Annotated in this window: 48 protein-coding genes (2 of these 48 running past the window's edge); 34 read left to right on the top strand and 14 right to left on the bottom strand. The window is 49.3% G+C overall.

The features are described from left to right. The 4 genes from BUB81_RS02650 to BUB81_RS02635 form a co-directional block, all read left to right on the top strand. On the top strand, positions 1-1873 hold the 3' portion of the coding sequence (locus tag BUB81_RS02650; protein ID WP_073317759.1) for a M16 family metallopeptidase. It extends 989 nt beyond the left edge of the window; 1873 of the gene's 2862 nt are visible here — the last part of the coding sequence; its start codon lies beyond the left edge, outside the window; its stop codon occupies positions 1871-1873. Positions 1874-2434: 561 nt separating this feature from the next. Beyond that, entirely contained in the window at positions 2435-3592 is a 1158-nt protein-coding gene (locus BUB81_RS02645) for an NAD(P) transhydrogenase subunit alpha (protein ID WP_073317756.1), read from the top strand. A 3-nt stretch (positions 3593-3595) separates the two neighbouring features. Continuing rightward, entirely contained in the window at positions 3596-3880 is a 285-nt protein-coding gene (locus BUB81_RS02640) for an NAD(P) transhydrogenase subunit alpha part 2 (protein WP_073317753.1), read from the top strand. 27 nt (positions 3881-3907) lie between these two features. Beyond that, positions 3908-5281 (top strand): NAD(P)(+) transhydrogenase (Re/Si-specific) subunit beta, encoded by a 1374-nt coding sequence (locus BUB81_RS02635; protein ID WP_425435065.1) that lies wholly within the window; start codon positions 3908-3910, stop codon positions 5279-5281. A gap of 46 nt (positions 5282-5327) precedes the next feature. Here the strand turns inward: BUB81_RS02635 and glpK are convergent, their stop codons facing one another. Beyond that, positions 5328-6833 (bottom strand): glycerol kinase GlpK, encoded by a 1506-nt coding sequence (gene glpK, locus BUB81_RS02630; protein WP_073317747.1) that lies wholly within the window; start codon positions 6831-6833, stop codon positions 5328-5330. 63 nt (positions 6834-6896) lie between these two features. Continuing rightward, a complete protein-coding gene (locus BUB81_RS02625; RefSeq protein WP_245819100.1) occupies positions 6897-7397 on the bottom strand; it encodes an Lrp/AsnC family transcriptional regulator in 501 nt (166 codons plus the stop codon). A 139-nt stretch (positions 7398-7536) separates the two neighbouring features. Between BUB81_RS02625 and BUB81_RS02620 the strand changes: the two genes are divergently transcribed. Genes BUB81_RS02620 through BUB81_RS02610 form a run of 3 tightly spaced genes read left to right on the top strand, consistent with a single transcriptional unit; the run spans position 7537 to position 11470 of the window. Continuing rightward, positions 7537-8817: a purine-cytosine permease family protein gene (locus BUB81_RS02620; RefSeq protein WP_175555756.1), complete on the top strand. Its 1281-nt coding sequence runs from the start codon at positions 7537-7539 to the stop codon at positions 8815-8817. Then, on the top strand, positions 8817-10385 hold the full coding sequence (locus tag BUB81_RS02615) for a hydantoinase/oxoprolinase N-terminal domain-containing protein (protein ID WP_073317741.1): 1569 nt from the start codon (positions 8817-8819) through the stop codon (positions 10383-10385). The genes BUB81_RS02620 and BUB81_RS02615 overlap by 1 nt, the downstream gene beginning before the upstream one ends. Next, complete coding sequence (locus BUB81_RS02610) at positions 10382-11470, top strand: S-methyl thiohydantoin desulfurase family protein (RefSeq protein ID WP_073317736.1); 1089 nt, start codon at positions 10382-10384, stop codon at positions 11468-11470. The genes BUB81_RS02615 and BUB81_RS02610 overlap by 4 nt, the downstream gene beginning before the upstream one ends. 12 nt (positions 11471-11482) lie before the next feature. Here the strand turns inward: BUB81_RS02610 and BUB81_RS02605 are convergent, their stop codons facing one another. Further along, positions 11483-11863, bottom strand: a complete 381-nt coding sequence (locus BUB81_RS02605) for a DUF3224 domain-containing protein (protein WP_073317733.1) — start codon at positions 11861-11863, stop codon at positions 11483-11485. Between the two features lie 290 nt (positions 11864-12153). On the opposite strand from BUB81_RS02605, the gene speA reads away from it, so the two are divergent. Then, positions 12154-14079, top strand: a complete 1926-nt coding sequence (speA, locus tag BUB81_RS02600; protein ID WP_073317730.1) for a biosynthetic arginine decarboxylase — start codon at positions 12154-12156, stop codon at positions 14077-14079. Between the two features lie 38 nt (positions 14080-14117). Here the strand turns inward: speA and BUB81_RS02595 are convergent, their stop codons facing one another. Next, the gene (locus tag BUB81_RS02595; protein ID WP_073318660.1) at positions 14118-15230 is read right to left on the bottom strand and encodes a serine hydrolase domain-containing protein; all 1113 of its coding nucleotides are present in this window, start codon (positions 15228-15230) and stop codon (positions 14118-14120) included. A gap of 263 nt (positions 15231-15493) precedes the next feature. Here BUB81_RS02595 and BUB81_RS02590 point away from each other — a divergent pair, with 263 nt between their 5' ends. The 3 genes from BUB81_RS02590 to BUB81_RS02580 are packed head-to-tail and all read left to right on the top strand — an operon-like array spanning position 15494 to position 18243. Then, positions 15494-16873 (top strand): DNA-3-methyladenine glycosylase 2 family protein, encoded by a 1380-nt coding sequence (locus BUB81_RS02590; protein WP_073317727.1) that lies wholly within the window; start codon positions 15494-15496, stop codon positions 16871-16873. Between the two features lie 15 nt (positions 16874-16888). Further along, positions 16889-17350: a methylated-DNA--[protein]-cysteine S-methyltransferase gene (locus BUB81_RS02585; RefSeq protein WP_073317724.1), complete on the top strand. Its 462-nt coding sequence runs from the start codon at positions 16889-16891 to the stop codon at positions 17348-17350. Then, a complete protein-coding gene (locus tag BUB81_RS02580) occupies positions 17347-18243 on the top strand; it encodes a DMT family transporter (RefSeq protein WP_073317721.1) in 897 nt (298 codons plus the stop codon). Before BUB81_RS02585 ends, BUB81_RS02580 begins: the two co-directional genes overlap by 4 nt. Positions 18244-18256: 13 nt before the next feature. Here the strand turns inward: BUB81_RS02580 and BUB81_RS02575 are convergent, their stop codons facing one another. Then, positions 18257-19681: a sensor domain-containing diguanylate cyclase gene (locus BUB81_RS02575; RefSeq protein ID WP_073318657.1), complete on the bottom strand. Its 1425-nt coding sequence runs from the start codon at positions 19679-19681 to the stop codon at positions 18257-18259. Positions 19682-20052: 371 nt separating this feature from the next. Between BUB81_RS02575 and glmU the strand changes: the two genes are divergently transcribed. From glmU to BUB81_RS02540, 6 genes are all read left to right on the top strand, one after another. Continuing rightward, entirely contained in the window at positions 20053-21414 is a 1362-nt protein-coding gene (glmU, locus tag BUB81_RS02570) for a bifunctional UDP-N-acetylglucosamine diphosphorylase/glucosamine-1-phosphate N-acetyltransferase GlmU (protein ID WP_073317719.1), read from the top strand. A 76-nt stretch (positions 21415-21490) separates the two neighbouring features. Continuing rightward, the gene (locus BUB81_RS02565) at positions 21491-22519 is read left to right on the top strand and encodes a Gfo/Idh/MocA family oxidoreductase (RefSeq protein WP_073317716.1); all 1029 of its coding nucleotides are present in this window, start codon (positions 21491-21493) and stop codon (positions 22517-22519) included. Positions 22520-22537: 18 nt separating this feature from the next. Continuing rightward, the gene (locus BUB81_RS02560) at positions 22538-23080 is read left to right on the top strand and encodes a DUF6942 family protein (protein WP_073317713.1); all 543 of its coding nucleotides are present in this window, start codon (positions 22538-22540) and stop codon (positions 23078-23080) included. Positions 23081-23144: 64 nt separating this feature from the next. Next, entirely contained in the window at positions 23145-23927 is a 783-nt protein-coding gene (locus BUB81_RS02555) for a DeoR/GlpR family DNA-binding transcription regulator (protein ID WP_073317710.1), read from the top strand. A gap of 2 nt (positions 23928-23929) precedes the next feature. Beyond that, positions 23930-25762, top strand: a complete 1833-nt coding sequence (gene glmS, locus BUB81_RS02550) for a glutamine--fructose-6-phosphate transaminase (isomerizing) (protein WP_073317707.1) — start codon at positions 23930-23932, stop codon at positions 25760-25762. Positions 25763-26890: 1128 nt separating this feature from the next. Further along, positions 26891-27820, top strand: coding sequence for a transposase (locus BUB81_RS02540; protein WP_073317701.1), 930 nt, complete (start codon positions 26891-26893; stop codon positions 27818-27820). Between the two features lie 42 nt (positions 27821-27862). Here BUB81_RS02540 and BUB81_RS02535 read toward each other — a convergent pair whose 3' ends face one another. From BUB81_RS02535 to BUB81_RS02525, 3 genes are all read right to left on the bottom strand, one after another. After that, entirely contained in the window at positions 27863-28039 is a 177-nt protein-coding gene (locus tag BUB81_RS02535; RefSeq protein WP_073317698.1) for an oxidoreductase-like domain-containing protein, read from the bottom strand. Between the two features lie 158 nt (positions 28040-28197). Next, positions 28198-29319, bottom strand: coding sequence for an aspartate-semialdehyde dehydrogenase (asd, locus tag BUB81_RS02530; RefSeq protein ID WP_073317695.1), 1122 nt, complete (start codon positions 29317-29319; stop codon positions 28198-28200). A 198-nt stretch (positions 29320-29517) separates the two neighbouring features. Then, positions 29518-30300 (bottom strand): RMD1 family protein, encoded by a 783-nt coding sequence (locus BUB81_RS02525; RefSeq protein WP_073317692.1) that lies wholly within the window; start codon positions 30298-30300, stop codon positions 29518-29520. 566 nt (positions 30301-30866) lie between these two features. Between BUB81_RS02525 and BUB81_RS02520 the strand changes: the two genes are divergently transcribed. Beyond that, on the top strand, positions 30867-32033 hold the full coding sequence (locus BUB81_RS02520; protein ID WP_073317689.1) for an acetyltransferase domain-containing protein: 1167 nt from the start codon (positions 30867-30869) through the stop codon (positions 32031-32033). A gap of 227 nt (positions 32034-32260) precedes the next feature. On the opposite strand, the gene BUB81_RS02515 is transcribed toward BUB81_RS02520, so the two are convergent. The 3 genes from BUB81_RS02515 to BUB81_RS02505 are packed head-to-tail and all read right to left on the bottom strand — an operon-like array spanning position 32261 to position 36218. Beyond that, complete coding sequence (locus tag BUB81_RS02515) at positions 32261-33733, bottom strand: NAD-dependent succinate-semialdehyde dehydrogenase (RefSeq protein WP_073317686.1); 1473 nt, start codon at positions 33731-33733, stop codon at positions 32261-32263. Positions 33734-33750: 17 nt separating this feature from the next. Then, positions 33751-34830, bottom strand: a complete 1080-nt coding sequence (locus tag BUB81_RS02510) for a tartrate dehydrogenase (RefSeq protein ID WP_073317682.1) — start codon at positions 34828-34830, stop codon at positions 33751-33753. A gap of 5 nt (positions 34831-34835) precedes the next feature. Then, entirely contained in the window at positions 34836-36218 is a 1383-nt protein-coding gene (locus BUB81_RS02505; protein WP_073317679.1) for an aminotransferase class III-fold pyridoxal phosphate-dependent enzyme, read from the bottom strand. 459 nt (positions 36219-36677) lie between these two features. On the opposite strand from BUB81_RS02505, the gene BUB81_RS02500 reads away from it, so the two are divergent. From BUB81_RS02500 to BUB81_RS02475, 6 genes are read left to right on the top strand one after another with little or no spacing between them, the layout of a single operon-like run. Continuing rightward, positions 36678-37346 carry a haloacid dehalogenase type II gene (locus BUB81_RS02500; RefSeq protein ID WP_073317677.1) on the top strand — a complete coding sequence of 223 codons (669 nt, stop codon included), beginning with the start codon at positions 36678-36680 and terminating at the stop codon, positions 37344-37346. Between the two features lie 8 nt (positions 37347-37354). Further along, the gene (locus BUB81_RS02495) at positions 37355-38632 is read left to right on the top strand and encodes an NAD(P)/FAD-dependent oxidoreductase (protein WP_073317674.1); all 1278 of its coding nucleotides are present in this window, start codon (positions 37355-37357) and stop codon (positions 38630-38632) included. A gap of 38 nt (positions 38633-38670) precedes the next feature. Next, positions 38671-40257, top strand: a complete 1587-nt coding sequence (locus BUB81_RS02490; RefSeq protein WP_073317672.1) for an ABC transporter substrate-binding protein — start codon at positions 38671-38673, stop codon at positions 40255-40257. Between the two features lie 19 nt (positions 40258-40276). Then, the gene (locus tag BUB81_RS02485; RefSeq protein WP_073317670.1) at positions 40277-41233 is read left to right on the top strand and encodes an ABC transporter permease; all 957 of its coding nucleotides are present in this window, start codon (positions 40277-40279) and stop codon (positions 41231-41233) included. Positions 41234-41235: 2 nt separating this feature from the next. Next, positions 41236-42063, top strand: coding sequence for an ABC transporter permease (locus BUB81_RS02480; RefSeq protein WP_073317668.1), 828 nt, complete (start codon positions 41236-41238; stop codon positions 42061-42063). Then, positions 42063-43838, top strand: coding sequence for an ABC transporter ATP-binding protein (locus tag BUB81_RS02475; RefSeq protein ID WP_073317665.1), 1776 nt, complete (start codon positions 42063-42065; stop codon positions 43836-43838). Before BUB81_RS02480 ends, BUB81_RS02475 begins: the two co-directional genes overlap by 1 nt. An 11-nt stretch (positions 43839-43849) precedes the next feature. Here the strand turns inward: BUB81_RS02475 and dmeF are convergent, their stop codons facing one another. Beyond that, entirely contained in the window at positions 43850-44896 is a 1047-nt protein-coding gene (gene dmeF / locus BUB81_RS02470) for a CDF family Co(II)/Ni(II) efflux transporter DmeF (RefSeq protein WP_084526143.1), read from the bottom strand. A 78-nt stretch (positions 44897-44974) separates the two neighbouring features. Between dmeF and BUB81_RS02465 the strand changes: the two genes are divergently transcribed. The 10 genes from BUB81_RS02465 to BUB81_RS02420 all read left to right on the top strand — a co-directional run bounded on the left by BUB81_RS02465 (position 44975) and on the right by BUB81_RS02420 (position 55193). After that, complete coding sequence (locus BUB81_RS02465; protein ID WP_073317662.1) at positions 44975-45250, top strand: metal/formaldehyde-sensitive transcriptional repressor; 276 nt, start codon at positions 44975-44977, stop codon at positions 45248-45250. A gap of 94 nt (positions 45251-45344) precedes the next feature. Beyond that, positions 45345-45722: a BlaI/MecI/CopY family transcriptional regulator gene (locus BUB81_RS02460; protein ID WP_073317659.1), complete on the top strand. Its 378-nt coding sequence runs from the start codon at positions 45345-45347 to the stop codon at positions 45720-45722. A 41-nt stretch (positions 45723-45763) separates the two neighbouring features. Continuing rightward, positions 45764-47044 carry a TolC family protein gene (locus BUB81_RS02455; RefSeq protein ID WP_073317656.1) on the top strand — a complete coding sequence of 427 codons (1281 nt, stop codon included), beginning with the start codon at positions 45764-45766 and terminating at the stop codon, positions 47042-47044. 8 nt (positions 47045-47052) lie between these two features. Continuing rightward, a complete protein-coding gene (locus BUB81_RS02450) occupies positions 47053-48282 on the top strand; it encodes an efflux RND transporter periplasmic adaptor subunit (RefSeq protein WP_073318654.1) in 1230 nt (409 codons plus the stop codon). Positions 48283-48293: 11 nt separating this feature from the next. Continuing rightward, positions 48294-51401 carry an efflux RND transporter permease subunit gene (locus BUB81_RS02445; RefSeq protein WP_073317653.1) on the top strand — a complete coding sequence of 1036 codons (3108 nt, stop codon included), beginning with the start codon at positions 48294-48296 and terminating at the stop codon, positions 51399-51401. Between the two features lie 336 nt (positions 51402-51737). Further along, on the top strand, positions 51738-52697 hold the full coding sequence (locus BUB81_RS02440) for a M56 family metallopeptidase (protein WP_073317650.1): 960 nt from the start codon (positions 51738-51740) through the stop codon (positions 52695-52697). Between the two features lie 119 nt (positions 52698-52816). Continuing rightward, entirely contained in the window at positions 52817-53197 is a 381-nt protein-coding gene (locus BUB81_RS02435) for a hypothetical protein (RefSeq protein WP_073317647.1), read from the top strand. A gap of 9 nt (positions 53198-53206) precedes the next feature. Continuing rightward, positions 53207-53896 (top strand): HupE/UreJ family protein, encoded by a 690-nt coding sequence (locus BUB81_RS02430; protein WP_073317644.1) that lies wholly within the window; start codon positions 53207-53209, stop codon positions 53894-53896. After that, positions 53893-54450: a hypothetical protein gene (locus tag BUB81_RS02425; protein WP_073317641.1), complete on the top strand. Its 558-nt coding sequence runs from the start codon at positions 53893-53895 to the stop codon at positions 54448-54450. The genes BUB81_RS02430 and BUB81_RS02425 overlap by 4 nt, the downstream gene beginning before the upstream one ends. A 17-nt stretch (positions 54451-54467) precedes the next feature. Further along, positions 54468-55193, top strand: coding sequence for a DUF4198 domain-containing protein (locus BUB81_RS02420; protein ID WP_073317638.1), 726 nt, complete (start codon positions 54468-54470; stop codon positions 55191-55193). A gap of 63 nt (positions 55194-55256) precedes the next feature. Here BUB81_RS02420 and BUB81_RS02415 read toward each other — a convergent pair whose 3' ends face one another. Next, complete coding sequence (locus BUB81_RS02415) at positions 55257-56390, bottom strand: exo-alpha-sialidase (RefSeq protein WP_073317636.1); 1134 nt, start codon at positions 56388-56390, stop codon at positions 55257-55259. Between the two features lie 351 nt (positions 56391-56741). Beyond that, positions 56742-57671, bottom strand: the 3' portion of a protein-coding gene (locus BUB81_RS02410) for an NAD(P)/FAD-dependent oxidoreductase (RefSeq protein ID WP_073317633.1). 393 nt of this gene lie beyond the right edge of the window; 930 of the gene's 1323 nt are visible here — the last part of the coding sequence; its start codon lies off the right edge, out of view; it ends in the stop codon at positions 56742-56744.

Here is a 57671-nt window from a genome sequence, read left to right as displayed (position 1 = left end):
CAAACAGCTCACGTCGGGGGTGAGCATGTATAACCGCAACTCTGAACTAGCCGGTGAAATTATGCTGATCACGCGTGCGTATCCGGGTACACCCCTTGATGATGTCTATGCAGGCGTCGAACAGGCTTTTGCGCAATTTGAACAAACTGGGATCAGCGATGAAGATCTGACGCGCATAAAAGCAGGTATTGAAACCGACTATTACGCGAATTTGTCGAGCGTACTTGGTAAGGCATTTCAGTTAGCTCAATACAACATTTTTGCTGATGATCCAGGCTATATAAACCGTGAATTGCAGCGCTATTTATCGGTAACAGACAAAGACATTCAACGGGTTTACCAGCAATACCTGAAAGGAAAGCCATTCATTGCGACCAGCTTTGTGCCAAAGGGGCAGAGCGAGTTGATGTTAGCCGGCTCAACTCCTGCCGAAGTGGTTGAAGAAAAAATTGTGGCGGAAGGTCGCGGCGAGTCGTTTGACCTGAGCGAAGGTGCTGGTTACACCAAAACGCCCACACGCTTTGATCGTACCATTGAGCCTCCTTACGGAGATTTGCCCGTGCCTGCTGTGCCAGCGGTGTGGCAGTCTGAACTAGACAATGGTCTGGGCATTTACGGTATCGAAACCCGAGAATTACCTCTGGTGGATTTTGAACTGACCTTTAAAGGCGGTTTGATGCTGGAGCAGAGCGACAAAGTCGGTGTATCCAGCTTGCTGGCGACCTTAATGCAAAAAGGCACGGCAACCAAAACGCCGGAAGCACTGGAGAAAGCCATTGAATTACTCGGTGCAGACATCAGTGTATACAGCGGAAAGCAGTCGATTACAATTTCCGGTACCACGTTAGCCAAACACTACAATGAGACCATTGCCCTGGTGTCAGAAATGTTGTTGGCACCGCGTTGGGACGAAAAAGAGTTTGAGCTGGCAAAACAGGAAGCGCTGAGTACGATTGCTCAGCAGCGTGCTAACCCTAGCAGTATTGCTGACAACCAGTATTACAAGCTGTTGTTTGGCGAGGATCACATCCTGTCGAATAATCCATTGGGCACTGTTGAGTCGGTTAACGCTATTACCCTTGACGACCTGAAGCAGTATTATGCGGCGTACCTGTCTCCTACTGTGGCCAGTTTTCATGTTGTGGGGGCGATCGACGCCGATACTGTTACTGCATCATTACAGCCGCTAAATGCTGCCTGGCCGGCAATAGCGGTGACGCTGCCGGCTTTTGAAAGCCCATCTCACCCTGAGCCTGCACTCTATTTCTACGATGTGCCTGGTGCCAAACAATCCGAATTACGCTTTGGTTATCTGGCATTGGCAGAAACCGATCCGGACTTTTACCCTGCTACATTAATGAACTATAAGCTGGGTGGCGGCGGCTTTGCCTCACGTCTTATGCAAACGCTTCGCGAGGGTAAAGGGTATACCTATGGTGTGCGTTCGGGCTTTAGTGGTACCGACATACCCGGGCCATTTACTATTTCGTCGGGTGTTCGCACTAACGTGACTTATGAGTCAGCGGCCTTGGTGAAGGAAATCCTGGCTGATTATGGCGATACGTTTACAGAGCAGGATCTGGAAAATACGAAAAGTTACTTTATAAAAAGTGCGGCGCGTCAGTTTGAAACCGGGAATGCTAAATTGGCCATGTTAGAGAAAGTGAGTCGTTATGGCTGGCAAGCTGATTATGTAAAACAACGCATGACGCTGGTTCAGAGCATAACCCAACAAGACATCGCCAAACTGGCCAGCAAGTATGCTGATCCCGATAAGCTTATCTGGTTAGTGGTAGGAGACGCTGAAACGCAAATGCCAAGACTCACCGAGCTTGGTTTAGGTAAACCCGTTTTGTTGAACCCGAAACACTAGTTCTCGGGGCTTCCCCCATATAGATAAAACTAAAGCGTCGCATTGAGCGGCGCTTTTTCGTTCTATACCCGCGAAGTACGACCAAGTTATGAAAAATATACTGCTAAGATGCAATGAAAGTTTCGCATTTGAACTGCTATGTTAGTTACTGAAGTACATCATTAAAATCTACTTTTATCGCTACGAGCTTGTCTTATACTGCGGCATAAAGTGCTATTTATCGTGTCCGCGCAACAATTTTCTTTCCACATCATATAAATATTAATTATAAGTAAAATGCATTCCATAAATGAAATATAAGGCCCGACCTTGCAATTTTTGCTTTCATTTTCGATTTTATTTATGCATTATTGGCGAAAGCCGTAGTCCTTTCCAATAAAAACCACAAGAACGGGAAGATTACATAATTGTTATTCATAAGTGAGCTTTATAGTAAGGTCGCTTTACAATTTTGTAGTTAATGGATTAAAGCATCTTGTGGCAGCAAATAAATACTGACTTAGCCGACGTACCTGTACGCGCGGTTAGGGACCTTTTTGCCCGGAGGAGAGGAGAATACCCTTGCAACTCTTAGTACTAAACGAAGCAAAGCACGCTGTGGATTCAGCGGTAGTGGAGCGCCGGTGTGCGGTAACACCAAACACCGTTATGCGACTTAGCCGAATGGGGCTGGACGTTGTGATTGAATCTGATGCCGGCGTGCGTTCCGGTTACACCAACGACGCCTATGCCGAGCAAGGCGCAACAATCATTGACGATGGTGTTGAAGCATTGTCGGGTGCAGACATTGTGCTCTATGTGAATCGCCCATCAGAAGCACATCTGGCCAAACTCAGTGAAAACACCCTGGTGATTGGCCATATTGATCCCTTCTTTCAACAGTCGCTGGTAGAGCAACTTGCCGCCAAGCAGGTATCTACGCTGTCGGTTGAAATGATCCCCCGCTCATCGCGTGCGCAGAAAATGGATGCCCTGAGTTCACAAGCCAGCTTAGCCGGCTATGTCATGATGCTGCAGGCTGCCAATAACCTTCCCAGCATTTTGCCGATGATGATGACGCCGTCCGGTACCATTAAACCGGCCAAGGTCTTTATTATTGGTGCAGGTGTGGCAGGTCTTCAGGCTATCGCTACCGCGAAGCGTATGGGCGCAAACGTGCTGGCGTATGACACTCGCCCGGTTGTCGCCGAGCAGGTAGAGTCGCTGGGCGGCAAGTTTCTGAAAATCGATATTGGCGAAACCGGCCAAACCAAAGACGGTTATGCCAAAGAGCTGACCGACGAACAAAAAGCCAAGCAACAGGAAGCACAGCGCGATGCGATTGCGGATTCCGATATTGTGATCACAACAGCACAGTTGTTCGGTCGCAAACCGCCGGTACTTATCCGCAAAGAAACACTGGCACTGATGAAACCTGGCAGCGTTGTGGTGGATATGGCCGCACAGTCTGGTGGTAACGTTGAAGGCTCAGTCGCAGGTGAAACTGTGCAGGTAGAAGGTGTAACGGTAATTGGTACCGGACACTGGAGCCAGCAAGTGGCCACCGACGCCACCGACATGTACGCCAACAACTTGTTCAATCTGATTGATGAGTTCTTTAACACCGAATCCAAACAGTTTGAACTGAATCTGGAAGACGAAATTCTGGCCCAAAGTGTGATCACACACGGCGGCGCAGTAATCAATGACATGCTGAAAAATGCTTACGGGGGGCAATAACTCATGGAAACTATTTACCTGATTTTTATTGTTTTACTGGCTGCATTCTTAGGCTTTGAACTGATTCGTAAAGTGCCAGCTACCTTGCACACCCCATTGATGTCGGGTTCTAACGCAATCTCTGGTATCACGCTGGTAGGTGCATTAGTAGCGTCTGGTGCAGAAAATGACACATTAACAACGGTTTTGGGCACTGCCGCGGTGGCGCTGGCAAGTATCAACGTAGTGGGGGGTTACATGGTAACCGACCGCATGTTGGGCATGTTCAAGAAAAAACAAGGCAAGTAAGGAGATTATGCTGTGAGTAATAATGCAATGATCATCAATCTTGCCTACATAGTGGCAACCACTCTGTTCATTCTGGGTTTAAAGCTGTTAAGTCATCCGGGCACGGCCCGTCGCGGTAACTTTGTGTCTGCCATTGGTATGTTTATCGCTGTTGTGGTTACTCTGATCGATCAGCAGATCATCAGCTACCACTGGATCCTATTCGGCTTCTTGCTGGGCGGCGCCTATGGTGCATGGAAAGCCAAGAAAGTCGAAATGACGCAAATGCCGGAAATGGTGTCGCTATTTAACGGTTTCGGTGGCTTAGCATCACTGTTGTTAGGTTGGGCAACCGTTAGTGGTATGAATCAGCTTTCCATGGCGACCACAGATGAACTGGTATTTGTCACTATTTTCCTGACAATCCTGATAGGTGGTGTCACGTTCTCGGGCTCAGTAATTGCCTGGGGTAAGTTGTCAGGCAAAATGTCATCGAAGGCATTCATCTTCACGGGTCTGCGCGAACTAAGCATTCTGCACCTACTTGGCTTTGTTGCGGTTGGCTATTTATTTGCTACCGAGCCCTCCAATGAATTGTGGCTGTATGTAGCAATTGGTCTGGCCTTGAGCTTTGGTGTGTGGGCAACCATTTCAATTGGTGGCGCGGACATGCCGGTTGTTATTGCACTGCTGAACTCGTATTCAGGGGTAGCAGCCTGTGCCGCAGGTCTGGCTGTAGCTAATACAATTCTGATTGTTACCGGTTTGCTGGTGGGCGCGTCTGGCTTGATCCTGACCAACATCATGTGTAAAGCCATGAACCGCTCGCTAATGAACGTATTATTGTCAGGCTTTGCCAAGCCGGTTGAGATGGGTGAAGCCATCGAAGGTGAAGTGAAAATCATGGCAGCGCAGGACGCATTCTATGTGCTGGAAGCTGCGCAATCTGTGTTGGTTGTTCCTGGCTACGGTATGGCTGTTGCTCAGGCGCAGCACGCTGTGCGTGAACTGCAATCGCTGCTGGAAGAAAACAATTGTACGGTTGAGTATGCTATTCACCCGGTTGCCGGTCGTATGCCGGGTCACATGAACGTATTGCTGGCTGAAGCTGACGTGCCTTATGATCTGCTGTGCGAAATGGACGATGTGAATCCGCGTATGGAAAACTACGACGTGGTAATTGTTATTGGTGCTAACGACGTAGTTAACCCGGCAGCGAAAGAAATGAAAGGCAGCCCGATTTACGGCATGCCGGTTATCGAGGTGTATCGCGCGAAAACGGTATTTGTGCTGAAACGTTCAGCCAATGCGGGCTTTGCCGGCGTCGACAACCCGCTGTTCTTCAAAGACAACACTCGTATGGTATTGGGTGATGCGAAAGATACTATTAACAGTATCATTCGTGAGTTCGGCGACGAATAGTAAATACTTACTTTCGCAAAAGAGCCATGCTATATGCATGGCTTTTTTATGCGTGTTGTGCCATCAGTAACGTGGCGGATACAGCCTGCTTCCATTGTGCCAATCGTTGCTGACGTTGTTCATCGTTACCTTCGGGGTTAAACGTGCACTCGGTAGGGTTCGCATTTTGAATTGCATCCAGTCCGCTTAATTGCCCGGCTTGTATAGCCGCCAACAGCGCAGCGCCCAGTGCGGTTGTTTCCATTACAACCGGCCGCACAACCTGTGTGCTCAGGGTGTTCGCCAGGTGTTGGCAAAACCAGGAGTTGGCCACCATGCCGCCATCCACTTTTAATACACTGGGACGAATATCGCCGCTGCTCATAGCCTCTAGCAGATCGTTAGTTTGATAACACACTGACTCCAGTGTCGCTCTTACAATGTGTGCCGCCGTTGTGGCCCGGCTAATGCCAAAAATAGCGCCCCGGGCAGAGGGCTCCCAATAAGGTGCGCCAAGTCCGGTAAAAGCGGGCACCACAACCAGTCCATGTTCATCGTCAACATCACTGGCAATCTGTTCAGAGTCGGCGGCGTGTGTGATCAACTGAATGCCGTCTCGCAACCACTGCACTGCTGCACCGGCAATAAAAATCGACCCTTCAACGGCGTAGTGGGTCTGTCCTTTAATGCGGTAAGCCAGTGTTGTGAGCAGGTTATGCTGATTAATATCACACTGTGTACCCGTATTTACCAGGGCAAAGCAGCCTGTGCCATAGGTAGCTTTTACGTTACCAGGCTGTACACAGCCCTGACCTATTAGCGCAGCCTGTTGATCGCCCGCTACACCGCTGATGTGAAGAGGGGCGTCAAAATGTGTGGTGATACCAAAGTCATCCGCACAGTCTTTTACGGTAGGTAACATGGAAGCGGGGACATTAAACAAAGACAGCAGTGCAGGATCCCAGTTTGTGGTGTTGATATTAAACAAGCAGGTACGGCTCGCGTTGGTGACGTCGGTAGCATGCACTCGCCCTTCTGTTAACCGCCAAATCAAAAAGCTGTCAACGGTGCCAAAGAGCAACTCGCCTTGCTCGGCCTGCTCTCTCGCGCCTGGCAGGTTATCGAGGATCCAGCTGATTTTGGTGGCCGAGAAATACGGGTCTAGCCGCAGCCCGGTTTTTGACTGAACCATCTGCTCGTGCGGTTTCAGACCTTTGCAGATATCCCGAGTGCGCCGGTCTTGCCATACAATGGCCGGGTAAACACATTTGCCGGTTTCACGGTGCCAGACCAGCGTAGTTTCGCGCTGGTTAACGATACCGATGTGCTTCACTTGCATTCCCTTAGAGTGCGCGGCGCTTAATGCCTCCTGCGTAACGGCTTGTACGGTTTGCCAAATGGCTTCCGGGTCGTGCTCAACCCAGCCGTTTTTGGGGTAATGTTGGTCAAAGGGCTGTTGCGCAATGTGAATGATTGCGAAGTGTACATCAAACAGGATAGCCCGCGAGGACGTGGTGCCCTGATCAATAGCTATGTACCCTGTTGCCGGATTGGTCGCAGTGTTAATAGACATAGTGATTGTGTCGTTATTGTTATTTTTTGAGTGTAGAAGGATTCGCGTTGCTATGCCAGTGGGCTAGTCTTCCAGCCACTTAAGCTTTTCCAGCGGATAGCCCAAATACCATTTCGTTCGCTCCAGAATCGGACGGATTTCTATACGCTTGATACCGAGTGAGTCATTGGCACTTAATGTATCGCAGGCATCCTTTAATGCGGTTAGGTTGGGGAAGCAGGTGAAGGATATATAATCCATGTCACCGCTAATTCGTAAGCAATCCATGAATTCAGGGATGCCCTGAATCGCTGATTCAAACGCGGATTTATAGGGCATGGTATTGCTATGGAGGTAAAATTCCACATAGGCCAGCACGTGCTCACAGATCCTGTCCAGGTCCATTTCGCAATGAAAATTAAAGAAATAACCTGCTTCTCTTAATGCCTTTTTACGTTGAAAGCAGGCGCTGGGAGACAGCCCCACCCGTTCAGCTAACTCCTGGTTCGACAGATCGGCTTCCTTATGGACGATAGCGAGAATCTTCTTGTTGTATTCGTCGAGTTTAATAATACGCTTAGCCACAATTGCCCTTTGCAAAACATTCTTTTGTCTGACGACTGTACTGAAAAAGCGAGTTTTTGCAATGCTACTGACTTCGCGAAGAAATTTTGATGCACTTTCCTTACACTGGTAACAACTAGTCATCACAGCAGGAATGTGCGTGGAGCCTCCTTACGATACTGATACACAGTCAGTGCAACCAGAACAAAAAGTGAATTGGCCCCGAGTGGCTTCCGTGTCGGCAATGGTCAGCTTTTCCATTCCCACCTTTGTTACCGGAATTGAGCTCTTTGGTGCGCTGAGCTGGCAGCATGCATTTATTGCTATGGGCATAGGCGCGGTGCTGCTTACGCTTATTGGCGGGCTAATGGGGGATATTGGGGCGGCCACCGGTAAAAATTCTTACATGTTAGTTCAGCGCGCTTTTGGTAAGCGCGGAGCAGCGATGCTGAATTTGTTGTTTGCCTTGTCATTAGTGGGTTGGTTTGGGGTAAATCTAGACTTGTTTTCAGCTTCGATTATGCAAGTCATCGGGGGCGATAACACCGACCCTGTTAGTGCTACCGTGATTGAGGCCATTGCTGGTATAGCCATGGTGGGAACAACCTTGTTTGGGTTTTCCATGATAAACCGGCTTTCTACCTGGCTGGTGCCTGTTATGGTGGCGTTTGGTATAGGTTTACTCTGGCTGGCGCTTGGCATGACCCCCGTTTCAGCGCTAACGGAAAGTCATTCGCACATCTCTCACACCATAAGCGACGGTGTAAATATGATAGTGGGCGTGATTATCATCGGCGCCATTATACTCCCTGACATCACGCGATTTTCCCGCCAACGCCGTGGTGGAGTATATACCGCTTTTTGGTCTTATTTTATTGCCCAGTCGGCGGTGCTGCTCATTGCAGCTTATGCTGCCGTGGCATTCGGTTCCCGGGATATTCTTAACATCATTATGGCGATGGGGCTGGGTAGTTGGGCATTGCTTATTGTTATTGCAGGCAGTTGGGTGCTTAACTCCCTCAATATTTATAGTGCTCAACTCGCAGTAAGCGTTAATTTACCAGCTGTGAGTGCGAATGTTATTTCAGTGGTATTGGGTTGCTTAGGGATGCTCGCCGCCTTCTTCAATATTCTTGACCACTTCATCACGTTTTTATCCATTCTTACGGCGTTGTTTATTCCGGTGGCCGGCATCGTTGCGTTGGATGTCCATAGAATCAGGTCACAAGCTTACAGCGCAGGTGCTCGCGTGGTTAACCTGAATCTGCCGGCAGTAGTGGCCTGGGTAGCGGGCGCAAGCTACGCGAATATGAGTTTGTTTTATGCATTGCCCGGCATTACGGAAATTACGGCTATAGATGCATTGTTACTGGCCACCCTATTGTATTGGGTGGGTAGCGTTATTAAACCAACCGGCACCGCTATTCTGGAGAACAACTAATGCGTATAGGTATTGATGTCGGCGGCACACATACTGATGCCGTGTTGTTAGATGCGTCAACGGTGTTGTCGTCAAATAAAACACTGACTACAGCGGATGTGACGTCGGGCATCGTAAATGCTATCAAAAAATTGCTCGAAGACAGTGGGTTGGAAGACAGCCACGGTATTGATGCCGTTATGATTGGCACCACGCAATTTACCAATGCTGTGGTAGAACGCAGAGAACTGTGCCCGGTGGCTGCCATCAGACTTGCGCTACCTAGTGGAAAGGGCTGTCCGCCGTTAACTGGCTGGCCTGGTGATATTGCTGATGCTGTTGGGCGCCATGTCTATACCTGCCACGGTGGTTTTCTTTATGACGGTAACACTCTCGCCAAGGTGAAGCTTGAGGAACTCGATAAGGTTATTGCAGATATTCAGCAGCGACAAATTCAGTGCGTGGCGATTTCGTCAGCCTTCTCGACCATGGACGCTACGCCTGAAAAGATGATGAAGGCCAGGTTGCAGAAGGCTCTGCCTCATGTTCGCGTTACGTTGTCACATGAGATGGGCAGTCTTGGCCTGTTGGAGCGTGAAAATGCAGCCATCCTGAATGCAGCACTATTGCCCTTTGCCGATCGGGTTGTTTCTGCCTTTCAACAAGCACTGCAAAAGCTGGGATTACGGTGCCCGATGTTCATAAGCCAGAACGACGGCACATTGATGAATACGGATTTTGTGAAGCGATTTCCTGCACTGACTTTTGCTTCCGGGCCAACGAATTCATTGCGCGGCGCTTACAAATTAACAGGCATTGAGAATGCGCTGGTGGTGGACATTGGCGGTACTACATCTGACATCGGTGTACTGCAGAACGGTTTTCCCCGTGAGTCCGGGCAGGTAGTGGATATTGGCGGTGTTCGCACCAACTTCCGCATGCCTGATGTTCGCGCTGTAGGTTTGGGCGGAGGGAGTATTGTTTCTGCGGACGGCAAGCAAATTGGCCCCCAGTCATGCGGTCATAAGCTGGTCACTGAAGCCAGAGTCTTTGGTGGTAACACCTTAACAACCACCGATATTGCAGTGGCTGCAGGTTTTGTTGCTATTGGGCCGCACGCTCACTCACTGGCGCTGCCTGATTCATTGGTTCAGCAGGCATTAAATACAATGAAAGCCCTGCTGGACCGTAATATCGATATGATGAAACCCAATGCCAAGCCCGTACCCGTTATTTTAGTGGGAGGAGGAGCAATACTGGTGAATGGAGATTTAGCGTCAGCGTCTGAGACAGTGCGACCTGAGTATGCGGGTGTTGCCAATGCCATTGGTGCTGCCATTGCGCAAGTAGGTGGTGAAGCAGAAAGCTTGATGTCGTATCGCAGCCTCGGCCGGGAGCCTGCCCTGGAGCAAGTGAAGTCACTGGCTATAAAACACGCGTGTAATGCTGGAGCCTGTCCTGACTCTATTCGGATCCTGGACATTGAGGAAACTGAAGTGCCGTATATGGACGGAGAAGTCACGAGAGTAAGGGTAAAAGTGGTCGGTGAGTTAAATGCGCTATCAGGGAGTCGGGAGGTGACCGCATGATACTGAATACAATCGGGGTCGAAGACATGGATGCACTGAGTCTGGGCTCTGTATTTTTAGCCACCGGCGGCGGTGGCGATCCGTATTTACCCATGCTGCTTACAAAGCAGGCGCTAGAGACATTTGGGCCGGTCAGGCTCATTCAGGTCGATGATCTTGACGATGACGCCAATATTGTGGCTTTAGGCGCCGTCGGAGCACCCACTGTCAGCCTCGAACTTTTGCCTTCCATTGATGAAGCAAGTGAGACACTCACTGCATTTGAGACACACACTCAAAAAGCGGTTGATGTGGTTGCTTCGTTTGAAGTAGGGGGTGGGAATTCGCTGTTGCCCATTATGGCTGCTGCCGGGAGAGGTTTACCGGTTGTTGATGGGGATGGCATGGGAAGAGCGCTGCCAGAAGCCCAAATGATGACGTATGCAATTGCAGGCGCAAAGCCCACGCCCGCAGTGGCAAGGGATTACGCTGGAAATACTGCTTCGTTTAACACATCAGACACGGCTACTTATGAACGCCATATTCGCGCGTTTGCGATGTCAGCCGGAGGTATGATCACGGCAGCTGAACACCCAATGACAGGCGCGTTTATAAAACAAGCGATTATTCCAGGCTCACTGAGTTTTGCCATACAACTTGGTCGCTTGTTAATGGAAAAACGAGGACCGGTAGAGCAGATCGTAGAACCATTACAGGCACTGTTCAGCGGTTCCGTGTACGGGCGTTGTGAGTTGCTTTTCACCGGTAAAGTGGTCGACAAATCTACGCGTATTACTGGGGGATATGATGTTGGTTCTGCGATCATAGAAGACTTCGATAATATCCACGCGCCATTAAATATAGCCATTAAGAATGAGTATCTGCTGGCGACGCAAAACGATAAAGTACTGGCGAGTGTGCCGGATTTAATTGTGGTAGTGGATTATGATACGTCTGAACCCATTAACGCAGAACGTTTGAAGTTTGGCCAACGTGTAGGCGTACTGGCGGTGGGCTGTCCGGCTTTTTATCGCACAGAGGCTGCGCTGAAAGTAGTGTCGCCGCGAGCTTTCGGTTTTGATATTGACTATGTGCCGCTGGACTAGCGGCAAGCACGGCTACTTTGCAAAGGCGTATTCGAAGTCGTAGAAGTGTTTTCCGTCGACATTCTGAATTTGCATATTGCCATACAATCCCGTTAATTCGCCGGTAGCGGAGTCAGGCACTACTACAATCGTCAGCTGTTGTTCGCCGCGGCTCATAATACCCGAGTGCTGCAGAGAGAACGTCCCGTTTTTGCCGGCCAATGAGCCGGTCACTGTCTCCATGGCTACATAGCCAGCAGAGCCAGGTTCATCCGTTCGCACACTCAACATTTGGCCAAAACTATTTCCACTTAGGTCGCCGCTATAGGCTTTGCTAAGTAACATGCGGCCCATGGCTTTTTCATCTTGCTGAGGAGTCAGTTCTACGGTGAACTCACCAATTATCCGCTGCATTGTCGTACTCCTTGTCGGTCAACTAACGTTCTGCATTGCCTGTGTACCGACTTCTATGCCAGATTCAAAGACTTATCGTTTGATCCATGTTACGGTGGCGGGTAAAAAATAGTCAATGACTTTCGGTTTATTTGCAAAAGTGAATCGATAACGGGCTTTTTTTCGTATTGAAAAACAGTGAAATTGTCATAGCACTGCAAGTAAAGGTCGTTATAATACGCGACAATTTTTAAGCAATATTCTGTACGCATTTTTTGCCCTGCGGACAGGCGATTTATATAAGGTACATCATGGTTGGACTCTCGTCAGACTGGTCGATCGAAGAAGCTGAACGCATCTACGGCGTATCGCGCTGGGGCGGTGGTTATTTTAAGATCGGTGACAACGGTAATGTGCACGTGGTGCCGAATCCTTCGGACCCGTCCGTGCGCATCGATTTTAAAGCGGTAATCGATGAAATTCTGCAAGAAGGTGTGCAGTTACCTGTGGTAGTGCGTTTCCACGACGTACTGCGTTCTCAGGTTGCTAACCTGAATACTATTTTTAAAAACACCATTGCCGAAGCGGAATATCAGGCTGAATACAACGGCGTGTATCCGGTTAAAGTAAACCAGATGCGCGAAGTGGTAGAAGAGATCGTTGATGCAGGTGAGCCCTTTAATTACGGGCTGGAAGCCGGTTCTAAAGCAGAACTGCTGACTGTGTTGGCTATGAACACCAACGAAGACTCACTCACCGTGCTCAACGGCTATAAAGACGAAGAGTTTATGCGCCTGGCGTTATTAGGTCGCAAGCTGGGTCGCCGCATGGTAGTGGTAGTTGAAAAGTACTCTGAACTCCTGTTGCTGGTGCGTATTGCCAAAGAATTGCAAATAGAGCCCATCATTGGTGTACGCGCCAAAATGACCGTGAAAGGCCGTGGTAAATGGGAAAGTTCAGGTGGCGAACGCGCCAAATTTGGTCTTACGATTTCTGAGATCATCAACACGGCGCGGTATCTGAAAGACGAAGGTATGGCCCATTGCCTGAAACTGCTTCACTTCCATATTGGCAGCCAGCTAACTGACATTCGTTCTGTTAAAGAGGCTATTTCTGAAGGTGCCCGCATTTATGCTGAACTGCATAAAATGGGTTTCCCGCTGGACTTCGTTGATGTGGGTGGTGGCCTGGGCATCGATTACGACGGGACGGCGTCTACCAGTGAATCGTCGCGTAACTATACCATGCAGGAATACGTGTCAGACGTTGTTTATGGCATGAAAGAAGTGTGTGATTTAGAAGGTGTACCGCACCCTAATCTGGTAAGCGAAAGTGGCCGTGCTATTACCGCACACCACAGCTGCGTAATCACCCAGATTGTGGGTGAAATCCGCTCTAACAGCTCGGAAGTCGACACCAGCGAAAACGAAGGTGAGCATATCTTCGTGAGCAACATGCGTGAAATGGCTGAGAGCTTTGATCAGCAAACCAATATGCAGGAAGTGTATAACGACGCATCGCAATATAAAGAACAGGCACTGGATGCCTTTAAACTGCGTGTCTTGTCGCTGGAAGAGCTGGCCAAAATAGAAACCCTGTACTGGCAGATTATCTCGCGTTTGCAGACCTATTATGCGAACGCAGAGTATGTGCCGGAAGAGTTACAGGAGCTGGATTACAGCTTGTCGTCGCAGTACCTGTGTAACTTCTCGGTATTCCAGTCGGCAGCTGATACCTGGGCTATTGACCAGTTATTGCCTGTGGTGCCGATTACACGCATGAACGAAAGACCGGAAGTAAACTGTGCGCTGGTGGATATTACCTGCGACAGTGACGGCAAAATCGATCAGTTTACAGTGGGACGTGAAATTACCGACATTCTGCCTATGCACAAGCTGAAGAAGGACGAGCCTTATTACATTGGGTTGTTCTTAACCGGCGCATATCAGGACGTGATGGGCGACATGCACAACCTGTTTGGTCGTTTGAACGAGGTACATATCTTTAGTTACGACGACGATCCGGAAGACTTCTACATTGAAGAAGTTGTTAAAGGCTCTTCGGTGGAAGACGTGTTGTCTATCATGCAATACAATCCTAAAGCGATGGCTTCTGACGTGAAGCGCCTGATTGACAAGCAAGTATCAGCAGGCAACATCAAGCCTCGCGAAGGCGTTCGCTGGACAGACTTTTACGAGAACTGCTTGAGCGGATACACTTACCTGAAGACCAAGTAAGTGGTTACTGGGGGAGTGGGCGACGAGCCCGCTTCCCGTTAATTTCCCACGCTGGTTGTTTGCTGTTGCTGGCGTTTCGCTTCCTGAAAATAGGTTCGCCAGAAGTCAGCTGTTGTGGTGTTAATGAGGTTGGATTCCGCGTTCATTAGCATGACATAACCCGCGCGATACTTAGGCGAAAACGACACGTCTGCGCGATACCCTTTCACCCAGCCACCATGATAGTTCAGCGTTTCACCTGCATAGTCATAAATACGCCAGCCAAATCCATAATGGGCATCGGTTAACTTGTCGCGCCAGCCGCGTCGGTAGACTTCACGCGTGGTTTTTACTCTTGGCGTAGTCACGTCGGCAATGACATCTTCAGGCACAACGGTGGGGAATTCCAACAGCATTGCCTGGAGCCAACGTGTCATGTCATTAATACTGGCGTTCACCCCTGCTGCCGGGCTGAATCGGTAGTAGTTACTCTCGACATGTCCTTCTCGCCAGCGGTTTCGCGCAATGGCAATATGGGGTCTGGCCCACTGTTCAGACGCCAAAAGGCCGCCCTTTCCGGCACTGGCGGTTTCCATACCCAGGGGATATAAAATCTGCTCTCTCAACTGGCGATGATACGACGTATTGTTGCCAACAAAGTACTCTTCAATCACACCAAACAGGGCATTCTGATAAGTGTAACACTCGCCCGGTTCGCACAGTGGTTTCAGTCCGGCAAGCTGATTCAGGACCCGTTTCAGCGGGTAGTTGGCTTCTATCAGATTGTCGTAGGCATTTGGCATGTAGCCGCTTGACTGACCGACAATGTGGCCCAGTGTAAGGTTCGGGTTCATGGTGCCCTGGGATTGCAGGGTAGTGCTCAGCGAGGCGACAGGTGTGGACCAGTCTAGCTGATGCTGCCTTACCAGCTTAGCCATCAGTACGGCGGTAAAGGTTTTTGAAACCGAGGCTAAACGAAATACGGTGTCAGGCGTCACGGCATCGCCGCCTTTGTGCGTGTTGCCATACACTTCGATTACCGGTGCTTTACCTTGCTGGTAGTACACCATGGCATAGCCCGGCACGCGGTATTTTCTGGCTTCTTGTTTGACGTGCTTTGCATAATCGGCAAACCACTGTTCTTCGCCCAGCGCATATTGCGAGGTCAGCATACTGACAGCAAAAAACAGCGCAAACGCCCGGTTTACGCAACGCGACAAACGAAAATACAAACAACACTCCGGTAATTAGTAACGCACGCACGTGCTTGTTATGCGGATAAGAACGACCATATTATGCGGTCACGGCTAAAAGTGATCAACTCGAGACGTAAAGTTCGTTTACCGCAAGTTTTTAATTGAGTGCGGATTTCATCGCATCCTTACCCAAAAAAGTCGTTACTATAGCCGGGTATTTTTAACCAACGGGTCACGCCATGATATCGTCAGCCCTACAACAGCAGTACGCTACCGCCCGGCTGTCGCGAGATGCGCGCTTTGACGGACGCTTTTACGTTGCCGTGCTGTCGACGGGGATTTTTTGTCGACCAATATGCCCGGCGCGGTTGCCGGCAGAACAGAATGTCAGGTATTTCCATTTTGCACAGCAGGCTTTGGAGCAAGGGTTTCGGCCTTGTCTACGATGCCGTCCCGACAGCGCACCGGGCTCCTGCGCCTGGCATGGGGTAGAAACGACCACTAAACGGGCATTGCAATTATTAGCCAGCGAACTGTCTTGTTCTATAGCCAGCATTGCTGAACGTATGGGAATTTCCGAACGGTATCTTAACCAACTGATCCAGGAAGCGGTGGGCATGCCGCCAAAACGCTATCAACTGCACAGCCGGCTGTTACAAGCCAAACGCTTGCTTCAGCAAACGGCGTTGCCGGTCGCAGAGGTGGCCGTGGCGTGTGGTTTTCAGTCTGCCAGGCGGTTGCAGGACAACATGCAGCGCTGGTGTAAGCTAAGTCCAAGTCAGCTTCGTGGCCGAAATGGTGCAATAACGTCGTCTCAGATTACGCTGTTTCTACCTGTGAATGCGCCCTACAACTGGCCACAAGTCCGTGACTTTCTGGCGGTGCGTGCGGTAAAACCTGTTGAACTGATAGAAACCAGCAGTTACACCAGACACGTTCAAGATGAATATGGCCCCTTGAGTGTAAGTGCTCACTTTAATAAAGCAGCAAACGGGTTTGACGTTACCATGCAGGTGTCTGATCCCAATCAAATACAGCCAGCCCTGGTGACATTGCGCCGAGTGCTGGACATGGACACAAACCCGCAATGGGTCGAGGAGGCATTGCTGGCGGCCGGACTTTCACCGTCCCAGTTGGTACCTGGTATCCGCTTACCGGGTGTCTGGAATATCTTTGAGGCAGGCTGCCGCGCTATTGTAGGGCAGCAGGTCAGTATTAAGGCGGCTATCACACAATTGCATTACCTCGTTGATGCATTGGGGAATACCCGCGAAGACCTGCGCTATTTTCCGTCACCAGATGCCGTTGCCAACAGTGAGCTGACCATGCTTAAAATGCCAGGTGCACGCAAGCAGGCACTGCGTGATTTTGCTGGTTTAATAAGAGATTGTGCACCGTCGGCTCCCACTGACCAGCAAATTCTTGCTATACGGGGTGTTGGCCCCTGGACATTGCAATATATACAACTGCGCGGAATGAGTGAGCCGGATCAGTTTTTAGCCGGAGATCTGATTGCCCGCAGACAAGCCGAATTACTCGGTGTAACACCTGAGTTAGCTGCGCCGTGGCGAAGCTATCTCACCTTGCAGCTGTGGCTGCTGGCATCGTCAGAACAATAACAGAGTGAACGGCAGATGATATTTTCACAAAGTCTAACGAGTCCGTTAGGACATATTTGGATTGAAGCAAACGAAGCAGGCGTGACGGTGGTGAAGTTCGTTGACGAAATTGACGCCATGGCTAACCCATCCGCACTAACAGAGCAGTGTTGTCGTGAGCTCAACGCTTATTTTGCCAGAGAGTTAACTACCTTTACTGTGCCCGTGGCAGCAATCGGCACCGCATTTCAGCAGCGAGTGTGGCAGCAACTCTGCACAATACCATTCGGACACGCACAGCACTACGGGCAAATAGCTAGCGCGTTGGGTCAGCCGACGGCGTCTCGCGCGGTAGGTATGGCAAACGGCAGGAATCCTGTAAGTATCATCGTGCCCTGCCATCGGGTGATTGGTAAAAATGGCACCTTAACCGGCTATGCAGGTGGCTTGTTGCGAAAACAGAAGTTGCTGGACCTTGAGGGGATCCCTTACCGATGAGTAATCGAGCACTGGCAGCATTACTGCTATTGGGGGCGATTTGGGGCGCGTCATTTATGTTTATGCGCGTAGCGGCGCCTGAATTTGGTATTTTTACTCTGGTTGAATTGCGCACTGTGCTGGCGACGCTGGTATTCCTACCGTTTTTAGTCAGCCAGTCTGCGCGAGCAATGTTAAAAGCGTATTGGCGCCCCATGGCGGTGCTAGGGCTTATCAATACTGGTGTGCCCTTTATTCTATTTAATTATGCCAGTTTGCATTTGCAGTCGGGGGTACTGGCTATTTTAAATGCCACGGCCCCGATGTTTGGCGCTTTGATAGCTATGTTGTGGTTAAACGACCGCCTTTCGCCCTCAGGGTTTGTTGGGTTGGTATGTGGCTTTTTAGGCGTTGTACTGATCAGCTTCGAGAAAGCGGTAGGAGCAAGTATAAGCCTAATTCCGATTCTGGCCGTGTTAGGTGCGACCTGTTGCTATGGGTTTGGAGCCTGTTTACTGAAAAAATCCCTCGCGGGCGTGAAGCCTGTCGTGGTTGCTGGCGGAAGCCAGGCGTGGGCGTCGTTGCTGCTTTGCCCCTTGTTGTTTGTCGATTTTCCGTCGGAACTACCGTCCGCTTTGGCCTGGATAAACGCGCTTGCGCTAGCGATCGGTGGCACTGGTATAGCGTATTTATTATATTTCTACGTGATAGCGATAGCCGGGCCAGCTAAGGCCATTATGGTGGGGTATTTAGTGCCTTTGTTCGGTATTGTGTGGGGATTCTTCTTTTTAGGCGAACGCCTTAGCTGGATGGACTTTAGCGGGGGTGGATTGATTCTGTTGGGGATTAGTTTGACGTCGGGTGTGGCCCAGCGGGGATATCGCTGGGCCATGGGTCAATCTTCAGTTCACTGAAAAAGACGCCGCATCAGGCGTCGATTAACTGCACTCGCACAAGGTTTCGGCCATCACGACGGGCTTGATAAAGCGCGTCTTCGGCGTGAGCGGTAACTTCATTCATGGAACGTTTCGTTGCGGTAAATGACACACCAAAGCTCGCTGTGAGTTGCAGATCCGGATGCTCAGCAGGTGGCGGCAAGATTGCGATACCATGGCGCAGTGTTTGCGCGAGGTCATGTGCCTCATGCGGCCCCATATCAGGCAGTAAAAGAATAAACTCTTCACTGCTCCAGCGACCCAGTATGTCTTTGTCGCGCAAATGGCTGCCGATCAGGTTGGATACCTTATCCAGCACATCGTCACCAGCATTGCGTCCGTATTGATCATTGATTGACATAAAGTCATCAATATCGACAAGAATAATGCTCAGTGAGGAGTGCTTATTGGTCAGTTCACCGTATGACTCTTCCAACTGTGTTCGGTCTGGTAAACGATGCGTGTTTCTGATGATCAGTTCCGGTTGCATGTCGCGGCGGAAGTAATACAACAAATTGTAGATCAACAAGAACAGCGCAAAAATAATAACCAGCAGCGTAACCACACTAAAGATAAAGCCTTGTGATATTTCCGCTTGACGCGCATCCAGTGGGCTTAACAAATACACTGTCCAGCCAAACTGGGGCAAGGCAACCTCGGCAATGAGGTGGTCGTTGCCATTAATGGTAATCAACTGATTGTTAAGCGCGTTTTCGGCGATCACCTTGTCGGGCAAGCTGGCGTACCAGGGTAATTCAGACAAGTTCGTGAAGTCGGCATTGGCTGCAATGAGCGACGCATCGGAAGACAACATGATGTCGCCTTTGCCGTCTACAAACAGGAAGTCATAGCCGTACTGACGTTTGTAGGTTTCGAATACTGACACAAAGCTCTTCAGGCTTTTTCCTACGCCAAAGAAGCCGAGAAATTTGCCTGCGTCATCGTAAATTTTAATGTCGATGTAGAAATGGGTGTCTTCCCATTTACCAATATCGGCAATAGCGTCAGCCTCGGAGTCCCGGTATTTGAAGTACCAGGATACTTCACCTTCTATTAAATCGAGTTTGCTACCATCTGAGTTGTACTGCACCCGGGCTTCTTCGGAAGCAATAAAAAAGGTGAGGCCGAATTCCTGCTCCATCCTCTCCAGCGCGGAAAAGATCTCTGCTTCGTCTAATTGGTTTTTTTCCATTAATGTCACCAGCTCTCGGGATTTGCCGAGTGCCTCAGACACATGCAATGGTTTCAGTATTTGCGAAACGATTAACGATATCGCGGGAGACAATGACTGTTGTTGTGCCCGGCTTTGCTCGGCAACAATTTTCGAGATGCTAAAATGCACCAGCGTGACAATCGCGATGACAACCACGGCGAACAACAGCAATATGCTTCGATGTAATGTCCTGAATGCGTTCACTGGCTTATGTTCACTCCTTGAAGCTGTGAGGTTTACTGCATGGGAAAACGCCAAAATACTTACCGACGTTTCCAATGTGCCTATGATACCCGCTGAACAAAAGATGCGCCACTGTCGCAGAATAATGACATCAAAGCTGGAGACATCAAAGCTGGACATCCACTAAATTTGGGACACCCACCTTTTTCAGGACACCCACACAGTTCAGCTCACCGATTCTTTTCATCAAATTTGTCATGAAATTGAACTGTAATTTCGAGAAAGAGTGGGTGTCCCAAAAAAGGTGGGTGTCCAAGAAATGTGAAGGAGGCACTGACTTGCTGTCATGAGTTGGTTACACTATCGCGCATCAATTGCGAAAAGGATTCAATATGGCATTTTCAGTAGTGGTATTGGCAGCCGGTAAAGGCACAAGAATGAAGTCTTCGTTGCCGAAAGTATTACATCCGGTCGGTGGTGTGCCTATGGTGCAACGCATCATCAATACGGTTGAATCATTAGATGCGACTGCGGTTCATCTGGTTTACGGTCACGGTGCGGAGCAACTCAAGGCCAACGTTGAAGGTAGACAGATCAATTGGTGCCTTCAGCAGGAACAATTGGGAACCGGGCACGCGGTAATGCAAGCGGTTGACTATATTGCCGATGATGAAGATGTCATGATTTTAGTTGGCGATGCGCCGCTCATCCAGGCGCAAACTCTGGAACGTCTGATTGCTGTGAAATCGGAATGTGACCTTGCCCTGCTTACTGTGCATTTGGATGACCCAACAGGGATGGGCCGAATTATTCGCGAGAACGACAATATTGTCGCGATCGTAGAGCATAAAGATGCCACTGAAGCCCAGCGCGCAATTACCGAAATTAATACCGGCATGATGGTAATGGGCGGCAAGGATTTGAAGCGCTGGTTGGCCGCGTTAACTAACGATAATGCCCAGGGCGAGTTCTATCTAACCGACGTCATTGCCATGGCTGCGGCAGAAGGTAAGCGTATTCAATCTGCGCATCCAGACTCCCCTATGGAAGTAGAGGGTGTGAACAATCGGGTGCAATTGGCCAGATTGGAGCGCACGCTGCAGAGCTGGCAGGCGGAAGCGCTGATGACGTCTGGCGCAACACTTGCCGATCCAGCCCGCATAGATGTGCGTGGTGAGCTGACAACAGGGCAGGACGTGTTTATCGACATTAACTGTGTGTTCTCTGGCAAAGTGACATTGGGTGACAATGTTGTTATTGGTCCAAACTGCATGCTAATTGACTGCGAGGTCGCATCGGGCGCGGTAATTGAAGCCAATAGCATTATCGAAAACGCAAACGTTGGCGCTGAATGTTCGGTTGGCCCCTACGCTAGGTTACGTCCGGGCGCTGTGATGGAACGAAAGTCAAAAGTTGGCAACTTTGTGGAAATGAAGAAGGCGACGCTGGGCGAGGGCGCAAAAGCCAATCACCTGACTTACCTGGGCGATGCAACCATTGGCGCAAACAGCAACATTGGTGCTGGCACCATCACCTGTAATTACGATGGCGTGAATAAGTATAAGACCTTAATCGGAGAAAATGCGTTTATCGGTTCCAATTCAGCCTTGGTGGCGCCTGTTCAAATTGGCGCAGGCGCGACAGTGGCGGCTGGTTCTATCGTAACGACTGATGTACCCGACAATAGCCTGGCGGTTGCGCGCAGCAAGCAGCGCAATATCAGTGGCTGGAAGCGACCGGTCAAAAAATCGTAGGCCGATAGATTGTCGAAATTAAACCACGACTAAATATACAAGACACCCACCTTAGTAACACGGAAACGCAGAGTTTATGACAATTTCAACGCTCGTGGTGGGTTTTGGCTATGCAGCCAAAACCTTTCACGTCCCTTTTCTTACGCATTTAGCTGATTTTGAAATCAATGCAGTGGTGTCATCTGATCCTGCAAAAGTGCATGACCAACTACCCGAAAGCGCTGTTTTTGCATCGCTGGAGCAAGCTCTGGCAGCGTCCCGTTTTGATTTGGTTGTGATCACCACGCCAAATCATCTGCATGCGCCACAAACAAAAGCGGCACTGGAAGCCGGTTGTCACGTATTAGTAGAAAAGCCCTTTACCTTAGACAGCGAAGAAGGTGAAAGCCTGGTGGCGTTGGCCAAGCAGGTCGGTAAACAACTGTGTGTGTTCCATAATCGTCGTTTTGATGGCGATTACCTTACAATCAAACAGCTTATTGCTGAGCAAGCTATTGGCAAAGTGAAGCGGTTTGAGAGCCGTTTTGACCGTTTCCGCCCACACCCAAGGCAGCGCTGGCGCGAACAAGAGGGCCCCGGCGCGGGTATTTTCTGGGATCTTGGACCTCACCTTATTGATCAATGCATTCAGCTTTGGGGTATGCCGAATGCCGTTAATGCGCATATTCTTACTCAGCGTGACGGCGGTGAAGCCAATGATGCGTTTGAGATCACCCTGTTCTACGGCACCCATTTTGCCCAGCTTGGCTCAACCCCTTTTGAAGCAGGTGCTACGCTAAGATTTGCTTTGCATGGCGATAAAGGAAGCTACAGAAAGCATGCTCTGGATCCGCAGGAAGACCAGTTGAAGGCCGGTCTGAATTTTGATGACCCTAAATGGGCGAAAACACCAGACACACAAGTAGGCACACTTTTTACGGAATCAGACAGCCGATTAATCAATACGCAATCCGGCGACTACATGGGTTTTTATCAACAGTTGGCCGATGCTATTCGCCTTGGTTCTCCTCTACCGGCTGATGCTGAGACGGTCGTGCCGGTCATTCGACTTATCGAACTGGCAATTAAATCGTCTCAGAAGCAGTGCACGGTGCCAGTTGTTTAATACGTATATGCGTCTCAGATGACTGACTTACGATCTACTGAAATTCAAGGCCTGGGAGACAGCGGTGCCCGGTTGCGCGTATACATTGCAAATCGACCGGCATTTAGTCTTCCACGCGTTGCCACTGGTGTTGTGCCTTTAATAACCGGTGATATAGCGGCAATCGGTAACGCATGCGGCAACGGCTGGCGCAAAGTATTTAATGTTTATGCAAAATTACTTTACGCCATGCCTGAGCAATGGCAGTTCAAACACGGCGACCGATGGCAAGCATTTCGAGACACCCACCTTTTGCAGGCGAACTCCAACACTGCGTTAATCTTCGATGAGCCTAAAAGCTTCGACGAAAATGCCTTGAATATCATTACGGGCCGCACGTATGCGCAGCAAATGCACATTGCTGAAAGTTTGTATTGGATAACGCCGGAGTTTGCGATTAATAAGCGGCTGAACCTGGTGGTATGCCCCTATTTTGATTATCGTCAGCTGTCTAACAGCAAAATTCTTTACCTCATCGATTTAATCCAAAATGAATTGGATGCACACAAAATAGCCAAATAAATCTTGCGATTCGAAATAATTAAGGTAAATTAATCTTTCATTTCGTAAATAATAAGTTTCTTTCTTGGCTAAACGAAACACGCAGGCACGACGGCAAGGGATCGTTGAACATGTAAATCAGCACGGCTTGACCGCGGTTGAGGCATTGGCGCAGCTGTTCGAGACGTCTTCTGTCACAATTCGCAAAGACTTGTCAGTGTTAGACTCCGAAGGCCAAATCGTTCGCCAGCACGGCGGTGCAGCGCCTTACCCTGCTGTTTCTATAATCTCAAAAGGTACTCAACAAGACACGCACTCACCGATTAAAGCTGCAATTGGCAAGTTGGCCGCTAGTCTGATTGGAGATAACCAGAAAGTGATCATCGATAGTGGTAGCACTACGGCTACGATGGTCGAGCACTTAAACCAGCCGAAAAACCTCGTCGTGATGACAAACGCCCTGTCAGTGGCGAACCAGCTGGTGGCGTTTAAAAATGAGCCAACCGTGCTTATGACCGGCGGAACCTGGGACCCGCGTTCGCAGTCGTTTCAGGGGAAGATGGCCGGCACTATGGTGCAAGCCTACAACTTTGATCTGGCATTCGTTGGAGCCGCAGGGTTGGATATTGCACGAGGTACAACAACTTACAATGAAATGACGCAGCTTAGCCAGGCAATGGCAAATGCGGCATCGAAGGTGATTGTTGTGGCAGAATCCGCTAAGTTAAGAAACAAAATGCCAAATGTAGAATTAGCCTGGCAGCAAGTCGCTGTTTTGGTAACCGATACCGGCCTTTCTGAAGAAGCAGAAAAGCAATTGTCAGAATATGGTGTGACGGTGCTGACCGCCTCACCCAACGGAGAATAGATATGTGCGGGATTGTGGGGGCAGTAGCCGAACGTAATGTAGTTGAAATCCTGTTAGAAGGACTGAAGCGACTTGAATACCGGGGGTATGATTCCGCTGGTGTGGCTTTGCTGCAGTCAGACGGCTCGCTGACGCGCGTACGTCGTACCGGTAAAGTGCAGGAATTGGTAGACGCTATCGGCGAGGACGAGGCGCTAGGCTCTACAGGTATCGCTCATACCCGCTGGGCAACACATGGGGGCGTAACGGAAGCGAATGCTCACCCTCATGTGTCAGATGAACGCATCGCCGTGGTTCACAATGGCATTATCGAAAATTATCAGACGTTGCGTGAAAACCTGTCTGCGAAAGGCTATCGCTTCACCAGCGACACAGACACCGAGACCATTGCGCATACGGTGAATGAAGCCATGAAAACCGCTGGCTCTTTGCTGGAAGCGGTGCAACAAGCTGTGACGCAATTCCACGGCGCTTATGGCACCGTTATTATGGACAAGCAAGACCCATCTCGCGTTGTAGTTGCGCGTTCTGGGAGCCCATTGGTGATTGGTTTGGGATTGGGTGAAAACTTCATTGCGTCTGACCAAATGGCGTTATTACCTGTGACTCGTCGATTCATCTTCCTGGAAGAAGGCGATGTGGCTGAAATTACCCGACGTAGCGTGACAATTTTTGACAAACAGGGCAATGAAGTTGAACGTGAAGTCATCGAATCAAACATTGAGCACGACGCTGGTGACAAAGGTGGTTACCGCCACTACATGCTTAAAGAAATTCATGAGCAACCCACTGTTGTGCGCAATGCATTGCAGCATCGTTTGGATGAAAAAGGCCTTGTTGCTGATGTGTTTGGAAGTGGTGCGGATGCCCTGTTTGAAAAAGTAAAACATGTGCAAATAATAGCTTGTGGAACCAGCTATCACGCGGGAATGACCGCGCGTTACTGGCTTGAGCAATATGCGAACGTATCGTGTAATGTCGAGATCGCTTCAGAATTCCGCTATCGCAAGTCAGTGGTGCATGAAAACAGCCTGTTAGTCACTATTTCTCAATCGGGAGAAACCGCGGATACACTGGCGGCGCTGCGTTTGGCAAAAGAGTTGGGCTACATGGCGAGTCTGACAATTTGTAATGTCCCCGGCTCGTCGCTGGTTCGTGAATCAGACTTGTCGTTCATGACGCGCGCTGGTGCTGAAATTGGCGTTGCATCAACCAAAGCCTTTACCACACAGTTAACTGCTTTCCTGATGCTGACACTGGCGTTAGGCAAATACAACAGTATGAGCGCAAGTGACGAAAATGCCATCGTTCAGGCATTGCACAGTTTGCCAGCCAAACTGGAAGAGACACTCACTATTACTCAAGGTATTGAAGATCTGGCGGAAGAGTTTGCCGATAAGCACCATTCTCTGTTCTTAGGGCGTGGTGATCAGTATCCAATTGCTATGGAAGGGGCTTTAAAGCTCAAAGAGATATCCTATATTCACGCAGAAGCCTATGCGTCTGGTGAGCTGAAGCATGGTCCGTTGGCGTTAATTGACGAAGAAATGCCGGTAATTGTGGTTGCGCCTAACAACGAATTGCTGGAAAAACTCAAATCAAACGTGGAAGAAGTGCGTGCCCGGGGAGGCATAATGTATGTGTTTGCAGATAAAGACACCGCATTTGCCAGCGACGACACAATGCGGGTTATTAATGTGCCCCATTGTGATGCCCCTATTGCGCCGATTATCTACACCATCCCGCTGCAGCTACTGTCTTATTATGTGGCATTGATTAAAGGCACCGACGTCGATCAGCCAAGGAATCTGGCCAAATCCGTTACCGTCGAATGATGCAGGGCCTCCGGGCCCTTTTTAATGCGGGAGAGTAATAAAGTTTCATACTAGAAAGCTACGAGATGTAGTTTGATTGTATTGCAGAATGTGCAACACGTAACGTTTTTATTGATGAATAAAGTGGAGCCCTATACGACATAGAGGATTTGGGCTGAGTTAGTATAACTGAGTAATTCAGCTGGTAGTCATAGCGTAAGATAATTCAATAAAGGTATCAATTTGGCTATCAGATTCATCCGTAACAGTAATGCGTGCCGGTGTTCTAGTCGTTCGCGCTGATAAAATTCCTGAGAGCATGGTTTGGAAGTTAGGATCATCTCTGATGAGATGGATCCAAAAGTCTCCTGTAGAAGATCTTCCATCAATATTATGCTTCTGCTCAGTATGTATCATTGTCACGCCATTTGTTCAGTCCATACCATTGCTTACACAATACTCGATTTGTAGGTTTCGAGAGCCGCAGCCAGAATAAATTGACCACAGGTATGAGCATTGTTGTCCGCTTCCCCCAAAACTGCGACAGACTTCATTGGAGTTTTCTGCAATGATTAATGCAGGTGACGACTATGAAAAAAATCCGCTCACGTATCTAAGTTGCAGGTCAAATTTGCACTTTCCCTAACTAAGAGGGACTGTTAACTCCCTGGGTAATTGAATAATATGCAAGCTATAGTGGCGAGATACATTATCCTTAATGAATTCTTTGCACGATTATAATATTCATTCGCTTTTTTAGATTTTAGAGGTAATAACGAGTTTTTTGATGAAGTAAATATTTCATTTTGGATAGCGTATAATATTGTCATTGATGAGGAGTTGGCCGAAATTACAGCTTTAAGTTCAGATGCAAATATAAAAGCTCTTATTCCTAAAACAATGTTGATAATTATAATGATAACAACAAAAAAACCACCAACCACTGTTTAATTCCTTTTCTATATATTGAACAATATGCCGCCAGGCCATATTAGATTAAGAATAATTTCAGATCTAAAAATGTTTTCGTGCTCTGTAATATCATATCTTCCCAAAGCACTGATTTAAAGACACTCACTGCTATTCCAACGTACAGCAGACCGCCATGTTGTTTTCATCCACAATGAAATCAATAAGGGAGGAATAGCTATGCCACAACCAAGAAAGCACCTGGTCTGCCTTTCGGACACACCGTTTTACCACTGTATCTCTCGCTGTGTTCGTCGTGCGTATTTGTGCGGCAAAGATAAACTAACGGGCCGCTCCTATGAGCATCGACGAAAATGGGTAGAAAACCGGTTGTTGCTGTTAGGTCAGGTTTTTGCCGTTGATATCTGTGCTTATGCGGTGATGCACAACCATACTCATGTAGTGCTGCATATCAATGAAAAGCAAGCGTCGTCCTGGACTGATGAAGAAGTGTTAGTACGCTGGCACAGATTGCATAAGGGTATGATTTGTTGCCAAAAATATCTCAATAACAAAGAGCGTAATTCGCTTAGCGATGCTGAATTGGACACCGTGTCCCGAATGGCAAAGGTTTATCGTAAACGGCTTTGCGACGTGAGTTGGTTTATGAGGCTACTTAACGAATTCATTGCAAGAAAAGCAAACCAGGAAGATGATTGCACCGGTCGCTTCTGGGAAGGACGGTTTAAGTCTCAAGCGCTGTTGGATGAAGCAGCGTTATTCGCATGTATGGCCTACGTTGACTTAAATCCGGTGCGGGCCGGTATAGCTAGTAGCCCTGCAAGTGCTGATTTTACGAGTCTCAAAAAGCGTATTCTGCTATCTCGCCAAGGTAAACCCCTAAAGCCACTTATGCCGTTCAGCCAATCAAATCTGAATAGACAAGAGAATACGCTGAATATCACGTTCTCAGATTATATTGAACTGATCAAAAGTACACTCGAAGCAAAGCGACGATCGGGAAACAATGGTTTTAGTGAGCTTCACTCTCAACTCAGTGGGTTCGACGTCAATGTCGAGAGTTGGCAATGCATGAGTTTTGAAATAGAAAAGCGGTTTGGTGCAAAAGTGAGTGTTGAGATCGCAAATAGGCGCCTAACTGTTGTATAGCACTGCAGAATGCCAACAGCGTTCTTCGACTAACAACGCGAGTTAACTGTCTTTGGAATCATTTTCCGCTTTTTGCGATTCTTTCAATTTATGACAAGCATCTTGCCATTCGCGGTATTTTTCGTAATAAACATCCCATACACACGGGCAGCAGGAACCGCCGCCACAGCAATCGCTATTCAGTGGTTTTTCTGGCTCTGGTGGTAATTCCAATTCCATCGTCGTCTCCTTTTTATCAACTAGTATGTTGTTGCCTCCTATCGAATTCAAATTGATTGAATGAATACTCTCTAAAACAAGACACCCACACAATTGTGTGGGTGTCTTGAAAAAGGTGGGTGTCCAAAAGAAAAGGCGCTAATTAGCGCCTTTGTCGTTTACTCGCCGAGTATAATGCGAAGCATTCTGCGCAGTGGCTCTGCCGCGCCCCACAACAACTGATCACCTACGGTGAAGGCTGAGATGTACTCTGGGCCCATAGTTAGCTTGCGAATGCGTCCTACTGGAATAGACAGGGTACCGGTAACCTTGGCAGGTGTTAGTTCTGCCATGGTTACATCGCGATCGTTAGGAATCACTTTTACCCAGTCGTTGTGCTCGGCCAGAATGGCTTCGATTTCTGAAACAGGTAAATCTTTCTTCAATTTCAGTGTGATAGCTTGGCTGTGACAGCGCATGGCGCCTACACGCACGCAAATACCGTCAACAGGGACTGGCGCTTCAGTGGTTCCCAGAATTTTGTTGGCTTCGGCTTCAGCCTTCCATTCTTCGCGGCTTTGGCCTGAAGGAAGCTGTGTGTCGATGTACGGAATAAGGCTACCAGCGAGTGGTACACCAAACTGTTCCTTCGGATAATCGTCTGAGCGAATATATTCCGCTACCTGACGGTCAATATCTAAGATAGCTGTCGACGGGTCGTCGACCATGTCTTTTACGTTGCCGTACACCGCGCCCATTTGCGTTAACAGTTCACGCATGTGCTTAGCACCTGAGCCGGATGCAGCCTGATAAGTCATCGGCGTAGCCCATTCAACCAGGTCTTTTTCGAATAACCCGCCCAGCGCCATAAGCATCAATGACACTGTACAGTTACCACCGACATAGGTTTTGACACCAGAGGCAATGCCTTTATCAATCTCGGCACGGTTCACAGGGTCAAGAACAATAACCGCATCGTCTTTCATGCGCAGAGCAGAGGCCGCGTCAATCCAGTAGCCGTTCCAGCCCGCTTCACGCAGCTTAGGATAGACGTCTTTGGTATAGTCACCGCCCTGGCAGGTAATAATAATGTCCTGAGTACCTAATGCTTCAATGTCGAAGGCGTCCTGAAGTAATCCGCAGTCTTTGCCTGCGAAATCTGGTGCGGCACTACCGGTTTGTGACGTGGTGAAAAAAGTTGGCTCAATCAGAGAAAAATCACTCTCTTCCTGCATGCGCTGCATCAGGACAGAGCCTACCATTCCGCGCCAACCTACTAAACCAACTTTATTTTGAGACATGTTAAGAACCCTTATATTTCTTCTTCGAGTGTTCTGTCGCGCAGCAAAACCTCTGATGGGCTCTTTGTAGTTTACTGCTGTGCACTCGAAACGTATTAGCAAAGCCCGCAGTCTATAAAGTATGCCGCAGGTTTACTAGTTTCTTTTGTAATTTTATATGCACAGGAGCCAGCATTGCCGGCTCCTCAGTGAATATGGCTAGAATAACAGTGCTTTCAGTTCTTGGGCACCGAACATGACAATTTCAAATGCGATCAGAATAATAATGATCCACTCCAGAAAAGAAGAGTGCTTATGCTTTAGTTCGTCAGCCAGCATTTCAAACAATTCGTGAATAACATTCAGCTTGTTCGACAAGAGCTCAACGCGAGGGCGGATATCCAAATATTTCGCGGTTGCATTGTAAGCCGACTCATACTCTGGGTATTCCCAGAAAAACTCTGGTGTATCCAATAGCCCATAGTGTAGGAAGATGTCACTTTTAGTGCTGAACAAATGACCACGAATACTCGCAATTTCATTGCGGCTAAGGTTTATCTTACCGGTTGATGCCAGCGCTTTCGGCAAGTGAGCATAGTCAACAATGGTTTCCTGCGCACGTTGCTCATAATCATTAAGCTTTAATGACTGTGCCAAAGCATGACTTACGGCTAAGCGTTGCAGCGGAGCGTCCATACCCAGTGTTATCAGGTCCTTTTGAAGCTTGATTTCGGTGCCATCTACGGAAAAACGAAAATGTTCCTGATGATCGCCGGCAATGACGTCGCTTTGGATTTTCAGGCGATGAAGTAAAGACAGCCTTTCGTCTTCGTCGACACCCCAAAACACGATGACGCCATAGTCAAATACCCAGGCTTCGCCACCGGGAATATTTAGTAATACTGCATCTCTGTATCGGGTACCAGCTTCGACAGATAGTACATTTTCGTATTCACATACGGGTAAAGCAAACACTGACACGCGGTCATTTGAAAATTGCATGGTAACAACCAGTTGTTTAAAAAATCGGCCGATTATGCACCTGTTTACGCTGGCAGACTATGCATTTCAGAGTGAGAAATAATGCTCTTTAAGATAAAACTTTTTGATGAAGCAATAGAGCATATTCTTACTGTTATTTCACGGTGTTAGCGGAATGAAAATAGTAGCAAAAGGCTTTGATAGTTTATTCAAAAAGGTGGGTGTCCAGAAAAAGCTACTAGGAATTCTTTAGAGTTGAGCTGCCTTTCTTATACTTTTGTTTAATTGCTAAGCGCTGTCAGCCCGCTAGGATTGAGAGTAAAGAATCATTTACAAAGCAATACTGATTCGGCGGTCTCAAACAAAAACAGCATATACGCGTACAGACAAGATGCACAAGATCGCCGCTGCTGGCGCAATTACGCCAGCAGCTTTCCTTTCTTCCAACGCGTCTTTAATTTAACGTTTTATTTCGACTGAGATACAGATATAAGCGAAAAATGCTTTTTGTTGTTCGCTACCATAGTTCCCAAGTAAGAAGAAATTAGACAATTGCGTCATGCCTCTATTACCAGGGAATTATAATTATGAATACTCCCCCTTTAACTACACCTGAAGTTATTCACAGTAAGCGAATTGCTTCAATCGATATATTGCGTGGCTTAGTGATGCTATTCATGTTAGTTGATCACGTTAGAGAACGCTTCTTCTATCATTTGAATGTGAGCGATCCGATGGATTTGGACGCGACCAGTCCACAGTTATTTTTTACGCGTATTTCTGCACACCTCTGCGCCCCTGTGTTTGTGTTTCTGACGGGGCTCTCGGCATGGTTATATGCCCATCCAGCGAACAAAGCGCCACGCTCAGCCACTCCTTTCTTGTTCAAACGAGGCCTTTTCATCATCTTTGTTGAGATCGCCATCATCAACTGGCTTTGGTTAGGTACGTACGACACCTTGTACCTTCAGGTAATGTGGGCGATAGGCATCAGCATGGTGTCTTTGTCTGTGCTAAGTAAACTTCCACCCAAACTTATCCTTGCTCTGGGGTTACTCATTGTTTGCGGTCACAACCTTTTGAGCCCAATCGCTTTCAATCCAGGTGAAGCGGGCTATAACATTTGGGCGGTACTACACGACAGAGGGATTATTTTCGAATCAGAGACGTTCCGCATAAAGGCGTCGTATCCGGTTTTACCCTGGATTGGTGTTATTCTGCTCGGATACAGTATGGGCCCAATTTATGCGCGGGATTACGACGGTGCAAAACGACGTAAGACGTTAACTACACTCGCGCTAAGCATGTGGGGCCTGTTAATTGTGTTGCGAAGCACAAATCTATACGGTGAAGTACTGCCGTTTGAGATACAGGACACCGCAGTACAAAGTGTAATGTCATTCATCAATTACACGAAGTATCCGCCGTCACTGGACTACGTGCTGTTTACACTGGGTGCTGCATTCTTGATTTTGGTAGGACTGGACAAAGTGAATAATCAGTACAGTAAAGTCATAGAAAACTTTGGTTCTGCGCCTATGTTCTTCTATATTCTACACCTCGCGGTACTGCTGGTGCTGTATCGAATCGCAATCAATGTGTGGGGGCCAAATCATGGTGATATGTTTGCGTTCGATGATGTATGGCAAATTTGGGCCGGCGCAGTTGTGCTGGGTGTAACATTGTATTTCCCCACCAAAGCCTTCTCGGCATTCAAGAAGAAGAGTGGTAATCCGCTGATAAAGTACTTCTAATTGATTCATCATTCGTAGTTAACATTGAGCCGCTGCCCTAACAGCGGCTTTTTTGTTTCAATGAATTTGAGACACCCACCTTTTGTGTGGGTGTCCACAAATTTTAGAAGGAAATGATTAGCTATTCAGCTGAATGGTGAAGCTTGAAAGAATCAAAGAAAACTGAGGAAAACTGAGACACCCATAAAATTATGTGGGTGTCTCAAAAAAGGTGGGTGTCCACAAATTTAGGGGAGGTTGCCTTCGCAGATGTAGCTGATTTGCAGGAAATCGTCCAGGCCGTAGTGTGAGCCTTCGCGGCCGTAGCCTGAAGCCTTAACGCCGCCGAAGGGAGCCACTTCACTGGCAACGGCACCTTCGTTCACGCCGATTACGCCAGCTTGCAATGCGCGGCGAACCCGGTGAATGCGATTGTGGTTCTGGGTATAGAAGTAGGCTGCTAAGCCATATTCCGTGTTATTGGCTTCCGCAATCGCTTCTTCTTCCGTGCTGAATTTAAATAGCGGCAGTACGGGGCCAAAGGTCTCTTCGCTAAACAACGCCATACTGTTATTCGCGTCTGCAATGACCACCGGTTCAAAGAACAGATCCTGTTTTGGCGTAGCACTGCCACACAGTAAAACGCCGCCTTGTTCTTCAGCATCTGCAACGTGGGCGCTGATTTTATCGATGGCTTTCTGATTGATCATCGGGCCTATCTGGGTATCTTCGTCGAAAGGGTCGCCCAGCGTTAATGCAGACACGCGGTCTACCAAACGGCTGGCAAATTCATCGTAAATGCCTTCCTGCACATAAATACGGTTGGGGCATACGCAGGTTTGCCCGCCATTACGCATTTTTGCTGCCATCAACCCCTGAATAGCAGCGTCGATATCGCAGTCATCAAACACAATAAATGGCGCGTTGCCACCCAATTCCAGCGACAGTTTTTTAAGCGTACTAGCAGAACGTTCGGCTAAATAGCGCCCAACCTGGGTGGAACCGGTAAAGCTCAGTTTCTTCACACTCGGGTCTTTTAGCCAGGCATCTACCGCAATGGCTGTTTGTTCTCGCGAGGCGACGAGTACGTTAATGGTACCTTCCGGGAAACCGGCTAATTCAGCCAGCTTCGCCATGGCTAATGCGGTTAGCGGAGTGTCTTCAGCGGGTTTAACGACCACGGTGCAACCTGCTGCAATGGCCGGGGAAATCTTTCTGGCCAACATCGCAAACGGAAAATTCCACGGCGTAATAACCGCGACTACACCCACCGGACGTTTTTCGACGGTTTGCTGGTAGTGTGGCTTTGAGCTAGGCAGGATATCGCCACGAAGCTGCATGGCTTGTTGTGCAAACCATTTCACATAAGAGGCGCCGTAGTCTATTTCGCCTTTTGCTTCGACCAGGGGTTTGCCTTGCTCAGAAGACATGATGGCCGCGAGATCATCCCGATGTTCAAGAATAAGCGCATGCCAGCGCTCCAGCAGGTCAGCGCGAGCCTTGTGAGTAGCGAGCTGCCATTGAGCAAACGCTTTTTGGGCACTTCGGGCAGCATGGGCAGCATCTATTGCGTCGCTGTTGGCGACTTCGGTAATTATCTCGCCATTGGCAGGATTAACTACCGGATAGGTTTGTCCCGATATCGCTTTCTGCCAGCGCCCATTGATGTAGTTCAACGTGTTAAACAGTGACGGCTCAGCAAGCCGTGACGTGAGATCCATGGTTTCTCCCGATGTTATTAGAGGTTAGCCAGTATGGCTTCACCCATTGCCTGCGTTGATGCTTCTCCCCCTAGATCTGGGGTTACAACGCTGCCTTTCAAGGTGTGTTCAATGGCGGTCACAATGGCATCGTGTGCCTCTTTGCCTGCCCCCGTGTCGTGAGTCAGAAAGCTAAGCATCAGCGCGCCAGACCAAATCATGCCGATGGGGTTGGCGATATTTTTACCATAAATATCCGGCGCGGAGCCGTGCACAGGCTCAAATAAAGACGGGAATTTACGTTCAGGGTTCAGGTTGGCCGACGGCGCTAAACCAATGGTACCAGTACAGGCCGGCCCCAAATCAGACAAAATGTCACCGAACAAATTCGACGCCACGACAACGTCGAAGCGCTCAGGCTGCATTACAAAACGTGCCGACAAAATATCGATATGCTGTTTGTCCCAGCTGATTTCCGGGTAGTCTTCTGAAACCGCTTCTGCGCGTGAATCCCACCAGGGCATGCTGATTGCCATGCCGTTGCTCTTGGTGGCAACGGTAAGGCTTTTGGCTTCCCGACGCTTGGCGGTTTCGAACGCATACCGCAACACACGGTCGGTGCCATAGCGGGTAAATACCGATTGCTGCATGACCACTTCGCGGTCGGTGCCTTCATACATTATGCCGCCAATGGCGGAATATTCGCCCTCGGTGTTTTCGCGCACGACCAGGAAGTCGATATCATCAGCTTTGGGAGTAGACAGCGCACATTTAACGCCTTCAAAGGTGCGAACAGGACGCATATTGATGTACTGATCGAACTCACGGCGGAAGGTTAAAATTGAGCCCCACAGTGAAATATGATCAGGTACGGACGCTGGCCAGCCAACTGCGCCAAAATAGATCGCATCCATGTCGGCAACCTGATCCTTCCAGTCGTCAGGCATCATTTTGCCATGGGTTTCGTAGTAGTCGCAGCCACCCCACTCAAAAGTGTGGAATTCAATGTTTAGTCCGAATTTGCCGGCAGCCGCTTTTACAATTTTTAGGCCTTCAGGCATGACTTCCTTGCCAATGCCATCTCCGGCGATGACCGCTACGTTATAGGTTTGACTCATGGGGGTTACAGCTCCTGTTGCATCTCGTTTTGAACAACGTCCAGTGCCAGCACATCGTCCAGCGTCAGTTGCAGGCGTTCAAATAAAGTATCGAAATCGCTCTCGGTGAAACACAATGCCGGGGCAAAGCCCAGAATGTTGTCGCCAAAGGCGCGGAAAATCAGTTTGTGTTGCCAGGCAATATCGGCAATGGTTTCATGCAGTTTTATCGCTGCAGGGAAGGGGCGCTTGGTGGCTTTATCGGCAACCAGTTCTATGGCACCTAACAGGCCTAAGCTGCGCGCATCTCCCACCAATGGGTGAGACAAGCAGGCTTGTAACTTCGCTTCAAAATACGGCGCAACAGCTTGCGCGTGAGCCAGCATGCCTTCTTCGTATATTTTGATGACTTCCAGTGCAACCGCAGCACTAACCGGATGCGCTGAATACGTCTGACCGTGTCCAACCACGGCAGCTTTGTTCGGACCATCAGCAATGCCATTGAAAATTTCATCAGACATTAACACCGCGCCCATGGGGGCGTAGCCCGACGTTAACCCTTTGGCAATTGTCATCAGGTCGGGTTCGACACCTTCATGTTCGCAGGCAAACATGGTGCCTGTGCGACCGAATCCGGTAATCACTTCGTCTGCTAAAAACAGAATGCCCAATCGCTTACAGGTATCGGCTATGGCTTTTAACCAGCCCTTTGGCGGCACAATTACGCCACCCGAGCCAATGACCGGCTCACAGAAAAAGGCGGCAACGTTATCGGCACCGATCTCTGCAACTTTGGCTTCCAGCTCAGCTACCGAAGCATCGATGAGCGCTTGTGCAGAGTCGTAGTTACTGCGATACAGATACGGGCAGCTAATATGGTGCTGATGGGCCAGCGGCAAATCAAAGTTTGCATGAAAAGCGGGTAAGCCGGTAATGCCCGCGCCAGTAGATGACGAGCCATGGTAGCCGCGTTGCAACGCAATAATGTGCTTTTTAGTGGGTTTGCCAATGGCATTGTAATAATGCGTTATGTAGCGAATCGCCGCGTCGACAGCGTCAGAGCCGCCGAGGGAAAAATACACATGCTGCAATGAAGACGGTGTTATCGATACCAGTTTTTCAGCCAGAACGATGGCCGGTTCGCTACCAAAACCAAAGTAGCCGGTGGCATAAGGCAATTGATTCATCTGAGCGGTGGCAGCGTCTACAATACGTTGCTGCCCATAGCCCACGTTAACGCACCATAGACCGGCGAAGGCGTCGAGATACGTATTACCATCTGCTGCGGTAAGCCAGGGGCCATCACCAGATTGGAGTACCTTTACTCCTTTTTCCTGATGTTGACGAAAATTTGATACCGGATGAACAAGATAGCGACTGTCCATTTCTGTCAAAGCAGGCGTTTGCATGATTGTTTTCCAATTTTTCTGTATGTCGCGAGGCATAGGAAGGCGCGCGATGCATACCTGTCAGCATGATGCACACACGCAACTGGCGCATGTACGATTTCTATCCAACATGGTAGCGGCGATCACCCGCGCGAATTGTTTGATAGCGGAACAAGAAAGGCAGTGAAATATTGTTTTTGGGCACTTCTCAGCAAAATCTGCTGTGGCGGATGGGGGAAGATAAGGGAAAGCCAGTCAACATAAGTAACACGGCTCGAGTGATTGACATTGCACCGGCTGCAGCAAGTAGGAAATGCCGGTTTGAAGAATAAAAAAGTGCGGTGTAAGCACAGCATAGTCTGCTGATTGACGAATAAAAAACACCTGTCACGTGGCGCTGAAGCGAATTATTTTGGCATTAAATAAAAAACGTCGCGTGGTGTAATAGAATTAATTGAGAACTGATAGTTGGAACCCCTAATGAGTGTATTTAAGCCTAAGTATATTTCCTTCGACTGCTACGGCACCCTGATCTTTTTTGAAATGGCCCCGATGGCGCAAAAGCTGTTTGCCGATCGCATCACACCTGAACAAATGCCGCAATTCGTAAAAGACTTTTCTGCTTATCGCTTAGATGAAGTGCTGGGCGCCTGGAAGCCTTATGCAGAAGTGGTACGCAATGCGGTTACCCGTTTATGTAAATTGTGGAACATTGAGTACCGCGACGAAGACAGTGTGGCGATTTACAACGCCGTACCTACCTGGGGTCCGCATCCGGATGTAGTGGAGCCGCTGAAAAAAGTGGCCAAAGAAATTCCACTGGTCATCTTGTCTAACGCCATGAATGAACAGATCCACCACAACGTGGCGAATCTGGAAGCGCCGTTCCACGCTGTTTACACCGCAGAACAAGCACAGGCTTATAAGCCGCGTTTACAAGCCTTTGAGTACATGCTGGATAACCTGGGTTGTAACCCGGAAGACATCCTGCACGTGTCTTCCAGTTTCCGTTACGACCTGATGTCAGCCCATGATATTGGCATTAAAAACAAGGTATGGGTAAACCGTGGTCACGAGCCCGCCAACCCGTTTTACGGCTACACAGAAATCAAAGACATTTCTGGCTTACCGGGCGTTGTAGGACTGTAAGGTACGTTATGAAAAGTGCGTCGTACTGGTTAGATACCGCGTCTAATGTCGATACCTCAGACCACACTCCGCCATCAGGTTGCGTGGATGTGGTCGTGATTGGTGGTGGCTTTACCGGCTTGTCTTCAGCGTTGGCATTAGCAAAGCGCGGTGCCAGCGTGGTGATTTGCGAAGCTGGCGTAGTGGGCGGCGAAGCGTCTGGTCGCAATGGCGGTCAGTGCAACAATGGTACGGCGCAGGATTACGCTGGTTTAGTTGCCAGCTACGGTGAAGAAAAAGCACAGTCGTTCTATCAGTTTTATAACCAGGCGGTGGATTCGGTAGAGCAGATTGTGAAGCTGCATGACATCGATTGTGATTTCCGCCGCGCCGGTAAAATTAAACTGGCAGCCAAGCCTGAGCATTTCGAAAAACTGAAACGCACCCATGAGGCACTGGTGAAGGTCGTTGATCCCGATGCCAAACTGTTGGATGCCGATGCACTTCGGCAGGAAATCGCGTCTGATCAATTCTACGGTGGCCTGCTCACGCCGAACGGCGCGCAGTTACACGTAGGTAAACTGGTTCATGGGTTAGCCTCTGCGTGTATCGAGAAAGGTGTAACCATACTGCAGCAAAACCCGGTAGTACGCACAGAAAAACTATCTAACGGTAATTGGGTCGTAGCGACCCCGCACAATGCGGTGGAAGCTAAATCTGTGCTTATTGCTACGGGTGGCAGTGGCCCGGGTCCATTTAGCTGGTTCCGCCGTCGCATCGTACCGGTAGGCAGCTTTGCAGTAACCACCGAGCCTTTGTCAGAGCAGCAGGTAGCCGACTTATTCCCGGGTAAGCGCTCTTACGTTACCAGTAAAAACATTGGTAACTACTTCCGTTTAACCGCTGACAATCGCTTGTTGTTCGGTGGTCGAGCGCGCTTTGCGGTGTCTAACCCACGCTCAGATCTGAAAAGTGGCGAGGTACTTCGCAAGGCATTGGACGACATGTTTCCGCAGCTTGCCAGTACCCGCATCGATTATTGTTGGGGCGGCACAGTAGACATGAGCGCCGACCGATTACCTAAGGTTGGTGAGCACAACGGCATGTTCTACGCTATGGGCTACAGCGGCCACGGTGTGCAAATGGCGGTGCATATGGGTGAAGTGATGGCCGACATGATTGAAGGCAAAGACACTGCCTGCCCTTGGGTTACCCGCCAATGGCCCGCCGTACCGGGACACTTTGGCAAGCCCTGGTTCTTACCCTTTGTCGGAATGTATTACAAAGTGCAGGACCTGTTGCACTAAGCCGTGTTAACCGTGCCTGCGAAAAGGATAGTGAACAAATGAAGCCTGAATATCGATTTTCTGATAGTCGCCGCGCCATGCTTAAAGCAATGGGCGCCGCAGGCTTAGTCACCGCAGCCAGTGGGCTGATGGTGCCGGGGCATGTACTGGCGCAAACCCCGGAAAATGCACAAACGCAAACACCGAAATACGGTGGTCGTATTCGGGTCGCCAGTACGTCTGTGTCAACTAAAGACACGCTGGATCCCGCCAAGGCGTCACTAAGCACCGACTACATGCGTATTTATATGCTGTACAGTGGGTTAACCCAGTTTAACCGGGAGTTGGGCGCCGATTTATCACTAGCCGAAGTACTCGAGTCTGACGACCAGCAAACCTGGCAGATCACGCTTCGCCAAGGCGTGACGTTTCACAATGGAAAGTCGCTAACACCGCAGGATGTGGTGTATTCCCTGATGCGCCATAAAGACCCGGCGACCACGTCGCGGGTTGCGCCAATTGCCGCCCAGTTTATTGACGCAAAGGTAACCGGACCAAATAGCCTGTCACTGACACTGGCGTCACCGAATGCTGATTTACCCATTATTCTGGCCTCAGCAAATTTTTGTGTAGTGGCTGAAGGTACAACTGACTTTACTCGAACTGCCAACGGTACGGGTCCTTATACACTGGCAGAATTCAGTCCGGGTGTGCGCACCATAGCGCGTAAAAACCCAGATTTCTTTAAGCCCGGTCGTCCCTATCTGGATGAAATTGAATTGGTGGGTATTGCCGATGAATCATCCAGGGTAAATGCCTTGCTGTCTGGAGATATTCAGATGGCACTGGCATTAAACCCGCGTTCGACCAAACGGGTGCGACGCTCTGGTAATTGTGATGTGATGCAAACTGAGTCGGGCTTGTACACGAACCTCATTATGCGTCAGGACGTTTATCCCACGAACAACCCTGATTTTGTGCTGGCGATCAAATATATGATGAACCGGCCGCTGATAAAACGCGCGCTGTTCCGCGGTTATGCCACCATTGCCAACGACCATCCGGTGCCGCCAAGTCATCGTTACTACAATGCGGATTTGCCCCAGCGCCCCTATGATTTGGATCGTGCCCGCTATCATCTGAAGAAAGCAGGTATGACCGGCGCTCGCGTGCCGGTGTTTGCGTCTCCGGCAGCGGAAGGCTCGACCGACATGGCGGCATTGTTGCAATTGGCCGGTATTGAAACTGATCTCAAGCTAGGCATAAACCGGGTACCGGCTGATGGCTATTGGTCGAATCACTGGATGAAGCACCCCTTAGGATTCGGCAATATTAACCCGAGAGCCAGTCTGGACGAGCTTTTCAGCTTGTTTTACAAATCTGATGCGCCCTGGAACGAATCCGGCTGGCAAAACCCACAGTTCGACCAACTGTTACTGGCCGCGCGCGGTGAAGGTAACGAACAGGTGCGCAAACAAATGTATGGTGATATGCAAACCCTCATTGCTGAGCAATGCGGCGTGAGCATACCGGTCTTTTTAAACATCATTGACGGTTACGACAAACGTATCAAAGGCTTCTACCCCATTCCGACTGGCGGTTTCATGGGCTACAGCTTTGCTGAACACGTTTGGCTGGACGCCTGATTTTCAAGGGAGTATTTACATGAAAGTCATCCTCCGGCTTATTGCCCAGCGCATTGGTGTGTCACTGATCACCTTGCTGATTGTATCTGCAGTGGTGTTCTTTATTGCTAACTTGTTGCCTGGCGATGCGGCACAGGAAATGTTGGGCCAAAGCGCTACGCCTGAAGCGGTCGCCGAATTGCGTGAGGCCTACGGCTTAAACGACCCGCCACCGGTGCGCTATGCCAAATGGTTGGGAGGCTTGCTCACCGGTGATGCGGGCGTCTCGCTAGCAAATGACCGTCCGGTTGATGCGCTGATTGGCGAGCGCCTGAGCAAGTCTTTACTGCTTGCCGGGTTTACCGCCGTGCTCGCCGTGCCATTTGCTATGGTACTGGGCATTGTATCGGCTATGTACAGTGGCAGCCGCATCGATAAAGCGGTGAATATTTTCACCTTGTCGATGGTTGCTGTTCCCGAGTTTCTGCTGGCCACCATCCTGGTACTGATCTTCGCCGTAGAACTTAACTGGTTGCCGTCGCTATCGTATATTCCCCGCGATGCCACGGCTTATGACTATTTCAGGGCCTTTGCCATGCCGGTTGTCACGCTTTGCATTGTGTTAAGTGCGCAAATGGCCCGTCTTACCCGTGCTGCGGTGGTAGAACAACTGTCGCAGCCCTATGTTGAAATGGCGCTGTTGAAAGGCGCGACTTTGTCGCGTGCCGTATTGCGCCATGCCCTGCCCAATGCTGTTGGCCCTATTGTGAATGCCATTGCCTTGAGTCTGTCCTATCTGCTGGGCGGGGTGGTCATTGTGGAAGTGATCTTTAACTATCCCGGTGTAGCAAGTTTAATGGTAGATGCAGTAACCAACCGCGATATGCCACTCCTTCAGGCCTGCGCCATGCTGTTTTGTGTGGGCTATCTCATTTTGGTACTGATTGCCGATATTTCTGCCATAGTGGCTAACCCCAAACTGCGTAAGGGAGGTTAATTATGCGGTCTCAACTCTCTGCGTTACCGGTGTCGGGGAAGATTGGTTTGTCGCTGGTGGTATTCTGGGTCGTGCTGGCTATTATAGGCCCATTTATTACGCCTTATTCTGCCAGCGAGCTGGTGGCCTATGATGTGTTTGAATCATTCAGCGGTAAATACTGGCTGGGTACCGACTACCTGGGGCGTGACGTATTAAGTCGCCTGCTAGACGGTGCGCGCTTTACTATTTTTATTCCCCTTGCCGCAGCCGGACTTGCTTGTGCAACAGGTACTTTTATTGCCCTGTTTGCGGCAGTGAGCCACCGGCGCACCGATGAAACCATCAGCCGTTTTATGGACGCGTTAATTTCTATTCCCAGCAAAATTTTTGCGTTGGTTATGATTGCTGCGTTTGGCTCGTCCGTGCCGATTCTGCTTACGATTACCGCTATTAGCTACATGCCCGGTTCGTTCCGTTTGGCGCGGTCGCTGGCGGTGAATGTCGCTAACATGGACTTTGTGACGGTGGCGCGCACACGCGGTGAAAGCCGCGCTTATCTGGCGGTAAAAGAAATCCTGCCGAATATTGTGCACCCTATGTTGGCTGACTTTGGTTTGCGGTTTGTGTTTGTGGTGTTGCTGTTAAGTAGCCTGAGCTTTCTTGGGCTGGGTGTACAGCCGCCTCAGGCCGATTTGGGCTCGTTGGTACGGGAAAATATCTCGGGTCTGGCCGAAGGAGCGCCCGCGGTAATTATACCTGCCATTGCTATCGCCACTATTACCATTGCTGTGAACTTGCTAATCGACAGCCTGCGCGGCGGCGCGACCTATTCAGCGGGGAGTAAATAATGACGAACCACGTAGAAGTGAATCAGTTACGCGTAGACGTTGGCCCGCTTGAGTCGCCCAAAACCATTGTTCACGATGTGAGCTTTACGCTGAAGCGCGGTGAAGTACTGGCGCTGATTGGTGAGTCTGGTTCGGGTAAAACCACCATTGCGTTATCGTTACTAGGCTATGCCCGTCCGGGGTGCCGCCTGAGCAGCGGTGCGGTAAATGTGGGCAATGACAACATGCTTGCACTCAATGAAAAGCAACTGGCAGATCTGCGTGGTCGCAAGGTGGCGTATGTTGCGCAAAGTGCGGCAGCTGCGTTTAATCCCTCGCGCCGTATTATGGATCAGGTTATAGAAAGTGCCTTGATGCATGGCGTGTTGAACCGCGAACAGGCGAAAGTAAAAGCTGTCGATTTGTTTAAGCAACTGGCATTGCCGGAGCCGGACACTATTGGTGCCCGTTATCCTCACGAAGTGTCTGGTGGACAGCTTCAGCGCTTAATGGCAGCAATGGCGCTGATTTGTGAGCCAGAACTGGTGATTTTTGATGAGCCTACCACTGCGCTGGACGTCACCACTCAGGTGGAAGTGCTAAAAGCATTTAAAGCGGCCGTGAAAGCTTATAACACCACCGCAGTGTACGTATCCCATGACCTGGCGGTGGTTGCGCAAATGGCAGATCGCATTCTGGTGCTACAGCATGGCAAGGTCATGGAAAACAATGTGACCAGCCAAATTCTGAATCACGCCGAGCACACATACACCCGCCAGCTACTGAGTGCGGTTCAGGACAGTGATGCGTTTCAGGATAACCCTAAGCACGACACCGTACTGGAAGTGGCCAACATTGAAGCGGGTTACGGAAAGATATTACGCGATGGCTCGGTAGAGATTCCGGTGCTGTCAGATATTTCGTTAAAAGTCAGGCAGGGGCAAACTGTTGGGATCATCGGTGAATCGGGGTCTGGTAAGTCGACCTTCGCCCGCGTAATTGCAGGCCTACTGCCTGCCGCAAAAGGCTATATGCTGCTGAACGGCAAAGAGCTTAAGCCTGCCATTGATGAACGCAGTAAAGCTGAGTGTCAGCACATTCAAATGGTGTTTCAGAACGCCGATACCGCGCTAAATCCCGCGCATAAAGTAGGTGATATTCTGGGCAGACCGTTAACCTTTTTTCATGGTTTGACTGGCCGGGCGCGCGCAGAACGCGTAGCAGAGTTATTAGAGTTGGTGAAATTGCCCGCTGATTTGGCCCATCGGAAATGCGGTGCGTTGTCGGGTGGGCAAAAACAACGGATTAACCTGGCCCGTGCCCTGGCGGCTGAGCCGACGGTAATCTTGTGTGACGAGGTAACATCGGCGCTGGATACCGTGGTGGCTGCCGCGATTCTGGACCTGCTCGAGGAGCTCCAACAAAAGCTCAATATTGCCATTGTGTTTATTAGCCATGACATTTCCACCGTGAAAAGTCTGTGTGATGAAGTGGTGGTGTTGTACAAAGGCAAAAAAGTGGAGCACGCCAGTGGCAAAGCGTTCAGAGCCGGGCCGTATCACCCGTATACTGAACTGCTGGTTAGCAGCGTGCCAACACTGGACCCATTATGGCTGGATACTAAACCCGACGGTCATGAGCAGACCGCGGTACGTATTGCGCAAAACGATGCGCTGTGTCGGTTCCGCAATCGCTGTTCGGTGAGTATTCAGGGGCAATGCGACAGCCTGCCGCCACCCGAGCACAAGCTGCCAGAAGGTAAGCGCATTCTGTGTCACAAGGACATGGCCCTGTAACGAGAATCTCGCTACAGGGTATCTACCCGGTTGACCTCAACGGTGAGATGGTCAATGTCCAGATGGCCAGACACAACAGCCCGGTAGCTCTCGGCGTCGCTATCCGTGGTCGTGGCTACCGTTAATACCCCCGCCACATGTTTGCCTGATAGCTGCCAGCAGTGAAAATCGGTGACTTTGGTGTCGCCGGTTTTTTCAATATGATCGGCAATCACTTCCAGCTTTTCGGTGTGTAACGACTTGTCGAGCAACATACCACTGCTGTCTGAAATCAGATGCCAGGCCCATTTTCCGATCACCACTGCGCCTACAATTCCCATGAGCGCATCTGCCCATAACCAGCCGTAATATTTACCCAGAATAAGCGCCGCAATGGCCAGTAATGAGGTGAGTGTGTCGGCCAGCACATGAAAATACGCGGCTTTCAGGTTGTGGTCGTGATGATGGTCATTATTTTCATGTGTGTGCTCATGCTGATGCTCATGCTCGTGGGCATGTGAATGCGCGGCGTGATTATGTGAGTGCCCATGACTGTGACCGTGAGAATGACCATGATGATGGTGGTCGTCATGCAGCAGAAATACGGAGGCTACGTTCACCACAAAACCAATAATTGCCACGATAATTGCTTCATTAAAACTAATTGATTCAGGTAAGAACAATCGTTCTGTAGACTCAATTAGCATCATCAGTGCAACCGTACCCAACGCGACCGCGCTGGCAAAGCCGCCCAACGCGTTTACTTTACCGGTACCAAACGTGAAGGCACTGCTGTTGCGGTGTTTACGTGAATACCAGTACACAAACATCGACACAGCGAACGCAGCGGAGTGGGTAAACATGTGCCAGCCATCGGCCAGCAAGGCCATAGAACCAAACCAGGTACCCGCCACAATTTCCACCACCATGGTGACCGTGGTCAGCAAAAACACCAGGTTTATCTTTTTCTCGGCAGCCTGGGTGTCTACATAATAGTTATGGGCATGACGCCAATCGCCAGTCGACGTGCTGTTGCAATCGTCATGTTCATGATGGTGTGTGTGGTGATGAGAAGTCATAGCGCTGTATTACCCTTTCGGTGTGAGAAAGCGACTGATATACTATACCCCAGTATACCATTGTGATATGTGAAAACCATGGCGCACATCAAAAATAACCAGCAGGCGTTGCTTACCCGGGTCAAGAAAATCCGCGGGCAGCTGAATGCTGTGGAAAAGTCGCTGACCGAAGACACCGAGTGCCTGGCTATTTTGCAACAGGTGACTGCCATTAAAGGCGCAGTGAACGGCCTGATGACGACCATTCTGGATGATCACATTCGAGCCCACCTGGGCAATCCTGAACTTACCGAAACACAGCGAAGTGAAGAAATTGACGCGCTGAGTAAGCTGCTTAAATCGTATTTGCGTTAGATAATTCACTTTGTGAGACCAAAAAGCTTAAAAACCGATTGATAGTCGGTTTTTAAGCTGTCATTATACTCACAAGTATGAGTGAGAGATCGTTATGCAGCTTGGTGAATTAGAAAAACAGGTCTTACAGTATCTTTGGGACAATGAAGAAGCAGACGCAAAACAAGTGCACAGTGTGCTTGGTAAAGCGCGCGGAAATTCACTGAATACCATTCAAAGCACCCTAGATCGCTTGTTCAAAAAGCAATTGTTAAGTCGAACAAAACAAGGGCATGCGTTTGTGTATCGTGCAGCGGTAGACAGAGACACGCTGATTGCAACGCTGATCACCAATGTTACCAGTGACTTTGTTGAATCCGGTGAGCATAGCTTAATTGCTGCCTTTAGTTCGGTATCTGAAAAATTGAATGACGATCAGCTCGATAAGTTAGAGAAACTTATTGAAGCACAGCGTCAGCTTAGAAATAAGTAACTATTCCTACCGAATTTAATTTGGATAATTAGAGAACGAGAATGAAGCTTTATCCACGTCGAAACGCAAGTGAAAAACCGATTATGGGTCGGTTTTTATGCACTTTAGTCGGAGGGCTGTTAGCCTTAAGTACAGCTTATGCAGCGGAAACTACCACACCGATAAATTTACAAGCTGCAATCTCCAATACGTTGTCTACCCATCCGGAATTAGCCGTATTTGCGAGTAGAGCTCAAGTTATCGCTGGCGAAATTCGCCAGGCAGGCATTGCAGACCGAGCCACCATCAACTTAACGGTAGAAGATGCGTTTGGTACGGGTGAGCAAGAACTCATTAAGTCTATGCAAACTACCTTTACTTATACCTGGGTGGTGCAGGATGAAATTTTAGACGCACGCGTTGCAGCGGCCACGAGTGGGCAAGCCATACTTAAAATTGAACAGCAAATTGCTGCGCTGGACCTGGCTGCGGATACGGCAGCAAAGTACATCGGCGTATTAATCGCTCAGGAAAGACTAAAACTACAAAAGTTGTCGGTGATTCAATCCGAGGAGGTCCTTGCCAATGTCACTGCTAAAGTAACTGCAGGGATCGCGCCCGTTACTGAGCAGTTTCTGGCGAAGGCGGAATTGCAGAGAAGATTGCTAGCCGTTGAAGATGCCCTACATGAAATAAAGGCCCGAAAATATGCCCTTACATCACTTTGGGGCCTTCAGCATCAAGAATTCACTTTTAGCGGTGACTTGCTTGATATTCCCGCCCGCCCTGATGTTGAAATGACGCTGGCGCGTATTAAAGATACGCCTCAGTTACAAAAGTTTGCCACTGAAGAGAGAGTGTTGGCGTCCAAAATAGCGCTCGCAGACACAGAGGCAACGCCACGCTGGCAGTTCTCGGCGGGCGTCCGTCGACTGGAAAGTACCGATGACTTCGGCCTGGTAGCAGGGGTAAGTATTCCCTGGGGTGAGAAGGCATCCAACGCGGGCACCATCATGGCATTAAAAGCGCAGCAAGATGGCTTGTTAAGTCAATACAAAGCGGCTGAACAGGCTCTGGATGCAAAGCTATATGTGCTCTTGTTGGAGCTTGAGCACTCTTACCATGTTATCGAGACCATCAAGACAGGCATTATCCCGGAACTGGAGAATGCCCTGACTGAGGCCAACCGCGCGTTTGAAAACGGGCAGTTAAATTACAGTGTGTGGAGCGACATTCGCAATCAGCATATTTCCGCTCAATTACAATTGCTGGATGCCTACGAAATGTTGCACCTCCAGCACATCGAAATTCAACGCTTAACCGGTACGTCACTATCATCATGAGCACAGTTATGAATATCAGAAAAAACCTACTAGTGTGGCTAACAATACTGCATGTGGCGCTGCTGGCACCGTTGGCATTGGCATCGTCCGGACCAGCAGAAGCAGAGGCTGAGCCTGAAAAAGGCCCGCATCGTGGCAGAATGCTCAGAGACGGTGAGTTTGCCGTTGAACTGTCGATTTTTGAAATCGGTGTACCACCTGAGTTCCGCGTTTGGGTAACTCATGAAGGAAAAGCGGTAGCGCCGAAAGACGTTAAACTGAACGTGAAACTTACCCGCCTGGGTAACGTGGTGGATGATATCAATTTTTATGCGCAGGGCGCGTTTTTGCGTGGCGACATGGAAATTTACGAGCCCCACTCCTTTCAGGTGTCAGTGTTCGCTAGCTATCAGGGCAAACGCTTTAAATGGCACTACGACAATTTTGAAGGCCGTACCACTATAGAAACGGCTGTGGCCGAGGCAATGGAAATCCAAACCGGTATCGCTGGCGGCGCAACGCTGCATCAAACCATTCCTTTGTACGGCAAATTGTTTTATCCACCGGGCGCATCTCGTACCGTAACAGCCAGATTTAATGGCGTGATCACTAAAAGCCATATCACCCTTGGCGATTCAGTGAAGAAAGGCCAGGTTCTGTATACCGTTGAAAGCAATGAAAGTTTGCGTCCGTATCAGGTGACGGCGCCGATGAAGGGTAGGTTAACCGCTGTCTTTGCTTATGAAGGTGAACAGGCCAACGGTCAGCCGTTGCTGGAAATAACCGATACGTCTACCCTCGCCGCGCAACTTCAGGTTTTTCCCAAAGACTATGCAAAAGTGGCTATTGGCGCACCTGTAACACTGTCGGTGTCGGGCAGTGACGAGACACTTTCAGGAGAGGTGACATACCTTGCGCCAGGCATTACCGACAATCAGGCCAGAACACTGTGGGTGAGCATTCAGAATGTGCCAGAGTCATTGACTGCGGGCAGTTTTGCAAAAGGACTGGTAGAGGTGGCCACCATTGATGTTGAACTCGCGGTAAAGAAAACCGGTTTACAGGGCTTCAGGGATTTCACCGTGGTGTATGCCAAAGTCGGTGAGGAATACGAAGTGAGAATGCTCGAATTGGGCAGAGAGGACGATACCTGGATTGAAGTTCTGGGCGGGCTCGAGCCTGGCACGGAATACGTAACCGAAAATAGTTACATCTTGAAAGCCGACATTGAAAAGTCCGGCGCTTCGCACGACCACTAGGAGCATAAGACATGTTGGAGTCTGTTTTACGCTTTGCCATTCAGCGCAGTGTCCTGATACTGGTGCTGGTATTAGGTGTGGCTGGTTTAGGTGTCTGGAACTTTACCAAGCTGCCTATTGATGCCGTACCCGACATTACTAATGTGCAGGTGATGATCAATACCGAGGCAAAAGGCTATACGCCCCTCGAAATCGAACAACGTGTCACCTTTCCTTTAGAAACGGCGTTGTCAGGACTGCCGGGGCTAACCTATACCCGTTCTGTCTCGCGCTATGGGCTGTCGCAAGTGGTTGCTATTTTTTCCGATGACACGGATATTTACTTCGCCCGGCAGTTGGTGAACGAGCGTTTGTCATCGGCTCGCTCAGCACTACCGGAAGGTTTACAGCCCGAACTTGGCCCCATTGCTACCGGTTTGGGCGAAATCTTCATGTTCACGGTGGACGCTGAACCTGGTGCGACCAATAGTGATGGTTCGCCCGTAACTCCAATGGATTTGCGTACCGTGCACGACTGGACTATCCGCCCACAACTCATGCGGGTACCTGGTGTAGTAGAAGTAAACCCAATTGGCGGCTACGAGAAAGAAATTCTGATTGCCATTGAGCCTGAGAAGCTACTGGCGTTCGGATTGACCCAAGCCGATGTAATGGCCGCATTGCAACGTAATAATCAAAATACTGGTGCGGGTTTTATTGAACAAAATGGTGCTCAGTGGTTGCTACGAGTGCCTGGGCAGGCCAGTACGTTGGAAGCCTTGGGGAATATCCCGTTAAACAGCGGGTCGGGAAATTCGATTTATGTAAAAGATGTGGCAAATATTGAACTCAGTGGCGGCCTGCGCACAGGTGCAGCAACGCAAAACGGCCGTGAAGTGGTAATGAGTACGGTATTTATGCTGATTGGGGAAAACAGCCGCACGGTAGCCAGTGGTGTAGCCGAAAAGCTAAAGGAAATTAATGCCACCCTGCCGGATGGGATTGTTGCGACCGCAGTGTATGACCGAACCAAACTGGTAAATAAAACCCTGGAAACGGTAAAGACCAACCTTACTGAAGGGGCAATATTGGTTATTGTGGTGCTGTTCCTGTTGCTCGGCAATATCCGGGCAGCATTGATTACGGCGCTGGTGATCCCCTTTGCTATGCTGATTACAATTACCGGAATGGTACAAACCAAAGTGAGTGCCAACCTGATGAGCTTAGGGGCGCTGGACTTTGGCTTGCTGGTAGACGGTGCCATTATTATTGTTGAGAACTGTTTGCGGCGACTGGGTGAACGTCATGGTGATAACCTTTCGCTTCAGCAGCGACTCGAACTAGTGTTTTCTGCCACCCGTGAAGTGATTCGCCCGGCCATGTTTGGGGTGTTCATTATTACCGCGGTGTACATTCCTATTTTTGCGCTGGAAGGGGTAGAGGGCAAAATGTTCCACCCTATGGCTATTACAGTGGTTATTGCACTGATCAGTGCCATGATACTGTCGGTTACTTTTGTGCCTGCCATGGTGGCATTGCTTTTCAAAAAGCCGGTTAAGGAAAAACACAATATTGTGATTTCGGCAGCAGAGTCCGCTTACAGGCCTGCGCTTAACTGGGTGTTAAAAGGGCGTTGGATTGTGTTGTCTGCTGCTATTGCCGTCGTTGCAGTGTGTGGTATGCAGGTGTCCAGACTGGGCAGTGAGTTTGCGCCAAATCTGGATGAAGGTGACATTGCCATGCACGCCCTACGCATTCCGGGTACGTCACTGAGTCAGGCTATTGCCCTGCAAAAAACGCTGGAAGAGAAAATTAAGCAATTGCCAGAAGTGCAAACGGTGTTTGCCAAAATCGGTACCGCGGATGTCGCTACCGATGCGGTGCCACCAAGTGTGGCAGACAACTTCATTATTCTTAAGCCTCGAGATGAATGGCCAGATCCGGCTAAGTCCAAGGATGAGGTGGTGGCAGAATTAGCCGCTTTGGTTGAGCCTATTCCGGGCAACCGCTATGAGTTCCTGCAGCCAATTCAAATGCGCTTTAACGAGCTGCTCGCTGGCGTGCGCGCGGAGTTAGCTATTAAAGTGTTTGGGGACGATTTTGACACGCTGGCTCAGATTGGCAGCGAAATCGAATCCGCCATCGCTGCAGTGCCAGGTATTGCCGACTTGCAGGTGGAACAAACTACCGGCTTACCCATGCTCAATATAGTACCAGATAGGGAAAAGCTGATGCTTTACGGCATCGATGCTGCGTCGTTGCAATCGCAACTGGCCACAGCGCTGGGTGGCAGAGTAGCGGGCAAGTTTTATCAGGGGGATGTGCGGTCAGACATTGTTGTTCGGTTATCTGAAAACGATCGTCAGAATCTGTCAGCACTTCAACATTTGCCAGTACAAGTAGCTAATGGACAAGCCGTGCCTTTACAGGAACTGGTGACAATGGAGCTGGTGAGTGGGGCCAATCAAATTAACCGGGAAAACGGCAAACGACGGGTTGTGGTAACCGCTAACGTGCGGGGAAGAGACTTAGGTAGCTTCGTCGGTGATATCCAGCAGGCGGTAACAGAGCGGGTTGAGTTACCAGCCGGGTATTGGGTGGAGTATGGTGGCACGTATCAGAAGCTGCAATCTGCCTCCGAGCGGTTGAGCATTGTGGTACCTGCTACGCTAATTATCATTGTGGGTCTGTTAATTCTGGCCTTGCACTCCGTGAAAGATGCGCTGGTGATTTTCAGTGGTGTGCCGCTGGCGCTGACTGGCGGTATTTTAGCGCTGCTGCTGCGTGACATTCCGTTTTCTATCTCAGCCGCCGTGGGGTTTATTGCGCTGTCGGGGATCGCCATATTAAATGGGCTGGTTATGGTGTCGTTCTTCACGGAATTGCGAAAACAGGGCGTTGCATTCACCAAAGCTATTATTGATGGTGCGGTAGTACGATTGCGTCCGGTGATTACTACGGCCCTAGTTGCTTCGCTGGGTTTTGTGCCGATGGCATTAAATACAGGTATTGGCTCAGAAGTACAGCGTCCGCTGGCAACGGTGGTCATTGGCGGGATCCTGTCATCAACATTGTTGACGTTGTTTGTTATTCCCGCGCTATACAGTGTACTTCACAGAGCGCGAGGCAATAACGATTAGCATGTAAGATTGGCAGGCAAACACTAACAGCAGAATCTGCTTCAAAGCGCGCTGAAAATAGCCATTGTTAGTGTGTCTTCTGTGAAAGACTACTAAAACTATAAACATATCGCAGCCACAATTTGCCATTGTGTCTGCGTCGGACTTCCCTGGTAACTAGCGTATTTTTTGCAAAAATGAGGAAGCCAAACGAATTGATATGTAACGCAGCGAATACTGCCTGGTTACACAATAATCGCGACAGCTTTGCTGACGTAATCGGGACATTGTAATCTGGTTATTAATAATAAGTACTGCAACTCGCGGTGCAACAGCCGAAGGCTACGGAGCAATCAAGTGTCAGTGTCAGCAGATATGCTTTTAAATATTCTAAACCTGGGCGTGGTGAGCGCCCTGTTTACCATTGCATTGCAGTCGTTGGTTGGCCGGGCTGTGATTCACTGGGTTACACAATGTCAGGTTGCATTGCAGAAATCACTACTTTGGATATGGGTATTAATGCCATTTTCAATCGCGGGTTTATGCTGCATGGTGTTTGTTACCAATACGTTTTCAGAAGCAATTTGGGAGCCGATTGGATTACTGTTGCACTGGCATCATTTATTCCAGTTTGAGTGGGTGTCATGGCACGGTGCTCTGTTAATAGCGTTCTTTGGTTTTACCTGTTGGTTAACGGCTAAGCACTTGAAGCCATTGAGCGACAATCAAAAGCGCTTAACGCTGGCCATCCAGCTAGCAGGGTATTCGCATATAACGCTACATGGCAAATCAGTAGTGTGTTTGCACAGTGATAATCCGATGGCGTTTTCTGCGGGGCTTATTACGCCGAAGATCTATTTGTCCAGCGGCATGGTAGACCGGTTATCAGAACAACAACTGGCATGTGTACTGGAGCATGAAGCCCAGCATTGCCGGAGTCTCGACCCGCTAATGAGCTGGGTGTTTTGTTTTGTCAGCGGCTTTCAAATTAAACCAGTCAGAAAGCGCTTAAGAACTGCTTACAACATCGCCTGTGAATTAACTGCTGATAAACGCGCTGCAGAACAATACGACCCGCTCAACGTGGCTCAAACACTGGTGTCGGTAAGTCGATTTAATTCGAATTGCCACATGAAATTTGGCACCGGGTTTGGTTATGAATTTGTTGAACAACGCGTAAATACCTTATTGCAAACCACCCCGGAAAGAACATCCGGTCTAGTGTGGGTGGGGGCACTTACCACTGCAATTGTTGGATTGAACCTGGTTTCAATCGACAGCTTGCATCATTACGTAGAACTCATTTTAAGTCTGTAGTTCAGTAATAAACCTGCTAGGGCTTTGGCTTAAAAAACCGATTGCCAATCGTTTTTTTGATGAATGAATTAATAATTACAACACTGCCTGATGGCAGTTAAAACACCAAGGAGTTACAAATGCGCAAATTACCCGTGATGTTATTACTCACCACCTTATTGGGTGGCTCGGTAGTCAGTTTACCTGCATTGGCACACGGCAATACCGAACCTCAGTTTGGCGGTATTGTGAAGATTGTTGGGGAGTATTCGTTCGAGCTGAAGCAAGAAGCAGACTCCGTAAAAGTATGGGTGTTTTATGACGGCGAACCGCTGAATGCCAGCGAACTAAAGTTGCATTTAAAAATAAAGGGTGACAACCGAAAAGAGTTGGTGGAAGTGACTGCGGCAAACGGCAATCTGTTTTCCGGCCCGGTTAAACTTCATACTGGTGAAAAAGTACTTGCGATGCTGACCTTGCAGGACGGTGTGTCCAAAATCGTCGGCAAGTATATGCTGTAGGCCATTGTGATGAGAACTGTTCAGTTACTTTTAATTGGCCTGTTGCTCTTGGTCGTCACGCCGTTGGCAATGGCACATGGTGTAGCCGATGGCGACCGCGCGTTTCTGGAAAACAGCACGGGACTACAGATCATTCCCTATATCTATTTGGGTGCCAAACACATGGTGACCGGGTATGACCATCTGCTGTTTTTATTCGGCGTGATTTTCTTTTTGTACCGTCTAAAAGACGTCGGTATTTACGTTACGTTGTTTGCAGTGGGCCACAGTGTCACCCTACTGTTTGGTGTACTGTCTGGTATTCATATTAACGCCTATATCATCGATGCCATTATCGGTCTGTCAGTTGTATACAAGGGGCTGGATAACATTGGTTTCTTCCCCAGGTTTTGTGGTTTCTCGATCAATAACAAGGCGGCGGTACTGGTATTCGGGTTATTTCACGGGTTTGGTTTAGCGACCAAATTGCAAGACTTTACCCTGTCTGATGATGGGCTGGTGGGCAATATAATTGCCTTCAATATTGGCGTTGAAATGGGGCAAATGATTGCGTTGTTCGGCATGTTAATGCTGGTCATTTTACTGCGAAAAAGTAACGCCTTTATGCGCTATGCCTTTGTTTCAAACCTGGCCCTGGTTTCTGCCGGCCTGATGCTGACAATCTTTCAACTTTCCGGATATATGTGGGGAACAGTATGACCACGCAACACGTCGAGATGACAAATAAACAAATTATAAAAGGGCTCGCCATTGCTTCTGTGGTTGCGGTGGTCCTGTCAGTAACGGTAATACTGCCTGCTGAGTACAACAAAGATCCTACCGGCGTAGGTGCACTGCTTGGCTTAACCGGTATGAGTAATACCGTGCAAGCCGAAGAAATGACCCTGGAACCACAAAATGACTTCACGTTCGCGCAAAGTGCGGGTGAGTGGCAAACCCATACGCTGACCGTCGAGATTCCTGACTATGAAGGCGTAGAAGTAAAAGCCTTAACAGAACAAGGTAACGGCTTTAGCTTTACCTGGGAAACAGACGGCGGCGAACTATACATGGATATGCATGGTGAAGTGGTGGGTGCCACCGACGAGTTCACCAGCTATAAAAAGTCCAACGCGATTTCGTCAGACAACGGTATTTTCAAAGCGCCTTTCCACGGTACCCATGGCTGGTACTGGCAAAACAATACCGACTCTCCAATCACCGTAACGATAACTGTCGCGGGATTTTATCAATCAGTTAAAACACTAAAATAGCGAATAAGGAAACAACAATGTTGAAGAAGATTACTGTTATGGCGCTCGCTGCGCTGATATCAGCACAGGCAAGTGCACATGGCATTTGGTTTGCTGAGCGTTCAAAGCAACTTGCGCTTATCTATGGTGTTGGTGCTGATGATTTAGACGCCGTACTGCGTTTACCTAAAATTGCCTCTGTTTCAGGTTTCGATGAAGATTGGGACAGCGTAGACGTTGAATTAACGCCTACCGGACCTTTGCTGTTGGTAACCAGTGATGATTACCCGGTTGCGGTATCGGCAGTGCTGAATAACGGCATTTGGAGTAATACCGGCGAAGGCCACTGGATTGGTAAAGGTCGCGACGAAGTACCCAATGCCATTTTGAGTGAAGAAACTATCAAGTACGCCGTACATTTGCGGGGGCCATTGCGTAAAGTGCCGGCTCTGCCAACACAGGTACTGCAAATTGTGCCGGTAGGTGATTCTTTCCCCATGCTGCGTGGTGAAATGCAGACTTATCAGGTATTGCACAAAGGCAAGCCAGTCGCAGGTGCGTTGGTGAAGAATGACTTTGTGAACGATCCGGATGCAGAGCCAGTTGTGTCTGGCAAAGACGGCAAAGTGACGTTTCCGATCCGCAATCAGGGGTTGAATGTGGTGGTAGCGGTATACGACGCTCCTACTGACCGCCCTAAAATCATCGATAAGTACGAGTACCTGGCAACGCTATCGTTTGTATTGCCTCACGCACCTGAGTGATTAGCAAAGTAGTGTATAGCCGGTTAGCTTATTGGGTTAACCGGCTTTTTACTGCGTGCTGTTTTATTGTGTATTTAACAGAGCGCTTAACGGCACTTTGGTAACCACAATATCTTCTTTGTTTTCTGCGTACGCAACGTAAAGTGCATCTTCGGTAACCCAGCTTTTAGGGTAACTAAATCCCACCCGCTTGTACTTGCCGTCATACCGCATGGGTACATTGGAAGCTTCGTTTCGCAACATAAAAAACCGGTTAAAGGAGCTGCCGTTGTCACTCAGGCTCAGTACCAGTGGCATTCGGGTTTTACTGCCGCTTGGGCAATTTACGATAAAGGCCACGCCATTGGGCAGATTTCCCGCACTTAATTTAGCTCTGGCGTCGGGCATATTGGTGATCTCGGGCTGGCTCCAATGCTCTCCGTCATCATTGCTGGTAGACGTTAGTACGCGAAAACTGGATGCCTGATCGCGAAACACCATGGTTAGCTGATTGTTCGTGCTGAACCAGGCAGGCTCAATTTCCCGGCTGGTTTTCCCTTCAAACGCTAGGTGCGGAAGTTCTCCAAACTGCCATTCGCCTGTCCCGCTGGGATTATCAGTGAACATGGGGGTTGCAATTAAACCCGGGTAACGATGCAGGGTAGTCAGTATTCTGCCGCTGGGCGTGGTGTGCAGGTCTTGCTCAATGATGCCGTTTACGTCAGTGCCATCGGTCATTTTAAGATGTTTAGCCGGTTGCCAGATTAGTCCATCGGTAGAGGTGGTGTAGAGAACATACCCGGGCGTTTGGAGCTGCTTGTTCGGCCAGACATTGAAGTAGGCTACCAGGGTATCGCCATCCGACCACCATCCGCCATTTGTGATCAAACTGCCATTGCCGGAACTTGCCATCACGCGCGGCTTATACCAATGTTCGCCGTCTTCACTTATGGCATACAAAACCTGGGTGTCGGGTGCATCTTCATCCTGAGCAGAACTTTGCCATTGCATGAAATAACGCCCTTTATGGGTGATCATTACTGCGCCATGATTGTATTGTGCGCCGGACTTACCCTTAAATACCGTATGGTGCGTCACCCTTGGTGCATGAGGTAAAGCGGCGAGCGCCTCAGCAGACAAACTGCCTTCAGGAATGAGTTGCACGTCCGCCGCGACAGCAGAAATAGTAAAAGGCAGTAAAGCAGCCAGTGCAAGCATGCGCCTGACCTTTCTGGAGCAATTTCTGGACACCCACCTTTTTAATGCAAACGAAAAGTGCCCTGCGATAAACCCATCCATGCCTAATACCTTGATTTTAAATCCGATTACGTTGGTATAACACAAATCGCCTGCCACATGCTACGGCTCTGAATTTGTGGACACCCACCTTTTTCATTGTTTTTCTAACTGTGAAAAAACATGGGTGTCTCAAAGAAAGTGGATGTCTCAAAAAAGGTGTGTGTCCCAAAAAGTGTGGGTGTCCACAAATTGGGGTGCAAAAAAAAAGCGGTCGGTGTCTTTTCAGAACACAGACCGCTTTGAGGAGAACACTTTGCTAGTGGCGGGCGCTTAGATGGCGCCGACTTCGATTTTAGAGCCGTCGTTCAGGCGCGACAGGTTGAATGGCGTGGCATCGATAAGTGGTGTGTTGTTAACCACTAAATCCGCCGCAACCTTGGCCAAACCCGGGCCTAAACCAAAACCATGGCCTGAGCAGCCTGCCGCCAAATAGAATCCCTCGACATCGTCAACAGCAGACATAACCGGCACGGCATCTGGCGTGCAGTCCACGTAGCTGCCCCAGCTTTCGGCAATTTCAATATCCTTAAGTGCCGGAAACAGGGTACGAACGGCGTGAAGTGTTTGCTTAATATTCTTACCGTGCGGATCAGGGTTTAATATCCGCATGGCTTCCATGGGCGAAGGGCCGGTATTCTTCCAGCGGTTAATGGCTTCCGGGCCTTTGAAGAACGAGCTTCCCAGGTTGACCTGTACCGCCTTAATGCGCTTCATAAACATCGGCATGAATTCTTTGGCAAAGCGAATACCCTGCGGGGTAAATTCCAGCAATGCTGTGCCACTTAGTGCTACGGTGTAGCTGCCGTCTAAACGGCGGGTGAGGGCAACGCCTGAGGTATAAATGGCCTCACCGATATTCTCAATAGGTTTGGAACGAAACGCGGTTTGTCTTACGCTAGCCTGAGGAAAGCGAATACCGTGATGGCTGCAGAATGTTGACGCCCAGGCGCCAGCTGCACACAACACGCGCTGGGTACGAATGGTGCCTTTTTCGGTGATCACAGCCTCAACTTTGCCATTGGTGATTTCCATGCCGCGCGCCGCGCATTGCTGATGAATGGTTGCGCCGTAACGGCGTGCACCTTCGGCAATCATGGGAGCGGCGATAGCGGGTTCACCTTTGCCATCATCGATGGAGTGAACTCCACCTAACCAGGTGCGGCCGTTGGCCGGGATCATCTCGTTGGCTTCTTTGGCGCT

Source organism: Marisediminitalea aggregata, from assembly GCF_900129565.1.
GTDB lineage: Bacteria > Pseudomonadota > Gammaproteobacteria > Enterobacterales > Alteromonadaceae > Alteromonas > Alteromonas aggregata.
Note: the sequence above shows the minus strand (reverse complement) of the source record. Positions and strands in the feature narration are given on the sequence as shown.

What these genes read in the sequence shown, in the direction of transcription:
- BUB81_RS02595 (WP_073318660.1), bottom strand. Translation starts at nt 15,230, where the DNA reads ATGCTGACCTCGCAATATGCGCTGGGCGAAGAACAGTGGTTTGCCGAT.
- BUB81_RS02475 (WP_073317665.1), top strand. Translation starts at nt 42,063, where the DNA reads ATGACGAACCACGTAGAAGTGAATCAGTTACGCGTAGACGTTGGCCCG.
- BUB81_RS02450 (WP_073318654.1), top strand. Translation starts at nt 47,053, where the DNA reads ATGAATATCAGAAAAAACCTACTAGTGTGGCTAACAATACTGCATGTG.
- BUB81_RS02565 (WP_073317716.1), top strand. Translation starts at nt 21,491, where the DNA reads ATGACAATTTCAACGCTCGTGGTGGGTTTTGGCTATGCAGCCAAAACC.
- BUB81_RS02500 (WP_073317677.1), top strand. Translation starts at nt 36,678, where the DNA reads ATGAGTGTATTTAAGCCTAAGTATATTTCCTTCGACTGCTACGGCACC.
- BUB81_RS02535 (WP_073317698.1), bottom strand. Translation starts at nt 28,039, where the DNA reads ATGGAATTGGAATTACCACCAGAGCCAGAAAAACCACTGAATAGCGAT.
- BUB81_RS02605 (WP_073317733.1), bottom strand. Translation starts at nt 11,863, where the DNA reads ATGCAGCGGATAATTGGTGAGTTCACCGTAGAACTGACTCCTCAGCAA.
- BUB81_RS02460 (WP_073317659.1), top strand. Translation starts at nt 45,345, where the DNA reads ATGCAGCTTGGTGAATTAGAAAAACAGGTCTTACAGTATCTTTGGGAC.
- BUB81_RS02425 (WP_073317641.1), top strand. Translation starts at nt 53,893, where the DNA reads ATGACCACGCAACACGTCGAGATGACAAATAAACAAATTATAAAAGGG.
- glmU (WP_073317719.1), top strand. Translation starts at nt 20,053, where the DNA reads ATGGCATTTTCAGTAGTGGTATTGGCAGCCGGTAAAGGCACAAGAATG.
- glmS (WP_073317707.1), top strand. Translation starts at nt 23,930, where the DNA reads ATGTGCGGGATTGTGGGGGCAGTAGCCGAACGTAATGTAGTTGAAATC.
- BUB81_RS02490 (WP_073317672.1), top strand. Translation starts at nt 38,671, where the DNA reads ATGAAGCCTGAATATCGATTTTCTGATAGTCGCCGCGCCATGCTTAAA.
- BUB81_RS02585 (WP_073317724.1), top strand. Translation starts at nt 16,889, where the DNA reads ATGATATTTTCACAAAGTCTAACGAGTCCGTTAGGACATATTTGGATT.
- BUB81_RS02640 (WP_073317753.1), top strand. Translation starts at nt 3,596, where the DNA reads ATGGAAACTATTTACCTGATTTTTATTGTTTTACTGGCTGCATTCTTA.
- asd (WP_073317695.1), bottom strand. Translation starts at nt 29,319, where the DNA reads ATGTCTCAAAATAAAGTTGGTTTAGTAGGTTGGCGCGGAATGGTAGGC.
- dmeF (WP_084526143.1), bottom strand. Translation starts at nt 44,896, where the DNA reads ATGACTTCTCATCACCACACACACCATCATGAACATGACGATTGCAAC.
- speA (WP_073317730.1), top strand. Translation starts at nt 12,154, where the DNA reads ATGGTTGGACTCTCGTCAGACTGGTCGATCGAAGAAGCTGAACGCATC.
- BUB81_RS02520 (WP_073317689.1), top strand. Translation starts at nt 30,867, where the DNA reads ATGAATACTCCCCCTTTAACTACACCTGAAGTTATTCACAGTAAGCGA.
- BUB81_RS02510 (WP_073317682.1), bottom strand. Translation starts at nt 34,830, where the DNA reads ATGAGTCAAACCTATAACGTAGCGGTCATCGCCGGAGATGGCATTGGC.
- BUB81_RS02495 (WP_073317674.1), top strand. Translation starts at nt 37,355, where the DNA reads ATGAAAAGTGCGTCGTACTGGTTAGATACCGCGTCTAATGTCGATACC.
- BUB81_RS02560 (WP_073317713.1), top strand. Translation starts at nt 22,538, where the DNA reads ATGACTGACTTACGATCTACTGAAATTCAAGGCCTGGGAGACAGCGGT.
- BUB81_RS02455 (WP_073317656.1), top strand. Translation starts at nt 45,764, where the DNA reads ATGAAGCTTTATCCACGTCGAAACGCAAGTGAAAAACCGATTATGGGT.
- BUB81_RS02635 (WP_425435065.1), top strand. Translation starts at nt 3,908, where the DNA reads ATGATCATCAATCTTGCCTACATAGTGGCAACCACTCTGTTCATTCTG.
- BUB81_RS02430 (WP_073317644.1), top strand. Translation starts at nt 53,207, where the DNA reads ATGAGAACTGTTCAGTTACTTTTAATTGGCCTGTTGCTCTTGGTCGTC.
- BUB81_RS02465 (WP_073317662.1), top strand. Translation starts at nt 44,975, where the DNA reads ATGGCGCACATCAAAAATAACCAGCAGGCGTTGCTTACCCGGGTCAAG.
- BUB81_RS02435 (WP_073317647.1), top strand. Translation starts at nt 52,817, where the DNA reads ATGCGCAAATTACCCGTGATGTTATTACTCACCACCTTATTGGGTGGC.
- BUB81_RS02540 (WP_073317701.1), top strand. Translation starts at nt 26,891, where the DNA reads ATGCCACAACCAAGAAAGCACCTGGTCTGCCTTTCGGACACACCGTTT.
- BUB81_RS02615 (WP_073317741.1), top strand. Translation starts at nt 8,817, where the DNA reads ATGCGTATAGGTATTGATGTCGGCGGCACACATACTGATGCCGTGTTG.
- BUB81_RS02610 (WP_073317736.1), top strand. Translation starts at nt 10,382, where the DNA reads ATGATACTGAATACAATCGGGGTCGAAGACATGGATGCACTGAGTCTG.
- glpK (WP_073317747.1), bottom strand. Translation starts at nt 6,833, where the DNA reads ATGTCTATTAACACTGCGACCAATCCGGCAACAGGGTACATAGCTATT.
- BUB81_RS02445 (WP_073317653.1), top strand. Translation starts at nt 48,294, where the DNA reads ATGTTGGAGTCTGTTTTACGCTTTGCCATTCAGCGCAGTGTCCTGATA.
- BUB81_RS02415 (WP_073317636.1), bottom strand. Translation starts at nt 56,390, where the DNA reads ATGCTTGCACTGGCTGCTTTACTGCCTTTTACTATTTCTGCTGTCGCG.
- BUB81_RS02485 (WP_073317670.1), top strand. Translation starts at nt 40,277, where the DNA reads ATGAAAGTCATCCTCCGGCTTATTGCCCAGCGCATTGGTGTGTCACTG.
- BUB81_RS02515 (WP_073317686.1), bottom strand. Translation starts at nt 33,733, where the DNA reads ATGGATCTCACGTCACGGCTTGCTGAGCCGTCACTGTTTAACACGTTG.
- BUB81_RS02420 (WP_073317638.1), top strand. Translation starts at nt 54,468, where the DNA reads ATGTTGAAGAAGATTACTGTTATGGCGCTCGCTGCGCTGATATCAGCA.
- BUB81_RS02590 (WP_073317727.1), top strand. Translation starts at nt 15,494, where the DNA reads ATGATATCGTCAGCCCTACAACAGCAGTACGCTACCGCCCGGCTGTCG.
- BUB81_RS02505 (WP_073317679.1), bottom strand. Translation starts at nt 36,218, where the DNA reads ATGCAAACGCCTGCTTTGACAGAAATGGACAGTCGCTATCTTGTTCAT.
- BUB81_RS02480 (WP_073317668.1), top strand. Translation starts at nt 41,236, where the DNA reads ATGCGGTCTCAACTCTCTGCGTTACCGGTGTCGGGGAAGATTGGTTTG.
- BUB81_RS02525 (WP_073317692.1), bottom strand. Translation starts at nt 30,300, where the DNA reads ATGCAATTTTCAAATGACCGCGTGTCAGTGTTTGCTTTACCCGTATGT.
- BUB81_RS02580 (WP_073317721.1), top strand. Translation starts at nt 17,347, where the DNA reads ATGAGTAATCGAGCACTGGCAGCATTACTGCTATTGGGGGCGATTTGG.